The sequence below is a fragment of the Caballeronia eucalypticola genome (genome assembly GCF_047608185.1).
GTDB lineage: Bacteria > Pseudomonadota > Gammaproteobacteria > Burkholderiales > Burkholderiaceae > Caballeronia.
Genome location: NZ_JBLKRU010000004.1, coordinates 114,021 through 170,794 on the forward strand (window position 1 = coordinate 114,021; position 56,774 = coordinate 170,794).

Here is a 56,774-nt window from a genome sequence, read left to right on the forward strand (position 1 = left end):
CTGCACCAACTGCATCCGTTTGCGTGACAGGTCGCGTACTGCGCGCAGGGGCGGCGGCATGATGTGTCCTTCCGGCAGAAGTCCGAGCCGTAGGATGTGCGCGAGGTGGCGGGCGTCGGATTCGTCGCCGCGGTACTTGAGGCCATCGTATTGCTTGATCGCTACGGTGTTGGCGAGGTGGACCGAATGGCCCGCCTCGATCAGGCCGTCGACCAGCCAGTACCAGTTGAATGTCGATTCCACGACGACGCCAAATAAATCCTTCAGATACGGGCTGAGCGCATCGCAGATTTCCGTCAGGTTGTTGGGGAGTCGCCTGGAGTACAACACCTTGTCGGCATCGTCGGTGACGACCACGACGCTGTTGTTCGAATGAAGGTCAATGCCACAAAATAACATGATGCTTTCTCCCAAAATGCCCCGCTGACCACCTCACAAACCATCACCCGTTAGCCAGAATTCTTTTCAATCCCTTGCAGACGAAGTTGGGCAGTTCCGTTCTGCCGCGCTTCCAGCCATGCGTCGCTTGCCCCGCCATAAAGCGGGGTCCGGCCGCCCGACCGGCCGGACGACATGGGCTGGCCACGCTCGTCAAGGAACAGGCGATAAGTTCAGGAATCGTACTTTCACTGTAGTTCCCAGCGCTTGCCGAAGGGAAGGCCGGCTAGATGATTATCAGGCTATTATTGATCTTGCATTTGAATGTGACGCGCCCTTCCACGCAGACGAGTTTCGAACACTTGATCGCTGCTTGGACAACGCAATCCCCGATGCAGTGGCTGAGTTTAGTTATCAGCGTGACTTAGTTACGACGGACAAGTACGCCGCGAGATGAACGAACGAATAGGATTTTTCGCTCACAAATTACGCAACTTTCTCCAAACCAACGCTTGCTTTTTGGTGCCGCGAAGGCCGGGAATCTGAGCCTGTCCGGTGCGACGGGATCAGCGCTAGAGCGCAATTTGAATGGGCTGCGTGATCTCGTAGACGATTCGCTAGCAGAAGTGCGGTTGACAGTTGGGAGCGAAATGCCGCCGCGAATATTCTCGTTGGCTGACTTCATTGACGAGATCAAACAGGCGGTGGATCTCGTGGCTCAGGCTCGCGGGTGTGCATTCACGGTTTCGGCCGTCAAGGCGAGACTTGCTGTACGCGCTAATCGGGATCTGCTTTTCTCGGCGCTAGGAAGCCCGCTACAGAACGCATTCAAGTTCACTCACCTTGACACAGAAGTGACTCTCGACGAGTACGCAGTTGCTGACCGCGTCTTGATCGACGCGAAGAACCATTGTGGCGGTTTGTCGGTCGGCGATGTAGAAGGCATGTCCGAATCGTTCAGGCAGAACGGCGTCGGTAGAACGGGCCTAGGGTTGGGATTCTCGATCGCTCGCCGGAATGTGGAAGCAAGCGATGGCGTGCTCAGCGTTCGCGACATCCCGGATACGGGCTGTATTTCACTATAAGCCTGCCGCGAAATGTGATGGTTGAGCAGTGACGCGAGCCAACGCCCTTGTCGGTTTGGGCCATCGATATCCGGCGGAATTCGTCATGGAGCCGTGGGTTGCGTTGGCTAATAGCGGCTGCTTTTATGCGGCACCGAATTGTACGGGAAGGAGACGCGCTTGTGCGTTTGGGCGAATTTGATCTGCTACAGAATTGCTATCGCAAGGTGGGAGAGGTAGGCGGAATGAGAGGTCGGGCATCTCATTCCTCCCCCAGAACCATCGCCGCCTTACGACAATTGGGGCGGCAGCTTCGCGTCGCCCCCTCAGGCCTATACTGCAGAGTATTACGGAAGAACTTAATAAGCGAGACAGGTATGCCCTCGGAAACCATCGCAGAAGCAATCCCAAAGCCCAGGGAACAGACCGAAAAGTCTCTAACAAAGTCCTTAAAGCGGAGCATCGGGATCGGGCGCAGCTTCTATGAGCTCATGCATTTCGTTTTGATGCAGCCAGATTGGATCTGCACTTCGTCGGATGAACTCATCGACATCGATGCCATCAATTGTCTCTGGTCGTCTAATTCGCACTTGTTTGCCATTCCTAAATACAAACATGAACTTCCTTTTTCTTTCCTGTTTCGCGACCTTTTGAGCAGCTGAGAGCTTCTTCTTTTTTCTCACCATTTTGCGAGGATCCTTAATCGGCCAAACGCGGAATTAAGTGGACCACATCGGCGTCGTCAGGATGCCGATGTGGTCCCCAATCGATACATATTATTCCGACTTCTCAGACCGTCAAAAGTCGCTTCGGAGCAAATTTGGGGGGAGGCCCGGACGTCTTGAGTAAGCCGGTTACTGCCATGCGTGAGGGACGCGCGTTGGACGATCCGTAAGCGTCCGATTTTGACCGTCTAGATTTTTTGGTGGCATCGCACCCTATGCTTTCGCTGGGCACAAATTTCAGTGTGTCCACAAAGGGAAATGAACCGACCACTCTGTTCGTAAAAATGGCTCGACCAACGAAGGCCCACATAAGAGTCGCCTTCGTTCATCATCTCTGTCAGCTCACTCACGCAGCCCGCTAAGCTTGAACGTAACCTAGCAGGACGTCGATCGGTGCCTCCAAATCCGCTCAAGCCTGGACCCCGTTGGCCTTAGGTACGTGGGCCGTCGACAGGCGCTTGCTGAGCGTGCTCCCGCGCCAACGCGTCCTCCTTGGCTTTCTCTTTCGCCATATGATGACCCGCGATGCACCCTCCGGCTGCGCCCAGCACTGCGTGGCCTTTACCGACGTAGTGGCCAGTCACGCCGCCCACGACAGCACCCTTCAGGCATCCCGCAGCCTGAACCTGGGACGCGAAGCTCGCTGCTAAAAACGCGACGGCCAGCATTGCAGATTTTACTTTCATCGAATTACCTCTTCTTTATCAGAGTGATGCTCAAGGTCCTTGAGTTCACTAAGGAACACCCCGGGCTCTTAGTCAGGCAACTTTGTAAGCTCACCGTTAGCCACATATCCGTTAGCGACATATTTCAGGACCAGCGCTTAACGTGCATGACACAGGAAATTCAAACGCGTCGTCCCCACGTCAAGCTAATCAATGGGGTCAACCACCACCCATTTCAATCCCGATCAAAGCACGGCCGGCCGTGAGCGTAACCCCAACCACCCTGTAACGCCCGCGACCGCAGCACCGATCAAAAGAATCACGACCGATCCCCACGCCGCCGTCGATACCCCTCGCGCCGCCGATGCCGCCGCCTCACGCGCCTGCTGCTCTGCCTGCACTTTGAGTTGCTGATACTTGGCGAGCGCTGCGTCATAGGTTTGCGCGTAGTTGTCGACGATCGCCTGCGCTTCCTGGTGCGACTTTCCAGTGCGTGCCGCCACGATGTTCACCAGCGCGTCCCTGTCCGCTGCATCGAGCGCCGGCTGAGCCTTTGCCTTGACGCGGGCAAACCATTGCGAGAGATCGTCGCTGCCGCTTTGCGGGGTCGAGCTCGCTTGTTGCGCCGTTTGAGTCGCGTCGCTGGCTGCGCTTTGTGCCGTCGCTTTCAATTGCGAAGGCTGCAAAGCGGTCTTGCCCGAATCGCGCAGCAGGCCATCCAATTGATCCTGCAGGCTGGTCCAGTTGAAATCGATGCCGCTTTGCTGAAGCTGGCCCTTCACGCCAGACGCAAGATCGGGCGCGGCGGCAGCCACACCACGGCCGACCATCGACAAGCCGCCGCCCACCATATTAGCGGCAGCGCCTGTCACGCTGGACGCGAACGAGGCGAGCAACCAGGTGGTTGCGACCGTCACGACCGACCACGTCAGCAAGCCGTGCAAGACGCCTTGGCGGGGCGCCGTGCGGCCACTGACAAATGCGCCGACGAAAATGGAGACCAGTGTGGTCACGGCGAGCCATATGCCGACGCCAGTTCCCGCGCCGGACAATGGATTCTTGGCTAATGCACTAGGCGATCTGATGCATTTGCGCCTGTCGGCAATCGAACTGATCGAGCACAATGAAAGCGTTCGTCGGGTTGAGGGTAATTGACAGAAAGCAGGCGCAGTCATTCATTCCTCGACGTACGTTTAGCACGCAAGCTCTCTAAAGGAAAACGTCATGGATAAGAATCGGGTTGAAGGTGCAGCCAAGCAAGTGACCGGCTCCGTCAAGGAAGCCATCGGCAAGGTCACAGGCAACAAGACGACGCAAGCCGAAGGCGCTGCGGAGAAAGTCGCGGGCAAGGTCCAGTCAAAGGTCGGTGAAGCAGCCGACGCCGTGCGAGACAAATTCAAGAAGTAACTGAAAATTAGCACGCTGAAAGCCGACCGGTCAGGTCGGCTTTTTTTGCTTGGGGTTAGCCGGGGAATCTCGTTGCAAGGAAACGCGTCGATTGAGTTCCGCTAAGTCGGAGGACGAACTTTGGAACTTTCACCACACCGTTTAGTCTTTTGAGCCCCCACGCAATGTCGGGTTGCAAACTTGAAAAAACCGATTTCGCTTCAGGGCGCTATCCAATTGCCAATCCATTCGTCCCCTGCGCGAGAGAAACTTGCACGCTTGTGGGCAACGGGCACTGATAAGTCCAACACTTCGAGTGCTTTCAAGATCACTCGAACGATGCAGAAATTTTCATAACCAGCAAGGCGGATATCGTGACCATCAGGTTGCGCGGCGTGTGCATCATCAGGGCGCTCGATAGACGTCCCAGGCGGACATGGAGTTCGGTAGGTGACAAGACTGTGCGGACGGCTCGCGTCCCACGCGTGCTGTTTATCCGGCCCTTCGGCCAGCACTGATGCAATGCCCTCTAGACGAATCTGGATCATGCCCTCGGGGTCATATCCTACAAGGGCTATACGAGGGTCGGCGCGCAATTCAGCGATCTTCCCGGATCGGACGTCGGTGTAGAAAGCGATAAGATGCTCCGCCTCATGAACGTGGCGTAGAACAACGGTCCTAACCGATGGAGCGCCTTCCCTGCCAATCGTGGCGGCCTGCATGAACGTGAATGGTGCCCTCCCGTCACCGGCCCCTGCGCGAAGATAGTCCCATGCGCGTCCTTGAAGCTTTATTAGCGTCACCTTCTTGCTCCTTCATCAAATGATTCACTTTGCACTATGAGCAATGCGATTGCGCAAACCTACCCACACTAGACGCTAGCATTGTCCCTCCATGCAGTTCGATAAGGCTTCGACTAATGGCTAGTTCGATACCAAGCCGGTCGCTCCCGGCGTTCGTTCCGCGCGTGGCGGTCGAGAAGAAGTTGAAGACGTATGATAGCGATTCGGCCGTCATTTCCATGCCCGTGTCGCTCACGCGAATCTGCAGCACGCCACTTTGATTTTCTATCGCGAGCCCGACAGAGTCCCCCATGATCTTTCAGCGCGCAAGTACGCGACCCAGTGCTGTTGCCGTTCGTCGATTCGCGGCTGACCGCGTTAAGCGCATGCCTCGCCTGGTGTCAGGTCTCTGTCCAAGTAGGTCAGCTTACTGCCGGCAACGGCGGTTTGCATTTTTGCAACACAATCGACGACCTCGAAACGACTGAGCAAGCCAACAGTGATGGCTATTATGAAAACAGAGTGCTTGGACCTCGAGGCGGGCATTTCGGACACGCGCGAGTTCCACTAAAGAAATAATGCCTTCTGTCCGATAAAGAGAAGACGAAAGTGTAGCAACTGGCAGTTGCTTGCCTATTCAATTTTCGTGAAAATGGTCAACATGATCAAAATCCTTGACGCAAGCGAGCCGGCCGTACGAACTGGCCGCTGCGGTGGTTGCAATACCGGCGACACGGCACAGATCGCAATGGCGTTCGCGTTTCAACCCATTGTCGATCTGACGTCTGGGCGGGCCTATGCCCACGAAGCCCTTGTGCGCGGCCCAAATGGCGAATCGGCGGCATCGGTGCTGTCGCAGGTCGACGATTCGAATCGTTATAACTTTGACCAGCGTTGCCGCTCCACTGCAATTGCACAAGCTGCTGCGTTGGGAATGGACAGCTTCCTGTCGATCAACTTCATGCCGAACGCGGTCTATCAACCTGCCGCATGCATCCGTAGCACATTTGAAGCAGCCGAAAAACACGGCTTTCCGATCGACCGGATTATCTTCGAGACAATCGAAGGTGAAAATATTATCAGCCGTCCGCACCTTGTAGAGATCTTTCGCGCGTACAAGTCGTTCGGTTTTCAGACTGCGATCGACGACTTCGGCGCGGGCTATTCCGGCCTTACGCTACTCGCAGAATTTCAACCGGACCTGGTCAAGCTCGACATGGCACTTGTCCGAGGCATCGACTCGGATTCCGTGCGTCAGCGAATTGTCTGTGGCGTACTAAGAATATGTCGGGACCTTGAGATCCGCGTGATCGCCGAAGGTATCGAAACGCAGGGTGAACGCGACTTTCTCGCAGCGAACGGCGTCACGCTGATGCAAGGCTATCTTTTCGCCAAGCCCGCGCTCAATGCTATACCGCCGATAACCGACGCAGGCTGACACCGACGTCGGTACTTAGCAGCGTGGCGCTGGACCACGCGGAAAGTCGCCTGGTCGAGTACGACCTTTGGTGCTCGCGGATTCGCTGCCATGAATACTGCATATGGCTCGAAAATAAGCACTGTTCGGCTTTCTCGTCCAACCCCTACCCGTCCGTTTTGCCTCTGCGGAACAAAGCGAACGCCTTACTATAGAAGCCGTCATTGCATCTCGGTGCATTGAGTCGGGTCACACTTTCTCGTTCAGGACATTTGACGATCCGAGGCTACTGAAGGAAGCAGGATCGATCGAGTCAGACTGCCCGTCGCCTTCATGCGCCATGCTATCGTTGCCGGTGCTTGGTCTCGTTCTTGGCGAGCAGGGATTGTCGGGAAGCGATGATTGTGCCTTGTGACTGCGGAAATCATAGACCGAAGATTATGGAAACTGTTGCGTTTATCTCGACTGAGAACGGGGACGACTTGATTGTGTCCTTTTCGGTCATCGACCCAGCGGATCCGACTGAGATCGAAAGCCTCACCCTTCTGCGCACGCCGAAATACGAACACCTGCTGGCAGACTCGGAGCGAGGAGTGAGCGTTTCGTTTGGACGGTACGTAGAAGACGATGAGGAATTGCTGGAGGAACTCCACCTTGATCGAAAATCATCCGTAGTCCGCCTGACAACCAGTGTGCGGAACTATGAGCTGGATCTTCGAAAGGTCGACGAGAAAGAGGTGAAGGCTATGCGAAAGGTGCTCTCTCGGATGAACCATGACCGCCGGATTAGGCTATTGGGCATATAACGAGTTCTTCGATCAGACTAACTTCTGCAGCGGACACCAAAGACCGGCCGCTCCCTATGAATGCGGAACAAACTAGCTCTCTACTTTGGGCTGGCTCGGCTCACGCACGAAGTAGATGTCCCATTCTGCTTCGGCAGTGTGTATGAAGCCATACCGCTGGTAGAAGCGGTGCGAATCACTGCCGCGCAAAGAACCTAGGCAGCTCGGCATGCGTTGCGCGTCGGCGTTCGCGAAGACATCGCGCGAGACGGCTGCGCCGATTCCTTTCCCTTGGTGCTCCCGGCAGAATGTAAAGGTGGTCCAAGAGCCAGTGGTCTTCCTGTGGGCGAAATAGGATCAAGCCTGACTGAACACCATCGAGCTCTAACAATTGACACAGCGCAGGGTCGAACGGCGCGAGGAAGCGCTCGAGAGCACGTTGCGGGTCGAAACGACCGATTCGCTCCAAGCTTTCACGCATCGCGGCGATACGAACGGCAACCAGCGTGTCGGCATCGGGTTGGGTTGTAGTGGGGGAAGCGATGTTCACCGGGAACGGCGTCTGATCAAAGGTTTGTGTCGGCAAGGCTTACTCTTCTGCGAGTGCATTCGCTTTGATTTGATTGTCGACGATTTCCGCATTGATCTCGAAGGTCCGCTCGCTGGACGAGCCCGACCGACATCTAACCGACTAGCCAGACCGCGGCCGCTCTGTGATGCGTTTGCATCTGCCGCGCCGTTTGCGCTCTTCGATGAAGTTAGTCGAGTGTCTCAAGGTCGGGATTTTCGGCGCGCTTGTGGACCCCAGACAAAAGGCAGACGAATACCTTCACGTATCCCGGCTTCCTAAAACCCGCTTCACCGGGAACCGTTTGTCACCGTTCGCGCTTTCCCGCACAAACAAATGTTCGTGGATTTCGCGGCCCGTCGCTTTCGCGAAGATCGGCTGCATATGATGCGCGTCGAGGTAGCGCTTCACGTGGTCATACCCAACCCCAGAATGCGGACTAGGTTCCGGAACTTTTCTTCGTTTTCAAGCCGGACCACCAGTTGTCGATCACCGGCGCGTAGGCACAAACCGGCTGTTTCCTTGCGCGTGGCGATCATCGAGGCGATTTCAGCGTTCTCACAATCGATCAGCAATGCAGTTCCCAAGATTTTCAGTGCTTTGCCCTGCTTCTCAGTGGTCTTGATGAAGGCCTCCACCGTTTCTGGCAGCGGCTGGTCTTCGCGGGTTTGCAGAAACGCTCGAAGTTCGGCAATGTCGTGCCCTTTTTCAATAGCTCCGACAGCTTTTTGACGCTCCAGCCGCCAACTTTTTTCCGCTGCCTCTACGGCCCAGGTATCGAGTGTCAGGGATTCTTCCGTCGACAGGCTTCCGCCGACGACATTCACGTGCAGACTGGGCAAGACAGACAGCTTGACGCTCGGCTGGATCGCAGCGGGCGTGTAATCGTCAACCAACCCGAGGCAATAGGCGCCCAGCGGCGTTACGCGGAAGTAGATCAGGCCGTCGTAGCGGCTGAGGAATTCCAGGTCGTCCGTCCCCCACAGGTCGCCAAAGTCGTTACGCGCGCCAGTCGCTTCGATGTAGGCGACATCAATGATGCCAAGGGCGGCGGCGTACTCGTGCAGGAAGCAGAGCAGATAGCGAAACTGCAGAATTTCCCAACTATGATCAAAGCCGTTATTTCCGAGGCTGCCATATTGCGGGTCGCTGATGTAAAGCTTCCAGGGGTCGTGCGTGACATCAAACGTGTCACCGGTCGCCTGCATGAATCGGGAGAAGTCGTCGACGTCGACCCATGCTCCGACCGGACAGAGCCGCAGTATTTTGGTAATAGCGGCACGACGCGGTGCCACTGCGCTCATGACGCGACCTTTCGATTTCTGCCCCTTGATGACGTCGATGCGGGTGAACTCGTCAAAGAGACTGGACTTAAGCCATTTGTTCCAGATCGCGCTCAATACGCTGGCTGGGGAGGACGTCAAAGCTTTGCGCCCCGCTGTGCTCAAAGCTAGTTTGCTGCCGTTGCGTTGCACCAATCCGGCGGCCTGAAGCAGCAGGGGCCACGAGAATGCCTTGATCGGGCCGACTTCTTGATCCCGTTGACGCTCTGTGGGTTTGTGACCGTAAAAATCGCCGCCAGCGAGATTCTCTGCTAATAGGCGCTGTGTGGCTGCGCCGGGCAGTGATGTCTTGTCGCTGACCTGGATCTTGCCCTGATCCGTCAGCCGCAGCAAAACCGACAAATCGACCAGCGCATCGCGCTCGCTGTGCCGCACCGTCAGCGGATTTTCGCCGATGTTCTCCGGAAGCGTTTCGACTGTGTTCAACCTGACGGGCTCAGGTTCTGGCACGAAGGTCCTTAGTCGCTCACGCATATCAACGGGGAGGCTGTAACACCCATCCTGGTAATACAAAAAGAGGCCCAACGCCGTCGGCGGTCCATAATACGAATAGCGTCGTTCATTGTCTTTGACCGTGAAATCGGGTAACCGGCCGTATTTCGCGCGAAACCGGTTTCCATCAAAGAAACCCTCCAGCGCGTACGCGGCCTCCGCCACCGCCGTTCGCTGGATGTCGTCCAGACGATCCCAGAGTGCGCGCAGCCCGTCCCCGGCGAGACTTCGCAGGATCGCCCCGACCAGTTGGTCTTTCTTGCCGGAGGGGACGGCATCCGGAAGCCAGCGCATCAAGGATTTCAACTGCTCGATGGTGAGGCGGGCGAGCACTTCGTTCAACGTGTTCATTGGCAAAATTGGTGTGCTTATCAGGGAAGATGGTCGGCATTATCTTCGACTTGTGCGGCTCGCTCGCCCTCTCTGGCGGTAGGATGCCGATGCTCTCAACATTTTAGCTGTGGCACAACAACTCGCGCTTCATTCATGTCAGCAAGCCCGCCCAATGCCGCACCCAGGCCCGAACCGGGTCGTCTCGCGGGACTGGTCGAGCGCGTCACGTTCCACAACGCCAATGGTGGCTTGTGCGTCCTGCGGCTGAAGGTAAAGGGCGAGCGTGAACTCATTACTCTGGTCGGGCACACCCCAACCGTAGCGCCAGGCGAGTACGCCTCAGTGTCGAGTACATGGGTTACGGATCGCGAGCACGGTGGACAGCTCAAGGCGGTCTTCGTCAAAATTTCGCCACAGCACACGCTGACCGGCATCAAGCGAAACCTCGGCTCCGGGATGGTCAAGGGTATCGCCCCGTTGTACGCCGGTCGGTTGGTCTAAGCCTTCGGCGTTGCCGTGTTCCATATCATCGAGCAGACACCTAAGCGGCTTCGGGAAGTCGAAGGGATCGGTGCGGTACGCGCCCGAACGATCACCTCGGGCTGGGCCGATAAGAAGATCATCCGCGAGACCATGGTCTTTCTGCATGGCGACGGCGTCTCGATCTCCCGCGCCGTGCGGTTTTTCAAGACCTATGGTCAGTGCATATTGCGGTGATCGTGACTGCTCATTCCGGCTGAACGTGACCGTTGCGCATGAGATGGTGCTACGCGGTTAGATCGTAATATCTGCGGTCACGATGCCCCGGGATACCCAATCGCCGATACCGTCGAAGGCGTTCCAGGGGTTTTCCTCGCAACGTTAAACAACGCCGAGCGTTTCATCGTCTCACAGGTGAAGCGCCTGAAGTCTGGATCGCCGCGGTGGACCGCATTTTGACGCCGGCATGGCGATTCGGTGGGTTGAACAGAAGCTCCAGATTCAGCTTGCCAATAGCCAGAAGCAGGCGATCCGTGTGGCTTTCTCGTTATAGCTGCTGGTCATCACTGGCGGCCCTGGCGGGGGGAAGACGACACTGGTTAATTCAATACTGACAATCCCGCGCGCAAAGCAGGGGAGGGCGCTGTTGTGCGCGCCAACCGGACGGGCAGCCAAGCGATTGTCGGAATCGACCGTGCTTGAAAGTGAAGACGATCCACCGACTGCTTGAAGTCAATCCAGCCAATGGATGCTTCAAGCGCAGTGAGGAGTCGCCGCTGGAATGTGATGTGCTGGCGTCTGACGAGTGCTCGACGGTCGACTTGCCGCTGGCAAACCAGTTGCTGAGGGGCGGTGGCAAGCACCACCGCGGTGATCTCCGTTGGGGACGTGGCTCACTTGCCGTCCGTTAGCCCCGGACAGGGCCTCGCGGATCTTATCGAATCGGAGATTTGTGTTTTGACCAAGTTGAAACGTGCTCGATATCTCAGAACGACGGTAGCCTGCCGTTTCAATCTGCTCGAAACGCAAGAGTCGGCAGTCACGAAGCCGTATAACTATGGCGGTGCATTTTTCAGAGCTGCCAACACGGGTGCGCTCGCGTCGTAACAGGCTTGCGACTTCGGACTTAAATGACGCGAACGGGTGGACTGCTTAGAATAAGGTTGGCCGGTACACACCATTGTCAACGAAACACGCTTACCGCCTCCACCAGTCTTTTCGCCTGGTCATTTAAGCTTTGTGACGCGGCCGTGCTTTGCTCAACCAACGCTGCATTTTGTTGGGTTACTTGATCGAGGTGGCCGATCGCCTGTCCCATCTGTGCGATACCTCCGCTTTGTTCATTTGTCGCGAAACTGATCTCCGCGATAAGGTTCGACACCCGCTCCACCTGATGAACGATATCGTCCATCGTTTTGCCCGCATCAACGACGCGTTTGGAACCCGACTCAACACTTACGGCACTCGCACCGATCAGATCTTTAATTTCTTTGGCGGCATCGGCGCTGCGCCGCGAGCAACCTCCAGGACTGCTTTTCCCCCTCGGGCTGCTGCGCCGCTTGCCAAACTCGACAGTTGAGTTGCCTGCGTCACGGTATCTGCGTTGCTTTGCGTTGTCGCTGTCATTTGCTCCATCGAAGAGGCCGTTTCCTGGACACTCGAGGCAGCCTGTTCAGTGCGCGCGCTCAAATCGCTGTTTCCCTGTGCGATTTCGCTAATTGCATTTTGAACATTACGCACCGGCGCTGACGTCATCAATGATCCAGCGGAACATCAGACCAAGTTGACCAATCGTGCGTACCGTCATGCCAATCTCGTCAACACGGTCTAAGTGAAGAGCACTGTGCGCGTCCCTGGAGGCCACGCGCAGCGCCTGCTTCAGCGCCTGCTCAAGCGGCCGGGCGATTTGGGCTTCCAGTGCCCACGACGCGAGAAGCAAGCCGATCGTGGTCACCGCAGCGGCACTCACGAGCACAATGCCCATTGACTGAGGACGATAGGCACCAACGCGATGAGTAGCGTCCAACGGATGCGCCAGCGCATCGGCATGGACTTTAACGTGTTCGTCCACTTCCCAATGCCCGTGCGAATAATCAACCCTTTATGAAAGCGTTGACCGCCGCCTTTACCCTCACGGAAGGCGCGGTAGAGCGTTTCCGCAGCATTGATTTCTTCGCGTGACGGTTTGGTACGAACCGACATATAGCCTACTGTTCGGCTGTTACGCACGAGCGGAGTGGCGTTAGCACGCACCCAATAGTGGTCGCCATTCTTGCGTCGGTTCTTGACCAATGCTGTCCACGGCTCACCACCCTTAAGCGTCGCCCACATGTCGGCAAAGGCCTCTTTGGGCATGTCGGGATGTCGAACGAGATTATGAGGCTGTCCTTCGATCTCATCGCGGCTAAACCCGCTCACCTCGATAAACGCGTCGTTGGCGTAGATAATGTTGCCGTGAGTGTCGGTCGTCGACATCTAGGCCGCCTTTTCGGCAACGCGACAAAACGGTTAAAGTCGCATCGCCGTCAAAACAAAATACCCACGATCGGATGTTGCAGTTGACGATATCGGTCGGGCACTGATCATCACGATTTGTCCCTTCACCAGGCTCGATGCTGGACTTTTCGATGACAGATATCAAGTTGCGTGGTCAGCGCACTACCTCTCGCACCAGCCTGCCCCACCGGCTTGTCGGGAGATCCCGTCGATAAGACGGGTTTGGCTGACGGGCGAATTCGCTGCTTGAATACCCTCGCGTTCTGGCCGTCTGGAGCCGGCGCCTTCTGGGGGCAAGCCATGTCAAACAAACAAAACGAACCGCTCGTCATCCTGCGTCGGTGGCAGGTCGAGGCGAATACGGGGTTGTCACGCTCAACCATCTACCGGCGTATGCGCGTCGGCACGTTTCCACTGCCTATACAATTGGGTGTTCGGATGGTCGGATGGCGTGCCGCCGACATCGAGCGCTTCCTCGCAAATCCCACCCGCTATCGGGCTTCGCTGCCGCAATGTCCTGCCTATGCGGAGCCGAGGTCATGAGTTGCGACCTTGGTGCTTTGCCCCTTGCTGGTCGCCTCGAGAACTGGGGAAACACGTCACGCGGTGCCTTTGATCCGGTCGATGCGGCGCGGGTGACGAAAGCCTGGCAGACGTTGCATCCGAGGCACCGGGAAATGCTGAGGATGGTCTATCTCTGGCATGCACGTCGCGAAGTTGTCTGTCGGCGACTGCGCATACCCCGACGACCAGCGCAGCGCTTCGAACTGGAACTCGCGGCGGCGCGCCTGGAATTGGCGCAGGCGCTTGCCGGCAATAGCCAGAGACTCGGCAACATCGGTCAGCCTCCAGCCGGCGAAGGGTAAGACGTACGACCCTCCTTGTGGACGAGAGCGGCTCGGTTCGCCGACCGGTGTTTCGGTGGTTGGTGTCGTCGGCCGATGTCGACCTGGGTGTGAAAGCCCATGTACGTGAAAATTCTTTTGGGAACACCTAGGAACGCCTGGGAACACGTGGGAAAGCGGAAAGACCGCGAGGCGTCTGAGGGCTCTTGCATTGCACCGCGCGCTTGCCTACAGTGAAACCAACAATCTGATCCGGTCAACGTGCGAAGCACGACCGAGTACGCGTTAGCGGCCCCGAAGTACCGACGTCACTGCGACGACGTGGTGCGCCGCAAGACATCCCAAAGCCTGCATCCGCAGGCTTTTCTGTTTTCTGGCCCAATGCAACGTTCCTGCGTTGAGCCCGCGGTCAGCCTCCTCGGCGCCGCGGGTTCTTTTTTTCATCGCCCGTGACTGTCTGGTGTTTTCGGTCGGCCTGTCGATGGGAATGACTGACCATGAAAACACTTCTGATTGCAGCGGAAAAGGGCGGCACCGGCAGGAGCGCACTGCTGTGCCAGTTCGCGCATTATCTGCGCCGGGTGCGCGGAGCCAGGGTACTGGTGCTCGATCTGGCGCAGCCCGCCTGCAGCACGGCGTCGCTCACACGCACCGCCCAGGCGGTGATACCTTGCGGCGAGCGCGGGCCCGTGAAGCCGCACACGCAGACATGCAGAGCGCGCGCACCTCGCATCCAGGTACTGCCGGCGCGCAGAGTGCACGGACTCGCGTCGGAGGCGGGCGAGAGCGGCGCACGCTACTACGCGAACATGCGACACCTGCTGCGCGTGGTGGCGCCTTTCGTGGACGTCTGCTTGATCGACTGTCCGCCACTGCCCGACCCGCGCGCCGTGTGTGCCGAGGCAAACGCGGATGCGATGCTGAGTCCGATCGTGCTGTCAAGGGAAGCATTCGACAGTACACATGATCTGATCAACGGTCCGCACGGCGTGCGCAATGTTCGAGCCAGGCTCAACCCTGGGCTGCGTTTCTTCGGACTGTTGCCCAACATGGTGGAAGATACGCCGCTTCAGCGGGCACAGGCGCGGGCGCTTCAGGCGCAAATGGGTGAGTGGTTGATACCAGATCCGCGCGATCCCAACGGTTTTCTTCGGATGCCGCGCCTGGATGCGATTGCACAGGCACAGGCCGCAGGGGTGTCGGTATTCGATATCGCCTCGAGCGACGTGCCAGCACGCCCCGCGTGGCGCGCGGTGCGCCACTGCTTTGATGAGATTGCGCTTCGGCTGGACAGCGTTGCCGCGTGCGGGCCGGGCACCTGCACGGAGGGTGACCCCGCTGCTAAGCCTGGTCCAACGGAGATGGCCCATGTGTAACGTGTCGATCCGTTCATGGGCGTCACGCCTCATGCGCTGCCTATCGCTGGGACTTGCCTGCTTGATCGGCACCTCGGTGATCGCACCCAGGCTCGCCCATGCCGACGACTGGGGCTGCCAGGTGATCCTCTGCCTCGCCAATCCGGGTGGCTCGGAACAGTACGCCGAATGCGTGCCGCCGATCGAGAAACTTTGGCGCGCGTTGCGACATGGCGATGCGTTCCCGACGTGCGATTTCGGCGCAGGTGGCTCGCGGAGGACATCCGCGTCGGACACCTTCGCCAGTGCTGAATATTGCCGTGGGGATCTTCTTTACTGGGGTGGGCCGGAGCAGAGCGAGCTGCTCTGTGGTGCGCGCGGCGCCATCAACATCGAGATCGACGGCGAGCTCTACACACGGGTCTGGTGGGACGCGGCTGGCGAGGACCGGACTATCACGGAATTCTACGGTGCCGGAAGTACCGAGGCACCCTACGACCCGACGCAGTCGGCCCGCCTGTTGATGGAGCGCATGCAACGCGAAGAGGGTGGTGAGGACGATGAGGCAGGAGGCCGCTGATGATGGCGTTCGACTTCATGACGCTCGCGCAGCAGTGTGCCCCTCAGGTTTCGCCGGCAACAATGGCGGCGATCGTGCGCACCGAGTCCTCGTTTAACCCCTACGCCATCGGCGTGGTGCACGCCCTGCTGCTGCGCCAGCCAGCCAGCCTCGAGGAAGCCACGGCCACAGTGCGGGCACTGGAGGCGAGCGGGTGGGACTACAGCGTGGGCCTGGCACAGGTGAACCGGGCGAACTGGTCGCGCTATGGCATGAGCGTGCAGAACGCATTTGATCCTTGCCTCAACCTGGCCGCTGGAGCCGCCATTCTGCATGACTGTTACGCACAGGCGCGCAAGTCGCGCTCCGACGTCCAAGGCGCACTGCGAGCAAGCCTGTCCTGTTACGCGAGCGGTGACTTCGCAACGGGATACAGGACGGGATATGTGCAGCGCGTGGTCCAGAACGTGGCTGATAGCGTGTCCGCGCATCTGGTCCCCAGCGTACCGGCGATCGACCCGGCGGTGAGCCCGATCCCGGTGACCCAGGCGATTCCCGTCGTGCCGCTGGGTCGCGGTGGTTTTGCGCAGCGGGTGCAGCGCCCGCTCCCGGCGCAACCGGCTTCTGCTGATGCTCCGGGGCCACAGTTACCCCAGGGCAACCCACCGGGGAAACCGCTGGGCGAGTCCTCGGACATCAGCGCGGTGGTGTTCTGAAGCCTAGGTGAAGGCAAGGACCTGCTTATCGGCGTACAAGGAGATTGTCATGAATGTAGTTATCCTAATTTATAACAAGTCCAGCAAACGGATCTGCAGGATCCGGGATTTCGCCCGCTGGTTGGGAAAGCTTCTCGCCAGCGCCGTCCTGGCAGCGGCGCTGGCCTCACCGGCCTACGCACAGCTCTCCCAGGTCAACACGCTGTTGACGACGATCCAGACGACGCTGCTCGGGGTAGGTGGCGTGGTGTGCTCGATATCGATCATCTGGGCCGGTTTCAAGATGATGTTCCAGCACGCCCGGTTCGGTGACATCGCGAATGTCTTCATCGGGGGTCTCTTCGTCGGCTGTGCAACGGTGATCGCCGCGATGCTGATCCCGGCTTCTTGATCCCCGAGAAACGGAGCAGAACCATGAATGCGCTCAAGGATCCCTTATTCAAGGGCTGCACACGCCCCGCGATGCTCTGGGGCGTGCCGCTCGTGTGCGCGCTGATGGTCGGAGGCGGCATATTGATCCCGGCCATCTGGGCGCTCTTGGCAAGTCCCCCGGTCGGCGTGGGCATTCTCCAGCTGATGATCCCGATATTCGTCGCGATGCGCGTGATCACACGCAACGACGACCAGCGGCTCGCGCAACTGGCCTTGCGTCTGCGCATCGGCCTGCGGCAGCGCAACCGTCGGTTCTGGGGTGCGCATGCCTATATGCCGGTGCGCCTGAAGAGGAGGGCATGAGATGAATGCCGATCCGAAGCTCTCGGCCGTGGCGAACCGGGAAGTGGTGCTCGCTAACTTCATTCCGTATTCGACGCATGTGACCGATCAGGTCATCCGCACTCGTGAGGGCGACTACCTGCGTGTCTGGAAGATCGCTGGCATCGCGTTCGAGGCGGCTGATCCGGCCGACATCCTCGCGCGCCATGAGGGATTCAACCAGTTGGTGCGGGGGCTGGCGGGCGGCCACGTCGGCCTTTGGGCGCACCGACTGCGCCGGCGCGTCACGGATCGCTTCGCCACACCGTATGCCAACCGGTTCTGCCAGGAACTGGCAACGCGTTATTACGAGAGCTTTAGCGGGTACCGGATGATGGCCAACGAGCTTTACCTGAGCGTTGTCTACCGGCCGAAGCGGACACGAATCGGGCGGCTGTTCAGTCAAGCCGACCGGCGCACGCTGGACGACATCCGGCGTGACCAGCACGAGGCACTCAAGGTGATGGCGGACATCGCCGCACAGGTTGAATCGGGCCTCAAACCGTACGGCCCAGTGGCGCTCGGGGTCAATACGAAGCAGATGCAGTACACCGGGCGAGGCCGCCGTTTTTCCGCGGCGCTGGAATTTCTCGGCTATCTGGTCAATGCCGTGTGGGAGCCCGTGCCGGTGCCATCCGGCATGATCCGCGAGGCGTTGCCAACCTCGAGGCTATTCTTCCGTACCGAGAAAGTCGAAATTCGCATGCCATCGGCGACCCGTTACGCCGCGTTGCTAGACCTGAAGGATTATCCACAGCAAACCGAGCCTGGCATGCTCAACGGGATGCTGTATGGAGATTTCGAGTACATCGAGACGCAGAGTTTCACCATCCTCGAGCGGCCCGCCGCAAAGGAGGCGCTGCAGCGCCAGCGCAATCAGCTCATGGCGGCCGAGGATGTGGCGGTGTCGCAGGTTGTTGCGATGGACCGAGCGCTCGACGAGCTGATCAATGGCGAGTTCGTGCTGGGCGAATATCACTATTCGCTCGCGGTGCTGGGCGAGACGCCGCATGACGTTGCAAAGCACGTGGCGAAGGCACGCACGCAGCTGGCCGACGCGGGCTTTCAGGCTGCGCTGGTCGACCTGGTGGCGGACGCCGCGTGGTTCGCGCAACTGCCGGGTAACTGGCGCTACCGCCCACGTGAGGCGAAGCTGACCTCGCGCAACTTCTGCGGGCTGGCGAGCCTGCACAACTTCGCAACGGGCAAGCGCGACGGCAATCCGTGGGGCGAGGCGATCACGATCGTCAAGACGCCAAGCGGCCAGCCGCTCTATCTCAATTTTCATGCGACACCCGAGAAGAAGGACTCGACCGACGAGAAGGCACTCGCCAATGTCCAGATCATCGGGCAGGCGGGCTCAGGCAAGACGGTGCTGGAACTGATGCTGCTCGCGATGGCGATGAAGTTCGGCATTACCGCGGTGCTCTACGACAAGGACCGGGGTACCGAGATCGCGATCCGCGCGATGGGTGGCATCTATACCGTGTTCCGTCGGGGGGAGCCAACAGGGCTCAATCCCTTCCAGCTTGAGCCGGACGAATTCGTGATCGACTTCTGGGAGAGGCTTGTTCGCAAGCTGGTGGATCACGGGGTGCTGCCGCTGGCGAAAGACGAGATGGATATTTCGCGGGCCGTGCGTGAGGTGGCCCGCATGGAGAAGCGGCTGCGACGCCTGTCGGTGGTGCGCCAGCTGCTGCCCAACGTCGGGGAGAACAGCCTGCATGCGCGGCTCGCGAAATGGTGCGCGGGGGGGCGGCTGGGGTGGCTGCTCGATAACCCTTTGGACCGACTCGATTTTACCCGTGCGCGTCTTTTCGGCTTTGACGACACTGAGCTGCTCGACGATCCCGAAGTATCAACGCCCCTCACGATGTATCTGCTGCATCTAACGCAAAGCCTCATCGACGGCCGGCGCTTCGTCTATGTAATGACGGAATTCTGGAAGCGGCTCGGCGATCCGGTTTTCACGGACTTCGCGAACAACAAACAGAAGACGATCCGCAAGCAAAACGGACTCGGTATTTTTGATACGCAGTCACCTGCAGATGTGCTGCGCAGCGACATTGCGCGCGCGCTCATCGAGCAGACCGCGACGTTTTTCTTCCTGCCGAACCCGCGCGCCGATTATGACGATTATGTGCGCGGCTTCAAGCTGACCGAGGCCGAGTTCAACATCGTACGCACCCTTGGCGAAAACAGCCGGCTCTTTCTTTTCAAGCAGGCTCACCGCTCGGCGATCGGCCGCTTAGATCTTGCTGGTCTTGGAGACGTGCTCGATGTGCTGTCGGGCACGACCGATAACGTCGCGCTGCTCGACACCATCCGCGCCGGGGTGGGTGACGACCCGGATGACTGGTTGCCGATCTTTCACGAGCAGCTTGCGAAGCGTCGGGCCGCAGACGCGCAGATGTCCCACGCGCTGTCTTTGCGCACAGGGGACTTGAAATGAGCGGGCTCTTTAGCGCAGTCGGCGGCACGCTGGAGAACGGCATGGGCACGTATGTGACCAATGTTTCGTCGGCGCTCTCCAGTGCGCTCGTGCCGGCGGTCACCACGGCAGTCACGATCTGGGTTCTCGCATATGGTCTTGCGGTGGTGCGGGGTGAAGCGCACGAGTCGGTGCCTGCGTTTGCGTGGCGTGGCCTGAAACTCGCAACCATCCTCGCCTTCGCGCTCGGCTCGGGCATCTACCAGGCGCAGGTGGTCACCACCGTCAATGATGTCACCGCGGGGCTCGCACAGACGATCCAGAGCGCGGCCGCGAACACCGCAGCGGGCAACCCCGGATGCGGCTCGGTCAGCGGCAGCAGCGTGACGGGCTCGAGTGCGGCGGCCATCTATCAGACGCTCGACTGCTACGACCAGCAGATCGACCTTGTGATGGACGCCTACTTCGACCAGGCGATGCACGAAGGCTTCAGTGCAAGTGGCATCGTCGCGGGCGTTGGTGACTTCCTGTGTGGGCTTGTCGCGGCCCTCGGCGGTTCCATCTTCCTGATGGTGCTCGCATTCGAAGTCGTCATGGCGAGGATGCTGCTCGCTCTCGTGCTGGGGCTCGGGCCGGCGTTCATCGCCTGCGGCGCGTTCGGTCCGACTGCACGCTTTTTCGAGGCATGGACGGCGAAAGTCGCCAACTATGCCTTGCTGCAGGTACTGATCGCCGCCTTTCTGGGCATGGCACTGACCGCCTTCTCGAGCGATCTCGCCACATTTCACGTGACCACATCGGCACCTGACGCAAACGCGGCCAGCCTGGTTGCGAACGCACAGCAGCGCCTGACCGGTGTGGCCACGCTTGCCTCGGCACTGGGACTTTTCGTGACCGGCGCGTTCCTCGCCATGGTGGGCTGGCAACTGCCTGCGGTCGCCTCGGGCCTCGCTGGCGGCGCAACGCTGTCGGGTTTCGGGGCATTCGTCGCCGGTCTTGCCTCGCGCCAGGTGGTCGGTGGCTTCATGTCTGCGCTGCGCTGGGGACATGTCGAGCGGCGCCCGGGCGGTGCGATCGACAACCGTGGCCGCTCCGATGTTGGTTCCGGTGGTGGTCCCGGGGAAAGTACAGATGGTGCCCCGGGCGGCGGCGGTGAAGTGCCGGCGTATCAACGTGTGGCCCGTGAACATCTGGGTGGCGAGGGTGACTGAAGCGAGGGCAAACATCATGAGCAAACCATACGCACTGGTGCGCGTTGCCGCAGCGGCGGTCTTGGCTGCTGACTTCGCGGGGCCGGTTCATGCGCAGGGGATTCCGGTTTTCGATGCGCAGAACGTCGCGCAGGCCATCTCAACGGTCGCGCAACTCGAACAGCAAGTCCAGCAGGAGATCCAGCTCTACCAGTCGATGAACGGGTCCCGCGGATTCGGCGCATTGCTCAGCAATCCGGTGCTGGCGAATTCCCTGCCGTCGAACTGGACGGGCGTCTATACGTCGATCCAGAAGGGCGGCTACGCGGGCCTCACGGGCAGCGCGCAGGCGCTGCGCTCGGCAGGCGAGATCTACAACTGCGAGGACCAGAGCGGGATTGACCAGCAGGTCTGTCAGCGGGCACTAAACAAGCCCTTCCAGGACAAGGCGTTCGGCATGCAGGCGTATCAGACCGAGCTTCAGGAGTTGAGTCAGATCCAGAGTCTGATGCAGCAGATTGATGTCACGCAGGACCCGAAAGGCGTCGCCGAGCTGCAAGCCCGCATCCAGTCAGAGAGTACCGCGGTGGGTAACGAGATGACGAAGCTGCAGCTGTTCAGGATGCTCTCGGATACAGAGGATCGGCTGATCGCCGAGCAGCAGGGTGAGCTTGTGATGAGCCGGGCTGGCAACACGGCACGGTTGCAGGACCAGATGGTACCGGCCACGTTCGGCAACTGAAGGAGCGCAGCATGAAGAATCTGATGATGACCGTATTGGTTTCCTGTTTAGTCATACTTATCGAATCGTGCAGCGCAAATCCACCGAAACCGGTGTTGCCCGATGGCTCGCATCGCGTGCCGGTGAATCGTGTACCACCGGTGCCGCCCGCGCCACCCGCGCCACCCGTGACATCGACGGACGGGGTCAGCTCATGAAAGCCAGCCATGACTACCGGCGCGTGCTGGACATCGAGGCTTCGCTCACGGATATGCAGGTACGCTCCGAGCGGCGGGCATGGCACGTGGCCTACGCGGCAGCGGGCGTGGCTGCACTCAGCGCAGCGGCACTCGCGGTGATGGTCCCGTTCTACCGGGTGGTGCCGCTACCCATCGAGGTTGATCGTCTGACAGGCGAGTCACAGGTGATCGATGTGCTCGATGCGAAGCACGTGCATACAAGCGAGATCCAGGACAAGCACTGGGTTGACGTCTATGTGCGCTCGCGCGAGCGCTATGACTGGGGCCTGCTGCAGATGGACTACGACCGGGTGCTCGACATGAGCGCGGATACGATCGCACGGGATTACCGCCAGTTCTACAGCGGTCCGGATGCACTTGACCGGCAACTTGGCGCCGGCACCGAGCGCCGCGTCCGGATCCTGTCGACCACACTGCCACCCGATGAGCCGGGTCGGGCGGTGGTACATATCGAGCGCACCACTCGCAAACATGGCGAGGACAACGCCGAACCGCCCCAGCGGTTCGTGGTGACGCTCGCCTACACGTACCGGCCGCCGGTGTTCAAGCGGGAGAGCACGGCGCTCGAAAACCCGTTTGGCTTCACGGTGACGGCCTACAGCCGCGATCCCGAATACACACCACCCACACCACCGGCCTCGTTATCTGCAGCGGGAGGTGCCCGATGAATCCGCGCTTTCTGATTATGGCGCTGTTCGCCTCGCTGGCGACCCAGGTCGCACACGCCTACGACGTGCCCGGCTGGTCACGCGATTCGCGTGTGCGCCAGGTGCTGTACCGCGCGGATGAGGTGGTGCGCATCGACGCACAGCGCGGCTTTGCCACCCATATTGCGCTCGATGCGCATGAACGTCTTCTGGTTGTCGCCCCAGGAGACCGCGACGGCTGGCAGGTCGTGGCAAACCGGGGCGAGCACGACGTGTGGCTCAAGCCCCAGCTTGCCGCGCACGACACGAACCTGGAAATCCGTACCGACCTGCGCAGCTACAGCTTCGATCTCGTGGTGCTGCCCCTGAAGGCGAAGTTCGCTAATCACGAGGAGGTGTATCGCGTCACGTTCAGCTATCCGGATGAGGGACAGGAAAAAGCTCGCGCCGATACGGATCGGGCACTTGTACAGCAGCGCCTTGCACAGCCGCCGATTGTGCGCAATGCCCGCTACTCGATGCAGGTTATGCCGCATTCGGACGACATTGCGCCGGTTGCCGCATGGGACGACGGTCGATTCACGTATCTGCGCATCCCCAACAACCGCCGCGTTCCTGCGATCTTCCGGATCGCGCAGGACGGTAGCGAGAGCGTGGTGGATCGGCACATGGAGAGTGACGTTGTCGTCATCCATGAGGTTGCACGGCGCTTCGTGCTGCGGCTCGCCGATGAAGCGGTGGGTATCTGGAACGACGCGTACGACATGGACGGTGTGCCACCGAAAGATGGCACGACGGTGACTGGCGTGAAGCGTGTTCTGCGAAGTGACGGCCATGAGTGACAATACCCCGCACAATCCGATGGAGCCGGACGGTCCCGCTGAGCGCAGCCGCAGTCCCGATAACGCGGGCAACCTGCAGAATTTGGCCATTGCCGAAGGTCCAGACGGGGCATCGCCCGAGCGCGACATGCCGGAGCTGGGGCAACACGGTAGCGGTCGTCCACGCGCGTGGTGGCTGACGCCACTCGCTATCGTAGCGGTCGTGCTCGCCGGTGCGGTCTGGACTGTGCACGGCTTTCTGGCACGGCACGACGCGGCGGCCCAAGCCCGACGCGATGCCGCGCTTAACCAGCCGGTGCAGGGGAGGATCTTCGACGACCCGCAGGCATCGGCCGCTGGCAGGCCGGCATCGGCTGCGCACCCTGCAAGCGCGCCTGAGGCCAAGGGCGTGCCCGCGTCCGCGGCGCTCACGCGTTCTCCGGCGAATTCAGCGCGCGTGCCGACTGTGCGCAGCTACTACGACGCGCCGTTAATGACGACCGGTGGCTCCAGCAGTGCGGGGACACTGGAGAGCGCACCGACCGCCGCACCGCAGAGCGGTGCCGGTACGCCTGCGCCCGCGTCCTTGTCGGGCATGGTGAGTACACCCACTGCTGAGCGTGGGCAGGCCGGCAGTCCGCTTGGCCAGGCGCTGACGCCCACTTTGACACCCCGGGTCACAGCGGGACTTCTCGGCGATCGCAGCCTAATTCTGGCCCAGGGCGCGAAGATCGACTGTGTGGGGGACACCGCCTTCGATTCGACGCAAGCCGGCATCTCCACTTGCACGGTCACCCGCAACGTGTATTCGGATAACGGGCGCGTGGTGCTCGTCGAGCGTGGCTCGCAGATCAACAGCGAATACCGCTCCAATTTGGCACCGGGGCAGACACGCGTATTCGTGCTCTCAGCCAGAATCAGGACGCCCCATGGCGTGACGATCGAGATTGACTCACCAGCTGCTGACGCGCTGGGGCGCATGGGTGTTGGTGGTTACGTGAACAACCATTGGGGCGAGCGCATTGGCGCGGCGATGCTGCTCGGCATGACCCAGGATGCAATCGGTTACCTCGCGACGCGTGGCGGGAACGGCAATGGATCCGTCGTCTTCGAGAACACGCAGCAGCAGGGCAACGACATGGCCACACGCGTACTCGACAGCACGATCAACATTCCGCCGACACTCACGCAGGACCAGGGCGCGGAATTCACGATCATCGTCGCACGGGATCTGGATTTCAGCACGGTCTATGCATTGCAGCCGGAGGCGCTTCGATGAACACAGGCGCATCCACACCAGAGCGGCTTGACGAAGGGCTTCTCGCGCGCCTGCCGGACGATGCGTCGGTGCGTGAGCTGATGCGCCCGTTTGCGCCGCTGCTCGATGACACGGATGTGACCGAGCTGGTGGTCAACCGGCCTGAGCGCGTGTTGACCGAAACACACCTCGGTTGGCGGGCGCACGACTGCCCCGATCTCGACTTCGAACGGCTGATGTCGTTTGCGGTGGCCATTGCGACGCTGACCAGCCAGGCAGTGTCGGCCGAGCACCCGGTGCTTTCAGCGCTCCTGCCGGGCGGTGCGCGCATCCAGGTCGTGGTGCCCCCAGTGGTGCCGTCGCGCACGGTGTCACTCACGATCCGCCGGCCCTCGTCCAAAGAGAAGACGCTCGGCCGCTATCGAGCAGAGGGCCTGTTTGACGACACGTCGTGGCTTCGTCCGGTAGGGCTCGATGACGACGCGCTCGGATTGCTGTGCCTAGCGGACCGGCAACTCGTAAGCCGCCTCGACGAGCGTGACTTTGCGGCCTTCTTCGCACGGGCGGTCACAGAACGTCTGAACATCGTGATCGTCGGCAGTACCGGATCGGGCAAGACCAGCTTCATGAAGACACTGTGCCAGCACATCCCCGTGGGCGAACGCATCGTGACCATCGAGGATGTCCGGGAGCTGTTCCTCCGACATATCGAGAACTGCGTGCATCTTGTCTACAGCAAGGGTGGCCACGGCCAGGCCCAGGTGACGCCCGCGGACCTGATCGCCAGCGCGATGCGCATGCGCCCTGACCGCGTGCTGCTGGCCGAATTGCGCGGGGCTGAAGCGTACGACTTCCTCAAGCTGCTGACGACCGGGCATTCCGGCTCGATTACGAGCTACCACGCCTCCAGCGCAGCGGTTGCCATCGAGCGGTTTGCGCTGATGGCGAAGGAACATCCCGAAGCGCGCGCCTATGACGATGCTGCGCTCAAGCGTCTGCTGTTTCTCACGATCGATGTGGTGGCGCACATGCAGGCGCAACCAGTGTTCGACGATACCGGCACGCAGGCCGCCAAACGCTGGGAGATGACCGAAATCTGGTTTGATCCGCTGCGCCGATACCGGGCCGCGCTCGGGTAACTGGAAATTGGAAGGAGAAATTCCGATGAAAGCATCAATTCCGAATCCCGCAGGACAGTGCGTCGTGCAGCCTAGCGCACAGGGCCGGACCACGTCTGCTACTACAGCGATGATGATGCCGGCCGATCAGTCTGACAGTCAGTCACCAGATCGGCATGAACTCTGGCATCACGTCCGAGGCGGCGCGATCACGCTGATGGTCGTGGCCGCTTTCGTCGCCGGTCTCGTGGCGGCCATGTGGTTTGCCTCGTTTTTCCTGTACGCGAGCCTGCGAATCAATCCGTTCCATGCGGGGACGTGGGGTTGGTTCGACGCAGCGCGGGCTTGGTACGCGGGTGGCCTGCCGAAGGAAGGCCGCCGTATCGCCGGTTCGGCCCTGTTCGGGCTGCTGCTCGCCTATGGTGCGCCGGGTGCCGCTGCGTATGCCCTGTTGTGGGGTGCCTCCGGCCGACGGCAACTGTATGGCAGTGCGCGCTTTGCGAGCGAAGCGGAAATCCGCGCGGCGGGGCTGCTGTGAACACGCCCACGATTCGCAACGCCGGTCCCGCGCTCGTTGTCGGCGTGTGGCGAGGACGTTATCTGCGCTTTGCCGGACAGCAGTTCGTGCTGCTTGCGGCACCAGCGCGCTCGGGCAAGGGCGTGGGCATCGTGATCCCGAACCTGCTCAGCTACCCTGACTCGGTAGTCGTGCTCGATATCAAGCAGGAGAACTATAACGTCACCGCCGGGTTCAGGCGTGCACACGGTCAGGCGGTCTATCTGTTCAATCCGTTCGCCGAGGATGGCCGCACGCACCGGTACAACCCGCTGTCAGCGATCTCGGGCGGTGTATTTCGCGTGGGAGACATCCTCGCGATCGGCTACGCACTGTATCCAGTGGGCGGTCACGACGACTTTTGGAAGGACCAGGCGCGCAATCTCTTTCTCGGTATTGTGCTGCTCCTGTGCGAGTGGCGAGACGCGCGCCGCGCAGGCAACATGGCTGTGCCGGTCCATCCGGTCACGATGGGTGAGGTTCTGCGGCAGTCCTCGGGCAACGGCATGCCGGTGAAGGCGTACTTGCAGGGGGCGCTGCTGCAGCACCGCAGCCTCCTGAGCGGCCCCTGTGTTGACGCGCTGAACCGCTTCCTTGCGAACGACGACAAGGTGCTCGCGAGCGTCCTCGCAACCTTCAACGCGCCGCTCACGATCTGGGCCAACCCCATTGTCGATGCGGCGACGAGTGGTAACGACTTCGATCTGCGCGACGTGAGAAAGCGCCGCATGACTATCTATATCGGCATCACGCCGGATCACCTGGCCGAGGCGGCGCTGCTGGTCAACCTCGTGTTCTCGCAGCTGGTCAACCTTAATACGAAGGAGTTGCCCGAAGGAAATCCCGCGCTGAAATTCCAGTGCCTGCTGCTGATGGACGAATTCACTTCAATCGGGAAGATCCAGATCATCGCGCGGGCCGTCCCTTACATGGCGGGGTTCAACCTGCGCATGCTGTCGATCGTGCAGTCGGTCTCGCAGCTTGAGTCGGTGTACGGCCGGGCCGATGCGCGCACGTTCGTGACCAACCACGCGATGCAGATCCTCTATGCGCCGCGCGAGCAGAAGGATGCAAACGAATATTCGGAAATGCTCGGCACCTTCACCGAACAGTCGCGCAGCGTGAGCCGCTCGAATGCGATCTTCGGTGCCCGGGGCGGCTCGAGCGAGAGCATCTCTTTGCAACGCCGGCCGCTGCTTCTGCCGCAGGAGCTGAAGGAACTCGGGCGCGGCAAGCAAATCATCCTGCTCGAGAACACCAAGCCCGTCCTCGCCGACAAGATCTGCTACTGGCGTGATCCTGCCTTTACCGCACGCCTGGCGGCGCCACCGATAGTCGCGGCGATGGATTTCGCGTGCTTTGCCGCGCAGACCGAACGGCGCCTGCGCGATCTCGATCCGTCAGAGGTCGATGCTGCCGGAATCGGGCTCATCGATGTGCCCGTCGAACAGCTGGAGGTGTGGCAGGCCTGGGATCCACGCGAGCTGCCAGCGAAACTGGCCGAGCTCAGCGAGGACGACGTGAGTGCCTATGTCGAGCGGCATTTCATGCTGCTGGGCGTGCCACGCGATCGTATTGTGGCGGCAAGACGCACGCTTTCGCTGTCCGAATTGGACGTGGCGGAATTGCGTGCGGCTGCGGCTACGCGGAAACGGCGCGCGGGCGGCAACGCGAGTGGGGCAAAGGAAGAGGCCGGCCCGGCTTCACGAGCCGATCTCAAAGCGAAGCGCAGGCGTGAGTCACAGTCTGAGTCGAACGTTGGGCCGATCACGGGAGGCCGTTGATGAACGCACCCTATGTCGATGAGCCAAACCGTGTTCGTGCCGCGCTCGCGATGATCCCGGCCGACGACTACGCCACCTGGGTGGACATGGCGTTCGCCGTGAGGCAGGGGTTGGGTGACGCGGGCTTTGAAATCTGGGATGAATGGAGTCGCAGCGCGCAAAACTACAACGAGCGTGCGGCGCGCACGACATGGCGCTCCGCACGCGCGTCGGGTGGCAAGACGTTGGCTTCCCTCTTCTGGCTCGCTCAGCAGCAAGGCTTCGATGTCAAGGCCTCGCGAGTGCCGGTCACTGTCCCCGCGGCTTCACCGGGTCCGGAACGCGAGAGCTTCGCGCGTCGAGCCCGGGAGGCGGCACGGCAGTTGGCACATGAGCAGGCCCGTATACGTGCGCGCCACGCAGCTGTGGCGCACACGAGCGTGTCGATCTGGGAATGGGCGCGGCCTGTTGCGCCCGAGCATCCGTACCTCGTGCGCAAGCAGCTCGAGCCGGTTGCAACGTTGCGCGAACTCGAGGCACTCGAGCTGAAGGCGCTGCTTGGCTACATGCCGCTGAGTGCCGAAGAGCCGCTTGAGGGCCGCGTGCTGATCGTGCCCGCGCGGGTTGACGATGCGATGACGACGCTCGAGTTGATCGATGGTATGGGACGTAAATCGTCGCTGGCCGGTGGTGCAAAAAAGGGCGGTTATTGGGTGAGTGGGGTGAGCGGACCTTTGACGGGGCAGGCGGGCAACACGCCGATCCTGATCGCGGAGGGCATGGCGACGGCGCTGTCAGCACATCGGGCGACCGACTGGGTTGCGGTGGCGGCGCTGTCCGCTGGCAACCTGCCCCGGGTTGCTTCAGGCCTGCGTGAGCGATACCCAAGTGCTCCGCTCATCGTCCTTGGAGAACCTGGCAAGGGCGAGCGCTTTGCGCGCCAAGCCGCGCAGGCAGCACATGCGGCTCTCGCACTACCATCCTTCGCCCCGGATGCCCGCATCCATGGCATGGAGCCGACCGATTTCAACGACATGGCCGTGTTATGCGGTCTGGATGCCGTCGGTGGGCTTTTACGTGATGTCGCAAGCAGGACCACGACGAACCTCCCCGCGTTGACCGGTGCACCACCCGGTGCCGATGCAGGGAGGGCGGCTCGCGCGACAAACTTTGAATGGATGGAGGACGCAGACATGGGACGCGTGAAAGAGGAACTGACTGACGCAACGACGGATGAAGCCGCAGGCGCGAAGCGGCGCAGGACGGGCCGTAGGCGGCAGACACGCGATGTGCCAGTGCAGGACGCGCCGCTGGAAGCGGGATCGTCCGGTACGCCGCAGCCGGATGCCGGTCGCGCAGGCGCGGACACGGACAGCGCGCTTGCGTTCGTACAGGACGCACAGGACGCGGGGTCTCGGGGTCAGGCCCAATCCCGCGCGGCACCGCGCCGCGAGATTGGGCAGGCGTTGTACGGCCTGGAGGATGTGCCTGGCGAAATCCGAGCGCTGGCGCAGCACCGGTTCGGCGCGCAGATCCGGATGGCGACGCCGCGCGAGAACGGTGGCCCCTATCGCGGCGAGGTGTTGAACACCGAACACTACGTGATCCAGGAGGTGGCGTCGCGAAGCGTGGTGTTCCACCGCAAGGATCACATGGAATTCGTCTCGGATCGGCTGAAGTGGATGGACCAGAACCAGCGGATGAATGGCGCCGAGGTGCAGATTGGCTACGACGGTGAGCGGGCGAAGGTCTATCCGTGGGACCGTGCGCGTGACCAGCTTGAACGTGTGGTGGCGTCGCTGAAGAAATCGGCGCGCGAGGCAGGTTTTGGCACGGACCTCGACCCGACGCTCGAGCAGTTGCAGTCGGTGTCGTGGACACGGATTCGTGAGGCGCGTGCCGTAGCGCTCGCGCAAGTCCGTGAACGCGCGGAACGCGAGACTGGTGGAAGTCCTGACCGGTAGGGCGTGTCTTCAATCGGGGAGGGCGCGCGCAAGCGTGAATGGACCATACGAGGGGTAGATCATGAGCAAAACGACTTTGGCTGAGCGCGCCGCAGCGGACCCGATGATCAACATGATCGAGCGGGCACCGTTGCCGAAAGAGGGCGGTGCGGGTGGAGGTGGTGAAAGCTTGGACCGAGCGGTGGCAGAGGCAATCGATGCGCGCCGGCGCCGCGAATTCGATGCGGTGCGGGCGCGTCTAGGTGAGCAGGCGATGCCCAACGATCTTGGGCAGGTGCAATCCGCGGATTCCCGCAACCAAGCCACAGACCGGGCCTCAGCACCGCTTGGAGAGGCACGCTCGGCTGTCGATGGTCAGCGGGCACTGCAGATGGCGGTCATCGTTGCGGTCATGCGTGCACGGGGCTTCAGTGACCGGGCGATTAGGCGGGTGGAACCGCACGCCGGCAAGCTCTACGACACGTTTCGCGCCGAGGGCGTACGTGTACCCACACCGAGGGTGTTTGACCCGAAGGCACCGTCCACGCGCTTGCGCGCACTGCGCCCGGCGCCTGGGCGGTCGGCCGAGCGTGAGGTCGAGCGTGAGGTCGAGCGTACGCTGTCCGGGCCTGAGCAGCCGTCGCTGTAGGAGCATCCGTGAACACCCGTGCACGTCTGTCCATTGACCTCGGCGAGATAAAGCCGCGCTGGGATGACTGGTGCGCCCTGCATGATGTCACACCAACCCAAGGTGTGCGGCAACTGATCCTCGATGCAGTTGCCGCAGATGAGCCGAACTGTCGGGCCGGCTGCGCCGACTTCATGCGCTCGCCCCCCGTTGGCGAGCATCGCGAACGCCTCGAGATCCGCCTGACCCGACCCGAATTGCACGCGGTCGAGCGGCAGGCAACGACATGCGGGTTCACCGCGAATCGCTGGGTCGTTGCGATGATCCGCGCGCAGTTGACGCATGTCCCCCAGTTCGGCGAGCAGGAGATGGTGCTGCTTGCCGCCTCGAACCACGCGCTCGCGAGGATCAGCCGCTCACTGGGACCGGTGATTCGTGAAATCGACCGGGATGGGACGGCTGCCGATGCAGGTAACGCTCGCCTGCTCGTGGAGCTGAAGACGCAGATCGATGCCCATCTGCGCGCGGTGTCGGGTCTGCTTCGCGCGAACATTGATCGCTGGAGTCGCTAGCATGCCTTTTCCGAAGATCTACATCGACACGATGCTCCTGAACTGGGGCGACCGGTTGTTCCACGATCCGTTGCGGCACGTCGGGGCGCCGCAGCTCTCGCACGTCCAGATCGGGAGTCAGGCGGCACGTGTGCGCGAGCAACTGGCGCGCACGCTGAAACATACGCCCGAGGTGATGGTGAAAATCACCAACAGGGCATCCGGTGGGCAGGGCATGGGTGCCGTGCGTCGGCATCTGCGCTACATCTCCCGCAACGGCGAGGTCCAACTCGAGGACCAGGACGGGCAGACCATTGTGGGCGCAGCCGCTCTGCACGATCTGGCCGATGCGTGGCAGTTCGGCGGCTGGGGACTACCGGAGACCAGCACGCATCGCGAGGTGTTCAACATCCTGCTGTCGATGCCCCCGGGTACGGAGCGTCGTGCGGTACATGATGCGGCGCGCGATTTTGCGGCGCTCGAATTCGGCGATGGTCGCGACTACGTCTTCGCCGCGCATGACGACCAGGCGCATCCGCATGTGCATCTGTGCGTGCAGGTGAGGGGCCCGGACGGGCGACGGCTCAATCCGGCCAAGCGTGACCTGCAGCGCTGGCGGGAGCGGTTTGCGCAGCAGCTCCAGGCGCATGGTGTGGAGGCGAATGCAACGTCACGGCGCACGCGCGGGGCGGCGCGCCGCTATCCAAAGCAAGCCGTCGTGTACATGCTGGAGCGCGGAGAAACGCCGCGGTACTGGCGCGCGGTGGCGACGGACACGCAGCGGCGCGCGGGCTGGGAGGCACATTTCGGCGTGTTCGCCGCGTGGCGCGAGATGGCGCTGGCGATGGCCGCGTCACGGGAGACCGATGACCGGCGTCTGGCCGTGGAGATCGTCGACTTCGTAAGGAATATGCCCGTGCTGCGCGATGGGCCGGTGATCGCGCCGATGGCGCCGGCTAGAGGCGAGCGGTCAGATCCGCGGCTGTCCGATCGTGGCCGTCAGCCAGACCATGACGCTCCGGAAGTGGATCGTTGATACGCGAGGCGATGACTGTGGCGATACCAGTTGTTCCACGGGTTGGTGGCAAGCGACGTCTCACCGATATCCTGATTCCGCGATTTTCCCGCGCATAGCTGCTACGTTGAGGTCTTCGCGGATGTTGCGGTGCACTTTTTTATGCGGCCACTAGCGGAGCTCGAAGTCTTGGGAAGACATCCGTCTGAGCGCACCCCTCATACGGTCTCATAGGGCGATACATCCGAGCAGTTCAATTTGTTGCTCAAAACGGATGGATTGTCAGTAAGCGGTGGTTTCTCCACACCACGGATGAAGCACGAAAGACGGCGCTCCCCTAGAACGGCATATCGTCGAAGCGCGGCGTGGCTAATGACCGTTTCACGGCCTTTAGCCAGCCCTTCAGTTGCTTGACGTCGTCGAATACGAGCAGGTCATGTTCAAGGGCCTGAAGGCTCTCTTGCAGCGAGAAGATATCGGCGCCAAGATTGCGCATGATGGTGCTGGGAGACACGTCGATGAAGGGCGGAATTCCATAGCTGTGCTTGAATCCGTTCTCGACGTGCAGGATTTCGTGGTCGAGTTCACCGACCTGTTCCTTTAGAATCTTGTTGTAGTGTTTCAACCGGTCTTCGCCGATGTTGTTGATGGCGCTCTGGTCGATGTGTTCTAACTCCAACTGCAACTCAAGCAATTGCAACAGGCTATTTTTGCTATACGCTTGATTGACCCTCTGCATCAAAGTGGTCTTGCGCTCACGTTCCTGCGGATCGGTTTCGCGGTCCGGATGCAAGGCGCTGGCCAGTTTGCGATAGACCTCGCGGATAGATAAGCTAAGCTCGGCCTGCTCAACTTGTTCTCGCGCCTCTGCTGCGAGTTGTCTAGGTGTCTTTTTTCGTTTGGCGCGGCGCGCTTCCCGAGCCTGATTTTCGAGTGCATCTTGTGCCTGCATCCGTTCCATTTGCGCATGGGCACGCTGCAACACGTCCTCGGGAGAACTCATATCAACGTCGTCGCCCAACTCGACCCCGAGCATGGCCTCAAGCACCGATTTCATGTCGTCCAGCTCGGCGGCAGCTTCACTGTCAAAGTCAGATTCGCTATACCGGTTGTAAATCGTTTTAAGCTCCGGATCGTCGCTTTGCGCGACCAGCTCACCTGCCAGGTCGCTGATCAGCTCTGCAATCGTGCGTCGCTCGGATTTGGTCAGCCCCTTCTGAGCGTACGCCTGGTCCAGGCGATGCACGAGCTTCTTCCGCAAGTCGTTGGAAGTCTGCTCAAGGGGCGCGAAATCGCTTACGTATTTCCGATGGAAGGCGGGCATTGCAGCCTCCCAGGCACTCAGTCTGGCGCGTCGCTTTTCAATCTGCTTGATAAGCGTGTTGAACGCCTTTTGCCCTTTCGACAGATTAGACTGGTTACGGTCCGAAGCAATGCTGAGGGAGCTGAGATTTGGCCTGGTCATGGAATGATTTCCGATGGTTGATGCGAGAGCGAGCACTCCGCTATTTTAGCCGAGGTCGCAGTTGCACCGCGCTGGCGCCCACGTTGCGATAGCGAGCACGCCTACGTTGCCGATCGATGATCGACTTATGCCCAAGCCCGTGGAGAACGCGGATTGGACCCCAGATCGGGGTGCTTCACGCGCGGGTGTGTTTTAGCCAACTGCACTCGTTTGGCGAAGTTAAACGGCAGCAGGTCGCTAATTTAATGTCAGCATCCGATGCCCGTTGTGGCATCTCGGTGAGCACATAATACAGATACGCATAGGGCTCGACGTTGCAGGCCCGGCAAGTCCGCACGAGGCTATAGACCATAGCACTCGCCTTCGCGCCCGCCACTGTGTCAGCGAAGAGTCATGAATTTCTCGATGTTGCAAATGGCCTGATATCTCTTTGCAGAATGTTATGCCGACGCCGCCATTATGCCGCGTCATGGTTCTCCGCACACACCGGTGGGAGGATTTCTGTTCCCGCTCGCTCGGATTGTCGGCATTATTAGAGAGCCTCCAAGAAGGCGAGCAACGGATCTGGAGACAAGCATCGACGGCGCTGTGACATGGAGTGCATTGACGATTGCGGATGCCACGCGTAACGCGGATCTTCGTTTCCTCACCCCAGCGTACGGATTCGCACTCGAGATGTTCGGTCATGTCTAGGACGTAAAGGACGGCGGTTTGAACTGGGCAAAAATTGCGTGGCCAGTTCAGAGTTAGGACGCATTCATTTGCACGCGGCGACAGCGGGAAATGCTGGAACGTTCTGCTTTGGCAGCCGGGGGGGCATTTTGAAAGATGACCGCACTTGAAAATCAGTAGGACGGTTCTGCGCCAACGGGTTCCGATCGTTGGCGCAGCAGCTAATGTGATCGTGAGTCAGCGGTCTGAATCCACCCGTTTGTTACTCGCAGCGTGCTGAGCGCCCGGGGTGCATCGCTTATCGCGCCTCGGCATGAGTGCTGGATTCGGCTTCCAGCTCCACTTCCACGGCCGGCATGACTGCTGCCAATTCCAGATCCCCCGATACCAACTTCCATTTCCGCGCCGCTGGTAATCGCTTCACCCAATACTCGGCGCGCGAGGCTTCTGCCCGACCACTCAGCTCAAACGAAGCCCGTACGGCCACGGGCTTGCGTGATCGCGTATATTTCGCGCCTTCGCCGCTGACGTGTTTCGCGAACCGCGCCTCGACATCGGTCGCAATCCCTGTATAGAGACTTCCGTCGGCGCATTCGATGAGATACAGGAACCAGGGCATGGGAGAAGCTTGGCGAAAAGGCGAAAGCCGCAATGCCGCGCATTATCCCTCAAGCTTCTGCGTTAAACCCCTTCCGAACAAAATCTCGTGACTTCGGCGAGAATAACTGTTCCGCGGCGCACCAAGCGCCCGGCACGCAGCCGGAGCAAGCTCCAGACAAGCCCCAAACAAGCCCGAAGCGAGGTAAGCCTGTTGAACCGCAAGGTCGAAATACATGTGGTCGATTCGCTCGATTCCGTGACCCCGGAGGAATGGAACCGTCTCGCTGGCGATAACCCGTTCGTCCGGCACGAATTTCTGTCGGCGCTGCAGGACACGGGCTGCGCGGTCGCCCGAACCGGCTGGCGGCCACATTTCCTGCTCCTCAGACGCGACGGCAAGCTGAGCGGCGCCATGCCGCTCTATCTCAAGAAGCACTCCCGCGGCGAATACGTGTTCGATCACGCCTGGGCCGACGCCTTCGAGCGAAACGGCCTTAAGTACTATCCGAAGGGTCTATCGGCGGTGCCGTTTTCTCCCGTGACCGGGCCGCGCCTGATCGCCGCCACGCACGAAGAGCGCGTGATGCTCGCGCGCGGCGCGATCGAGTTGACCAAGCAGTTGGAACTGTCTTCCCTGCACGTGCTTTTCCCGCAAGAACAGGATCTCGAAGCGCTCACCGAAGCCGGCTACATGCTGCGCGAAGGCGTGCAGTTTCACTGGGAAAATGCACGCGGCGCATCCGGTGAGTCCGGCGAGTCCGGTGGTTATGACAGCTTCGACGCCTTTCTCGCGACCATGAGCCACGACAAGCGCAAGAAGGTGAAGCAGGATCGTCGGCGCGTTGTCGATGCCGGCGTCACCTACACGTGGCTGCGCGGGGCGGAAATAGATGAGCAAGCGCTCGATTTCTTCTACGCGTGTTATGAAAATACCTACCGCGAGCACTGGAATCCGCCGTATTTATCGCGCGAATTCTTTGGCCAGATCCACGCGGGGGCGCCCGACAGCATTTTGCTCGTGATCGCCGAAGTGGACGGCCAGCGGCTCGCGTGCGCGCTGAACATGATCGGCGGCGACGTGATGTTCGGCCGCTACTGGGGCACAAAGGAATTCATTTCGGGCCTGCATTTTGAAACCTGCTACATGCAGGGAATCCAGTATTGCATCGAGAACCGGCTGGCTCGTTTTGAAGGCGGCGCGCAGGGCGTGCACAAGATGTCGCGCGGCATGCTGCCTACGCCCACCTGGTCCGCGCATTGGGTCGCGGACCCGCGGTTTGCCCACGCGATCAGTGAATTCCTCGATGAAGAGACGGCGGCGATGGACCAGCATATCCAGGAGTTGGAAGCGCATACGCCCTTCAGAAAAAAGGCATAGCGCCGGGCGTTTGATACTCTCGAATCCTGACCGGATGGCTAACCCTTGATCCAATAGACGCCCGGAAACGGCAACTCGACTTATTATCATGTCGAAATGCTTTCGCTTTTACAGCGGTCGCTCAGGGGTCACTCTCAGGGGTCACTCTCAGGGGTCACTCTAAATCCGCCCTTAACCCGTTATGCGCCGGAACAGGATCCCCGAATGCGGGGCATCGTATGGACAAGCTCAAGATGAAAAACCGATTCTTCAATCTCTACAGCCACGATTTCGCTCGCGTGGCGGTAGGCGTGCCTCGTTGCCGTGTTGCCGATCCGGCGTTCAATGCCGCCGAAACCATCGACCTGGCTAAGCAGGCTGCGGCAAACGGTGCGGTGCTGGTCGCGTTCCCGGAGCTTGGGCTTCCGGCCTACACGTGCGACGACCTGTTCCACCAGCGGGCCTTGCTCGATGCCTGCGAAGAGGCGCTCGGGTCGGTTGTGGCGGCATCGAAGACGCTCTCCATTGCAATGATCGTGGGCATGCCGCTGCGCGTTGACCATACGCTTTTCAATTGCGCCGTGGTGGTTGCGGGCGGTCAGGTCCAGGGCGTCGTGCCCAAGAGTTATCTGCCGAACTACGGCGAGTTCTACGAAGCGCGCCAGTTCAGTGCAGCTGAGAACGCATCGACGGATCGCGTCACGTTGCTCGGTGCCGAAGTGCCTTTCGGAGCGTCGCTGCTGTTTGAAATTGCCAACATGCCGCTGTTCCGCTTTCACGTGGAAATCTGCGAAGACGTCTGGGTGCCGGTGCCGCCTTCGTCATTCGCCGCGCTCGCGGGGGCAACGGTGCTGGTGAATCTGTCGGCATCGAACGTGGTGGTCGGCAAGTCGAGTTACCGGCATCAACTGGTTGGGCAGCAGTCCGCGCGGTGCCTTTCGGCGTATTTGTACACATCGGCGGGTAGGGGCGAGTCGACGACCGACCTGGCGTGGGACGGTCAGGCGGTGATCTACGAAAACGGCGAACTGCTCGCCGAGTCAGAGCGTTTTCTGGACACCTCGCATCTCGTTTTCGCCGATGTCGACCTGGAGCGGCTCTCGCGTGAGCGCATGCGCCAGACCACGTTTGGCCAGTCGGTGCGCCGGCATGCCGACGAGGTATCGAAATTCGAAACGGTGCGCTTCAATCTTGATCTGCCGATCAATCGTGCATTGCCGTTGGACCGCGTCGTGGAGCGTTTCCCCTACGTTCCGTCCGACCCGAAGCGCCGCGACGAACGCTGCAACGAGGTCTACAACATCCAGGTGCAGGCACTCGTGCAACGGCTCTCGGCTAGCGGCATATCGAAGGTCGTGATCGGCATTTCAGGCGGCCTGGATTCAACCCATGCATTGCTTGTCTGCGCGAAGGCCATGGACCGGCTCAAGCTGCCGCGCACGAATATTCTCGGCGTGACCATGCCCGGATTCGCCACAAGCGACCGGACGCTCCTGCAGGCGCGTCAACTGATGGAGATCGTTGGTTGTACGGCGAGCGAGATCGACATCCGGCCAAGTTGCGAGCAGATGCTGAAAGACCTCGGCCACCCGTATGCGTCGGGCAAGGAGGAATACGACATCACGTTCGAGAACGTGCAGGCAGGCGAGCGCACGAATCATCTGTTCCGGCTTGCGAACTTCAAGGGCGGAATCGTGGTTGGCACGGGCGACCTGAGCGAACTCGCGCTTGGCTGGTGCACGTACGGCGTGGGCGATCACATGTCGCACTACAACGTCAACGCCAGCGTTCCGAAAACGCTGATCACGCATCTGGTCCGCTGGGTCGCGGAGACCGGACAAATCGGCAACTCGGGTTCGGACGTGCTGATCAACATCCTGAATACCGACATCAGCCCGGAACTCGTTCCCGGTAAATCGAACGGCAATCCGGAGCAAAAAACCGAGAGCGTCATTGGGCCGTACGAGCTGCAGGATTTCAACCTGTACTACACGTTGCGCTTTGGTTTCGCGCCAACGAAAGTGGCGTTTCTTGCCTACACCGCGTGGAAGGATCGCGATGCGGGCGACTGGCCCGAAGGCGCGCATGTCGCCCGAAACGAATACGCGTTGCCGGCCATCAAGCACAACTTGGGTATTTTCGTCGACCGTTTTTTCCGGACGAGCCAGTTCAAGCGGTCTTGCGTGCCGAACGCACCGAAAGTAGGAACGGGTGGTTCGTTATCGCCACGCGGCGATTGGCGCGCGCCGAGCGATTCGGAGTCGGTCGTCTGGATGAACGATTTGAAGAATATTCCGGTGGATTGAGCCGTTTGCACCATATCTGCGCGTAAATGCGTCGATAACGGCGTGATCCCGGTGTTATGGCGCGAGATCTCTACAGTCAACTGAGAAAACGCGGCTAGAATCAAACTATCGATTCTTAAATCCGTTTTCTCGCTTATTCGTACAATTTCTCAAGAGGCGCGCCATGAAACGCATCACCGCAGTCATCAAACCGTTCAAGCTCGACGAAGTCCGTGAAGCACTCGCCGGCGCCGGGCTCACCGGTCTGACAGTCACCGAGGTCAAGGGCTTCGGGCGGCAGAAGGGGCACACGGAGCTGTATCGCGGCGCGGAATACGTGGTCGACTTCCTGCCGAAGGTGAAGATCGAAGTGGTCGTGGCCGACTCACAGACGGATCAGGTGATTGACGCAATCATCGGCGCGGCCCGGACCGGCAAGATTGGCGATGGCAAGATCTTCGTGACCGACGTCGAACGCGTCATCCGCATACGCACGGGCGAAGAAGACGAAGCGGCGGTCTAATAAGCCTTAGTTGTCTGAGGCCGGCCTGATATCGGTTCAGGCCGGCACGCTTCCCAAGGCGCGGTCGCCTTTGAGACTGAAGATCGCGCGCCATACCGCCATCGGCGCTGTCCGATGGCGTCTCCTGCTCTGCCCATCGTCTGATCATTTCCGTCACCAATGTAAAAAACCGTTGCGGTACTATCTGCATCCCTGTGTGCTTTTTGTAAGGATTTGTGGATGCATCACGCGATCGGCTTCATTCAGGATCTGGCGGTAATCATGGCGATTGCGGGCGTCGTCACGGTGTTGTTTCACCGTTTGAAGCAGCCGGTCGTGTTGGGATACATCGTGGCGGGCGTGATCATTGGGCCGTACACGCCGCCGTTCCAGCTTATCCACGACGAAGCCACCATCCAGACGCTCGGCGAACTCGGCGTGGTTTTCCTGATGTTTTCGCTTGGCCTCGAATTCAGCCTGAAAAAGCTGTTCAAGGTCGGCGCGACGGCGTTCGTGGCTGCAGCGTCCGAGATCGTGCTAATGATCTGGATCGGCTATGAAATCGGGCAGTGGTTTGGCTGGAACGCAATGGATTCGCTGTTCCTCGGCGCCATGCTCGCCATCTCGTCCACAACGATCATCGTCAAGGCGCTCTCCGAACTCGGCATGAAGGGCGAGCCGTTCGCGCAACTGATCTTCGGCATTTTGATCGTCGAGGACATTCTCGCCATCGCCATGCTCGTGCTGCTCTCGGGCATCGCGCAGACGGGTTCCGTCTCGGCGGGCGTCGCGTTTGTCACGCTGGGCAAGTTGCTGCTGTTCATGACCGTATCGATGGTGGTCGGCATCCTGATCGTGCCGCGCGCACTCGACTATGTCGCGAAAGCCAAGAGCGACGAGATGCTGCTTGTTACCGTGCTCGGCTTTTGTTTTGGCTTCTGCTTGCTGGTCGTGAAATTCGATTACAGCATTGCGCTCGGCGCTTTCCTGATCGGCGCGATCATGGCTGAATCGCGCAACCTGCAGCGCATCGAGCACCTGATCGCGCCGGTTCGCGACATGTTTTCCGCCATCTTCTTCGTGACCATCGGCCTGATGCTGAACCCGGCGGTGCTCGTGGATTACTGGTGGCCGATCGCGGTGATTACGGTTGCGGTCGTGTTCGGCAAGATCGTGTCCTGCGGACTTGGCACTTTCCTCGCGGGCAGGGATGGGCGCACCTCGATGCGGGTGGGGATGAGCGTGGCGCAGATCGGCGAGTTCTCGTTCATCATCGCGTCGCTGGGGTTGTCGCTGAAAGTGACCAGCAGTTTCCTGTACCCGATCGCCGTCACGGTTTCCGCGTTGACTACGCTGTTCACCCCCTATCTGATCAAGGCCGCCGATCCGATCACACGCCGCATTGCCCGCTCCATGCCCGTTCCTGTCGCGAACACTTTTGGCCTCTATTCGCAGTGGCTCGCGAGCCTTTCGCCTGACACAGGCGGGCCGACGCTATTCAGCATGACGAGGCGGATCGTGGTGCAGATTGCGGTGAATCTCGCCCTGGTGGCCGCGATCTTCCTGTCGGCGTCCTACTCGGCGCCGTTTGCCACCGAATATTTGTCACGCTGGTTGCCCACCAATAACGCTCAGCGTGTCGCGCTCTGGAGCTTGGCATTGCTGGTGTCCATGCCGTTCCTGGTGGCGGTGTATCGAAAACTGGGGTCGCTCGCGCTGATGCTCGCCGAAGTGAGCGTGCAGCCCGCGAAGGCCGGACGTTTCACGCGCGCGTTGCGATCGGCCATTTCCGGCTTGATCCCGATTCTCGCGATGTTCGGTGTTTTCCTGCTGGTGACAGTGCTTTCGGGCGGCATCCTGCCGCCGTTCGGCTTGATGATCGCGGTGCTCGTCTGCGCGGCGTTGTTGCTCACGGTATTGTGGCGCTGGTGCGTCAAAATTCACGCAACCATGCAGATCGCGCTGCGAGAAACATTCGAGGAGCCGAGAGATCATCCTTGAGCATGAAAGCTTTGTTTCCCCCGATAATGTGAGCAATTGTTTGATGGTTTGCCGCCCCCGGACCAGAGGCGGATAATTAAACTCTGACCATTCTCACAGCGCCTCGCGCCTAAAAACGGAATGAGCGAAAACAAGTCAAACGAGTCAAATGAATCAAGTGGGTCGATAACACCGAGCACGCCCCGTACCGGTGCTCCCGCAGCCGACGTTTCAGGCTCAGTCCAGAGCGGCCATACGCCGGCCGTCCCGCCCGCGTCTTCCACGAAGAGTTCGGATATTCCCATTCCAGCTACGCAACCGGCGTCGAATGCCACTGCAGCCGAACGGGCATCGACGGATGCGCCAGACAGCGCGTCGACAGTAGAACCTGTCGATACAGCCAAAGCCCAACGCGACGATGCCGCCGCTGCTCGTGCATCGGCCGCGAAGGCGACGGCGCTGCAGGAAACGGTAGCGCGTGAAAGCGCGCGGTCCGCATCTTCCGCGAATAAAACGATCGATGCCAAGGCGAATCTCGCCGCGCAAGTTGAGACGGCGACGGAAGCGCAAGCCAGTCTCGCGACAGAGGTTGAGAACGCGACAGAGGCACAATCCGCTGAGGCTGAAGCCGCGAGCGTGAAAGAAAGCGCGAGCGTGACGGAAAGCGTCACATCGAAACCCGCTTCCAGCTTGCCGCCGGAATTTACGGCTGCGCCGGACTTTGGCACATTCCGTCCGCCGCCCAATTCCCCCGATGCACCCGAGATGAAGGCGCCGCCTGCGTACCTGCACCAAAGTGATTCCGCTTGGTCGGTATTTGGCCGGGTGATCAAGGCGCGCGCGCGTCAAATCTTCGACCGCGCAGGTCAGCGGATCACGCAGCGGACGTTACGAATTGGTGTGTCGGCGCGGATTTTTCATCCTGAACCGGGCGCCAAAGGGTTGCGCGGCAAGACGCTGCAGTATCTGGAGGAGTCGATTGCGCATTGGGTGATGTCGCGCGACGTGCTGGTCTTCATGATTCCGACGGTTGGCCATCAGGGCATGCTGCATCCGAGCAACATCCGGCTGCGCGACTACGCGAAACAGCTAGATGGCTTGCTGCTCCAAGGCGGCGCTGACGTGTCGCCGCAATCGTATGCGGAAGCCGCCACGCGCCACGAATGGCCTGGCGACCGCGTGCGGGACATGTACGAGCTTGAGCTGTTGCATGAATTCGTCGAGGCGGGCAAGCCGGTGCTGGGTGTGTGCCGCGGTTGCCAACTGATCAACGTCGCGTTTGGCGGAACGCTTTATCAAGATATTGCGACCGATGTCCCCACGGCCGGTGTGCATGTGAACGAGCAATACGATCAGCATCGACACCCGATTCGTTTTCCCGATGGCTCAACACTCGTCAACATGTTTCCGGGGCATCGTGAGGCGCTCGTCAACTCGATCCACCATCAGGCGGTCAAGACGGTTGGCCGTGACCTAAACATCGAAGCGGTATCGGCACACGACGGCATTATTGAAGCGGTGCGTTATCGCCGCGCGCCGTTTGTGATGGGCGTGCAATGGCATCCGGAGTTCCATCGCGCGGGTGGAGATGAATTGCTCGATTGCACGCCGTTACTCGATACGTTCCTTCGCGTGGCACGCGAAACTCGTTTCTAGGCGATCGTGGTCGAACAGCGCATAATCAGTCCGTAACTGCTTTTTTGAAGATCAATGACAAAGGCCGTTTCAACTTGAAAGTTGGAACGGCCTTTTTTGTTGCTACATGGTTTGCTCGGATCAAACGCTGGATCAAGCTTGCGCGTTACTGAACAAGTCCTCTTTGGTTCTGATCCTCAAGCTGCCGAACCTGCCACTGCAACATGAGCAGCTTGCGCTAGGCAAAGGATTTCTCGTTCAATAATGCCGCCGATTCCACCTGCATCTGTTGCCGACGTTGCGACACTTCATTTTCCTGCACCCAAACAATGGACAAGTCAGCAGTCAGGCGCGGCGCCCGATCATTCGACACTGCAATGACACGCTCGAGCAAGGACTTTTGCGCCTGCTGCGTCAGTGCTAACCTGAAAATCGTCGATAGAACCATTTACGGTCGGTTGCCGGATGGGGTCGGCGAGACCGGTCGCCGAGAGCAGCGTGCCCACTGGCTGATAAGCCGTCGCGACGGATGAGCCACACGCGATCACCGTAACGAACAACGCGTTCAGAAGGGTGGAGAGGGTGCGGGACTTCATAGAGCGAGGCTTCAAGATTAAGTAAGTGTCGGCTACCGATTCACGACACGTCGTGCTGCGCGTGTAGGAAAGGCGTTGGGCGTCGCACGATGCGGCCATGAGGGCGGCCGATCATTTGGAGATGTATGAGGGCGTGTCAGTGACGCGGCGTTGGTTCAAGTCAGAATTCCAACTAGGTGTTTCGCCGGCGCTTGCACGCCTTGGCGGCAAAGCGGCCGTTTCTCCGGGCGCCGCGCGAACTGACTGACGCGAAGCGCCGCTGTTGTCATCGAGCACGGCCGAGTGCGCGAGCATGTTGTACATGTCCGTGACGCTAAGCGAGGAGTTCGCCGTGTTGGGACGCGTGTCATCACGCGCGAGCGTACGGCGGCCCGGCGATGCAATGGGAGCTTCGTGCCCGGTGCTGCGATAAACCGGTGCGCCGAGGTACTCATGGCCTTTGCGCCGATGAATCACCTCGTACCGACGCGCATCGCGCTTGCTTTTCGCCTTGGCTTTCGCGCCATGGCGTTCATGTTTTTGTGCCACTGGCTGTAATTTGGTTGCGCGCTCTGACACGGTGCGAGGTGCAGCAGGCCGGTCATGACTGGCAATAGCGTTTGTGCTTGTTGCCGAGTCCGTCTTCACCGGCGACTGGCCAACGCCACTGATAACCACCGGTTTTTGCACAGATGGCAACGCGGCAATCGCAGCCGGACGGGAGGCAGAAGCCTCTATCGATGCCGCAGTAGTAGTCGAAGTCTTGGCAGGTGCCGAAGTCGCAGCAACCACCACGGTTGCGCTAGGCGCACCGGCTCTATGAGTCGGTTCAGAATCAGACGCCGGCGTGACTACCGGGGTTGCACTCAGCACAACCTTGGATTGATGCATTTCGGTATCCTGATGGTCGATCTTCGTACCGAACAATGCCCACGCAATAAATCCCGCACATGCCAGGGCAATCGCGCCACCGGCAAGTTGTTTGTGATGATCGTTATTCGCTGCTGGCGCTTTCCCATGCCGGTCATCGGGCGCGGTGAACGGCTCGAACGCGAACGGCGCCGGCTCGACGGCTTGCGGTGCTTCGCCAATCACAATAGGAGGAGCGTCAACGCCTTGCGCTACGTGATCAAATTCATCATTGCGTTTGAACTTGCCCCAGAGACTGGCCGGCGTATAGGGGAACCGATCGTTGCGAAGAGATAGCGCACTGACATATGCCGTGAGGAAACGCGCCGCGTAAAACGGTATTTCATATTCGGTCAAACTCGGACGCGTGCCGGTTAATGTCCACTCTTCGCCATAAATGGCGTTGGGCATACTGGCAAGCGGGAACAGCGTCGGCAGAAGCAGATCGCTTTGTACCACGACCATAGGAGCATTCATCTTTTTCTCATTTCCGAAAGCGCGCGTCAGGACTGCTCAACGAACGAACAAGCGGGGCAGCCGTGTGGACGTCGCCCGGTTGTTGCCGCAAAGGTGATCAATATTTCACCTTTGCCGGACCCGCCACAGAACAGCCCTCGATGATACCCAGCGCCAGCTTGGCGCGTCGCTCAGAACCTTCTTAGTTCCTTGAATAAGAGGTGTTTGAAATGAAAAAAACTCGCTAATTCGACACGGACGCAACGGACGTTTCAGCGGACGGCACATGGCTCTGGAGACACGGGCTTTTTAGGTCAGTGCACAGGCGTTGAACGAGATTACAGCGGTCCATTTGCAAAGGCAAAAGAAACGCCACGTCATCGGCCAACAGGCAGGACATAACGCAGCGCGATGATATGAATGCCGCCCATCGTGTCGTCTTCGCGACCGGCCAGCTTCCAGCCACGAGACTCATAAAAACCAATCGCCGCAACGTTCGGTTCGAGTACGTATAGATGCATGCCGGCCGCGCCGCGATCGTGCGCCCATTGCGCGGCGATGCTCAGCATGGCGGTGCCCAACCCGCTGCCCTTGGCTTCCGGCAGCGCGTGCAGATTGTCCACGAGGACGCTGCCGTTTTCATCGGGTGCGACCAGGCAAACGAAACCGATCGCCCGGTCATCTTGCATCGCGATCAATACCTCGCCCGCGCCGCCGGCCAGTTCGTCGAATCGTGTGTTCCAGTGCGTTGCACGTTCTGCCGTCATCTCGCGATCGAGAAAATCGTCCGGCAGAATTCCTCGATACGCCGACGCCCAGCTTTGCGCATGCATGCCGGCGATCAGCTGCGCGTCGCCAGACGTGGCTGTGCGCAGCACGAAGGGCCATGATTGATCAGAAAATGTATGCTTATAGATAGACATGTGTAATGTAATTTTAAGGTGCTTTTACGCCCATATACGCGATGTTCCGGGTAGGCGAATTTCACTTTCCCGCTGTAACATTGGCGACGTGCATGGTTTTGAGCATTTTTTTTCGCCGGTCTGCGCACGGCGAAGCTTACACAGGCATCCGGTGCAGTGCTATCGGATCGTCGTCAACATCCGGTCGATCCGCGGCGCGTCAGCCGCCGGGAACTGGCCACCGTTTTTAGAGATCGTCATGTCCAGCCCGTCACATGCAACGCCCGCGAACGAGTCGAAGGCGAAGTCGGTGTTCCGCGTCGTCAGCGGCAATTTCCTCGAAATGTACGACTTCATGGTCTATGGCTATTACGCCTCGGCCATCGCCAAGACTTACTTCCCAAGTGGTAACGAATTCGCATCGCTGATGCTGGCGTTATCCGTGTTTGGGGCGGGATTTTTGATGCGGCCGATTGGCGCCATCGTGCTCGGTGCGTATATCGATCATCACGGGAGACGCAAGGGCCTGATACTCACCTTGACCATGATGGCGATCGGTACCTTGCTCGTTGCGGTAATCCCGGGGTACGCGACCATTGGCGTGTTGGCGCCGATCATCGTGTTGGCTGGACGTCTGCTGCAAGGCTTCTCGGCCGGCGTGGAACTCGGCGGCGTGTCGGTGTATCTCTCCGAGATCGCGACCAAGGGCAACAAGGGCTTTTATTGCTCATGGCAGTCTGGCAGCCAGCAAGTAGCCGTGGTCTTCGCTGCGTTGATCGGCGTAGGCATGAGCAAGATTTTACCGCCTGACCAGATGACATCGTGGGGATGGCGTGTGCCGTTCATCATCGGCTGCCTGATCGTGCCGTTCCTGTTCATCATTCGCCGTTCGCTGCAAGAAACTGAAGAATTTCTCGCGCGCAAGCATCGTCCGGAAATGGGCGAGATCATGAAGTCGATGATTTCTAATTGGGGCATCGTGCTCGCAGGCATGGGCATGGTCATCATGACCACCGTGTCGTTCTACATGATCACGGCGTACACGCCGACCTTTGGCAAGGAAGTGCTCAAGCTTTCTTCCATCGACGCGCTCGTGGTGACGGTGTTTATCGGCTTGTCGAATCTTGTGTGGTTGCCCCTTTCCGGGGCGATTTCCGATCGCGTCGGCCGCCGCCCGGTGCTACTGTTCTTCACGATCCTCACCATCCTCACGTCGTATCCGGCCGTGCAGTGGCTGGTGGCCGATCCGTCGTTCCTGCGCCTGCTGGGCGTGGAGATGTGGCTGTCGTTCCTGTACGGCAGCTATAACGGTGCGATGGTTGTCGCGCTTACCGAAGTCATGCCCGTCGAAGTGCGCACGACCGGTTTCTCGCTCGCCTATAGCCTGGCGACGACGATCGGCGGATTCACGCCGGCCATCTCCACGTATCTGATTCATGTAACCGGCAACAAGGCGGCCCCGGGTGCATGGATGGCCGTTGCCGCAGTCTGCGGGTTGATCGCGACGCTGGTTTTGTATCGATCCACGGAAGCGCGGAGTCAATACAAGACAGCTTGAAAGCACGCCTTTGAATGCAAAAAAATCCCTCGCGAATGGCGAGGGATTTTTTGTTTGTGCGTTCAATTTCTGACCCCGTTCTACGAAGCGCCGACCTCGCTCGCCACCCGTGCGATCACATCGCCCCATGCGCCGGGTTTGGGTTGCCGGAACAAGCGCGCTTTCGGATACCACGGGGTCGACGGGGTATCGATGCCCCAGCGCCAGTCCGCCGCGAACGGCAGCATCAGCCACAATGGTTTTCCTAACGCGCCGCTCAGGTGAGCGACGGCGGTATCGACGGATACCACACCGTCCAGCCGATCTACGATCGCAGCGGTATCGGCGAAATCTTCGAGCTTTCCTTCCAGCCGCTGAATAAAGCGGGTGCGCGGATGGGCGTCCAGCAAGGCACGCTCTTCGTCGGTCAACGTAGGCTGCAAGACGATCCAGTCGATGCCTTCCAGCCTGAGCAGCGGTTCAAGCATGCCAAGCGACGCCGAACGGGTTTCGCCCGGCTGATTGCGCCCGGACCATGTAATGCCCAGCTTGCGTTTCGATTGACCCCCGAGCGAGCCGCGCCACTTCTTTCGATAAGCCGCCGGCACCACGAGGTACGGCGTGCGCGCCGGCACCTTGTCGACACTCGATAAACCCAGCGCCAAGGGCAAACTCAGTAACGGCGAGAAAGCGTCGGCATTGGTGGGCGTACTGGGCGTACTGGGCGCAGCGGCATTCGCGGTGCTCTTCAACAAAACGCCCGCGGCATGCGCCGCCGGTTCCAGCAACGCGACGAGTTCCGGCTGAACTTCAAGCACGACCTGCCCGGCGAGCTTCGCCGCGAAGGGGACAAAACGAACGAACTGCAGGGTATCGCCGAAACCTTGTTCTGCGCGAATCTGCAACGTCTGGCGCGGCAGCGGCTCACCGTTCCACTTCGGCAGCAACGGCAGCTTAATGCCGCCCGGCGTGCGCAGACGCCATTCGTAAGCGGACAGGCCGCGCGTGTAATCGCCCAAAGCAAGCAGAGTCAGCCCCCGGTTCAGGTTCGCCGCGACAAGACCAGGATCAAGCCGCAGGGCCTGATCGAACGCACGCAAAGCGGGTTTGTGTGCGCCGAGCGCCAAATGCGCGTTGCCCAAGCCAAGCCACGCCACGCCGTACTTCGGATCGAGCCCGACCGCGCGTTCAAATTGCGGCAACGCGGCTTCGTGCGAGCCGATAGCCGCCAGCGCGTGACCCAATCCGAAGTGCGCCGGCGCAAATTGCGGCTGCATGCGCAGTACGTTCTGCAGCACCGGCACGGCGTCTTGCGGATGGCCGGAGGCATCGAGGAGATTGCCCAGGTTGAAATGCGCCGCGACATAGTTCGGCTCGGCCGCAATGGCGGCGCGGAATTGCTCGATCGCGCCGTGGGTGTCGCCGAGCGAATTGAGCGCCATGCCGAGATTGTTGTGCGCGCCCGCGTGGCCGGGACGGATCTGCAGCGCGCGGCGAAAGGCCTTCGCACCTTCGTCGAAACGACGCATGCCGAGCAACGCATTACCGAAGTTGTTCCAGGTCGCGGCATCCAGCGGTTGCAGGCGCAGCGCTTTTTCGAAGGCATCGGCGGCGTCTTCGTGACGGCCCGCCGCCGCGTACGCATTGCCGAGGTTGTACTGCGCGAGCGAAAAGCCGGGCTCCAGATGCAGCGCGTTTCGGAATCGCTCGATGGCGTCGTCAATCCGGCCTAGTGCCTTGAGCGCATTGCCAAGATTGAGTTGCAGGCCGGCATCGGCGGGACGCAGGTCCACCGCGCGACGCACCAGTTCGGCTGCTTCCGCGTGCTGGCCTTGTTGATGGCGCAACACGCCGAGCAGATGCAGTGCGTCGACGTGGGAGGGCTCTGCGGCAAGCGCGGCTTGATAGTCGCGTTCCGCTTCGGTGAGGCGGCCATCGCGATGCGCCGCGAAGCCACGCGCAAAAACTGTATCCATTGAGGAAAATCGAATGCAAACGCCTCATTTTCACACACGTTCGACACCGATCCCGAATTCGGCAGAATTTTGCATTGACGTGCTGGGATTCAGTTCTGTAACATTTGAACACTTGTTCAACTGTTGGCCGATCTATTTTGTCTTCTCCCTTTGTAGCAACCGATGAGCGCGTTGTGCCGCTTGCCGACCTGTTCCGCCTCCTGGGCGATCCCACGCGCCTGCGCATTGTGCTGACGTGCGTTGACCGGCGCTGCGCGGTGGGGGCAATCGCGGAATCGCTGGGGTTGTCGGCTTCGCTGGTCAGTCATCACCTGCGTTTGCTGCGCGCGGCGCGGATCGTACGGGCCGAGCGTGAAGGCAAGCAGGTTTTCTATCTCGCCGCCGATAAGCACATCAGCGGCATGTTGGCCGAATTGCTCGAGCACGTTGCCGAGCCGCAGGCCGATTTTCGACCGGATAACGAATAAATGGCACCTCAAGAAAAACATCAGCACGAGCATGGCCACGATCACGATCACAGCCATAAGCGCGATGAGCCCGGTCACGCGCACGACCACGGCGCGGGCGGCCATCATCACCATCACGCGCCGCAAGCCGGGCAGGGCCGCACATTTGCGATCGCCGTCGGGCTGAACATGCTGATCGTGGTGGTGCAGGCCGTGTACGGTTTTATTGCCCATTCCACCGCGCTGCTTGCCGACGCCGGCCACAATCTCTCCGATGTCCTCGGCCTCCTGCTCGCCTGGGGCGCTGTCTGGCTCGGCACGCGCCAGCCGTCGGAGCGCTACACGTTCGGGCTGGGCAGTTCATCGATACTCGCTTCGCTCGCCAACGCCGCGCTGCTGCTCTTCGCGTGCGGTGCGATCGTGCTCGAAGCCGTGCAGCGCCTGCTCAATCCGGCGCCCGTCGCGGGCCTCGATGTGTTTATCGTTGCGACGATCGGCCTGGTCGTGAACGGTTTCTCGGCGTGGCTTTTCATGCGCGGCAGCAAGGAGGACCTGAACGTGCGCGGCGCGTTCCTGCACATGGCCGCCGACGCCGGCATTTCCGCGGCGGTTGCCGTCAGCGGCCTCGTGATCCTGTTCACCGGCGCGAGCTGGATCGATCCGGTGATGAGTATCATTGTGGTCGGCGTGATCGTGGTGGGCACATGGAGCCTCGGCCGCGACGCCATGCGCCTCGCGATGAACGCAGTCCCGCCGGGCGTGGACAAGACCGGTATCGAACGGTATCTGGCGGCCGTGCCGGGTGTCACCGACGTCCACGATCTGCATGTCTGGGCGCTGTCCACCACGGAGAACGCCATGACCGCGCATCTGGTGATGCCGGACGGCCATCCCGGCGATAGTTTCGTGGATGGCATCGTGGCGACCTTGCGCCGCGATCACGCGATGAACCATGCCACGCTGCAGGTGGAAAGAGGCACGACCGAGCATCACTGCTCGCTGCATGAACGATCGCCGGCAGAACCGCACGCTCATCACTCGCATTGAGCGAGCGGTCGTTCGTCCGAGGCGACCGGCGTACACTAGGTGCTGTGAAGTTTGAGGGAGACGCGCATGCTTGCGCAGACGCCGAATCGACACAAAATCCTCGACGTGCCGCCGGTTCTGATCGCCGGCGCCGGTCCAACGGGCCTCGCCGCCGCGATGAGTTTGTCCCGCGCCGGAATTCCGGTGCGTCTCATCGACAAAGCGCCTCAACCCTCGCCGTGGTCACGCGCCATTGGCATCCAGGCGCGCACGCTTGAACTCTTCGAGCAGCATCGGCTGGTCGAGCCGTTTCTCGAACTCGGTCATCGGGCGCGCGTCGCGAATCTCTATTCGAATGGGCAGCGCCTCGCGCGGCTCGACTTCGATCCCCTGCAAACGCGGTATCCGTACTTGTTATTCCTCGATCAATCCGTCACCGAACGCCTGATGACGGAGCACCTTGCGTCGTTCGGCGTGCGCATTGAACGTGGCGTGGAATTGATGCGTTTCCGGCAAGGATCGGCGGGGCTGGAGGCCGCCGTGCGGCATGCGAACGGCGCTGAAGAATCAATTCGCCCGTCTTACCTGATTGGAGCCGACGGCGCGCATAGCACGGTGCGGCACGGCTTGGATATCGAGTTCACGGGCAAAACTTTCGAGCAAACATTCCTGCTCGCCGACCTGCAAGCCGATACCGAATGGCCCGACGACGAATTCCATATCTTCGCGTCCGGCGAGGGCTTAGCCACCTTGTTCCCGATGGGCGATGGCCGCACGCGCCTGATCGCGGACGAACGCGCGGCGTCGGGTGTCGTGCCGGGCGTGGAACATGGCTTGGTGCCCGACACCGCAGCGGACAGTCCGGATAAAACCGCGGCGCCGACGCTCGACGAATGCCGCGCGATTATCGAACGGCGTATTCATCATCGCGTGACAGTGACGAACCTGCAGTGGTCGTCGTATTTTCATCTGAATAGCCGCATGGCCGACCGACTGCGTTCGGGCCGGATTTTTCTCGCCGGCGATGCCGCGCATGTTCATAGTCCAGCCGGCGCTCAGGGCATGAACACGGGCATTCAGGAGGCGTTTAACCTTGGCTGGAAGATCGCGCGGATGCTAGCGGGCATCGCGCCGGATCGTTTGCTCGATACGTACCACGACGAGCGTCATCCGATCGAGCGCGAAGTGCTGCGGCAATCCAGTTTCATGACGCAAATGGCCGCTGCCGAGCATGGGCCGATGAAGCTGATCCGCGACCACGTGATGCCGGCTTTGTCGGCAATCGGCCCATTGCGCGATGCCGCTCGGCGCACGGTCAGCGAGTTGTCGATTCAATATCGGCGTAGTCCGCTCACGCTGGATCGTTTGCTCGACGGCGGTCCGCGAGCCGGGGAGCGCGCGCCGGATGCATGGGTGCGTGTTTTGGATGGCCCGCTTGGACGGGCGCCGGGCGTAGGTTGTCTCTTCGATCTCCACGATCCCGCGTGTTTCTCTTTGTTCTTGCTGGTGAGTCCATCGCCCGACAAGGACATTGCGATGGCGCCCGCGACGCTCACCGTCGCGCACGCTATCCGCGATAAGGACCTGGATGAGCTGGCGGGATTAGTGGAGGAAGTGTTGCCGAATACGGTGCGTGTGTGGCGTATCACCGATAACGACAGCGACAATGCGAATTCGCTGACCGATGCGTACGGGCGCACGCGGCCGTGCTTTTATCTTGTGCGCCCGGATGGGTATATTGCGGCGAGAGGGCGAGCGCCGTCGGATACGCAAGCGTTGCTGCGTCATTGCGAAACGTGGTTCGGTTCGACGCAGCCGCGAGGGGAGGGGTGAGGTCTATAAGGGTTAGGGGCTAAACCACCGCCCCCGCCGGCGTCAGCGCCACCCGATGTTTCGTCAGCGCCTCCAGCACAATGGGCTCAAGCTGGGCAACAATGCCCGGATCGTCCAGTCCGTTAAGCAACGCGATCCGCATCCTGGGCGCCCAGAACCGGTGAATGTGATCGGCCACGCCATCGACCGCTTCCGCACGATCCGGCATCGAATCGAAGAATTCACCGATCTGGTTCGCCATCTCGACCAGGCTGTTTACATCCATGATTTGTTCCCATCCATGATCATTTCCCCGACGACGTCACGGTCGCGTCTGTAGCCACGGTTGAATCACGCAACCCGAGAAACTCCAGCTGCTGCGTATTGAAGCGCGAATAATCCTTCTGCCATTGCGACGGCTGCTCCACCGGCATGACCTGCACCGCCGTCACCTTGTACTCGGGGCAATTCGTGGCCCAATCGGAGGAGTCGGTCGTGATCACGTTTGCGCCCGACTCAGGGAAGTGGAACGTCGTGTACACCACGCCCGGCTGCATGCGCTCCGTGATCTTCGCGCGCAGCACGGTCTGACCGGCACGCGACTCGATGCCGACCCAATCGTCGGCCTTGATGCCACGATCCTCGGCGTCAACCGGATGAATCTCCAGCCGATCCTCGTCATGCCAGCGCGAGTTCTCCGTGCGCCGCGTCTGCGCGCCCACGTTGTACTGCGACAGGATGCGGCCCGTGGTGAGCAGCAGCGGGAACTTGCGCGTGACCTTCTCCGGCGTCGCGATGAACTTCGTGATGACGAAGCGCCCCTTGCCGCGCACGAACTCGTCGATGTGCATCGTCGGCGTGCCATCCGGCGCCTGCGCGTTGCACGGCCATTGAATGCTGCCAAGGTCATCGAGACGCTTGTACGACACGCCGGTGAATGTGGGCGTGAGGCGGGCGATCTCGTCCATGATCTGCGACGGATGCGTGTAGTTCATTTCATAACCAAGCGCGCGGGCGAGCTTGATCGTGACTTCCCAGTCAGCCAGGCCCGGCAGCGGCGGCATGACCTTGCGCACACGCGAGATGCGGCGTTCGGCGTTGGTGAACGTGCCGTCCTTTTCTAGGAACGATGAACCCGGCAAGAACACATGCGCATACTTGGCCGTCTCGTTCAGGAAGATGTCCTGCACGACGATGCATTCCATCGACGACAAAGCCTTCGCTACGTGCTGCGTATTCGGATCGGATTGAACGATGTCTTCACCTTGGCAGTAGAGGCCAAGGAAGCTGCCATGAACGGCGGCATCGAACATGTTCGGAATGCGCAGGCCCGGTTCCGATTGCAGCTTCACGCTCCACGCTTCTTCGAACAACGCGCGCACAGCCGCGTCGCTGATATGGCGATAACCCGGCAACTCATGCGGGAACGAACCCATGTCGCACGAACCCTGCACATTGTTCTGACCACGCAGCGGATTCACACCCACGCCTTCACGGCCGACGTTGCCGGTCGCCATCGCAAGGTTCGCGATGCCCATGACCGTCGTCGATCCTTGCGCATGTTCCGTCACGCCCAGGCCGTAGTAGATCGCACCGTTGCCAGCATTGGCATAAATGCGCGCGGCTTCGCGTACCGATTGCGCCGGCACGCCGGTGATGGCTTCCATGGATTCAGGCGAATTCTCTTCGAGCGTCACGAAGTCGCGCCATTGCTGGAACGCACGCGGTTCGCAGCGCTCGGCCACGAAATCTTCCTTGACCAACCCTTCAGTCACGATCACGTGCGCGAGCGAGTTGACCATGGCGACGTTCGTACCAGGCCGCAATGCCAGGTGATGCGAGGCCTTCACGTGCGGTGTATCGACGATATCGATCCGGCGCGGATCGACCACGATCAGTTGCGCGCCTTCACGCACACGCCGCTTCAGACGCGATGCAAACACCGGGTGACCATCGGTCGGATTCGCGCCGATCACCACGATCACATCGGCTTTCTCGACGGATGCGAAAGTCTGCGTTCCGGCCGATTCACCGAGCGTGGTCTTCAGGCCATAACCGGTTGGCGAGTGACAAACACGGGCACAGGTATCGACATTGTTGTTGCCGAACGCCGCACGCACGAGTTTTTGCACGAGGTAGGTTTCCTCGTTCGTACATCTCGACGATGTAATTCCGCCAATCGAATCCACGCCATGCTTGTCCTGGATGCGGCGGAATTCGCTGGCTGCGTACGACAGCGCTTCTTCCCAGCTCACTTCGCGCCACGGATCAGTGATCTTCGCGCGGATCATCGGCTTGGTGATGCGGTCCTTGTGCGTGGCATAACCCCATGCAAAGCGGCCTTTGACGCATGCGTGACCATCGTTGGCATCGCCGTTCTTGTTCGGCACCATGCGCACGACTTCGCTGCCTTTCATCTCGGCCTTGAGCGAACAGCCGACACCGCAATACGCGCACGTCGTCACAACCGAATGCTCGGGCTGGCCGAGCATGATGACCGTTTTTTCCTGCAGCGTCGCGGTCGGGCAGGCCGCCACGCACGCGCCGCACGACACGCATTCGGATTCCATGAACGGCTGGTTTTCGCTCGCGGCCACGCGCGATTCGAAACCCCGACCCGCGATCGTCAGCGCGAACGTTCCTTGCGTTTCCTCGCACGCGCGCACGCAGCGATTGCAGACGATGCACTTGGACGCGTCGTACGTGAAGTACGGATTCGATTCGTCCTTCTTGTCCTTCAGGTGATTCGCGCCTTCGTAGCCGTAGCGAACCTCGCGCAAGCCCACAACGCCCGCCAAGTCCTGCAACTCGCAGTCGCCGTTGGCGGGGCAAGTGAGGCAATCGAGCGGGTGATCGGAGATATACAACTCCATCACGTTCTTGCGCAGCGACTGCAGCTTGTTCGTCTGCGTGCGCACTTTCATGCCAGCTTCAACCGGCGTGGTGCACGACGCCGGATACCCGCGCTTGCCTTCAATTTCAACCAGGCACAGACGGCACGAACCGAACGGCTCAAGTGAATCCGTCGCGCAGAGTTTAGGAACGTTGACGCCGGCTTCGATCGCCGCGCGCATCACCGACGTGCCCGCGGGCACGGTCACCGACGTGCCGTCAATATCTAACGTCACGTCGATATCCGCATGACGCAGCGGCGTGCCGTAGTCGGTATCGTCGAAGGGATCGCGCAGCTTCGTCTTGCACGCGCAATTGCCGGAACCGCAGGAAGAGTTGGACATGATTGTGTTCCTTCTTTAAGCCGCTTTCTGCGACGGCTTTTTGGACAGACCGAAGTCTTCAGGGAAATGGTCGAGGGCCGACAGCACCGGATACGGCGTCATGCCACCCATCGCGCAGAGCGAGCCAGAAACCATGGTGTCGCAGAGATCGCGCAGCAGCGTTACTTGTTTCGGCGAGACGTCTCCGGCACGGATCTTCGCGATGACTTCAACACCGCGCGTCGATCCGATCCGGCAAGGCGTGCATTTTCCGCATGATTCGACGGCGCAGAAGTGCATCGCATATTGCGCCAGATCGGCGAGATTCGATGTGTCGTCATGGATCACAATACCGCCGTGTCCGACCACAGCGCCAACCGCTGCATAAGCTTCGTAGTCCATGGGAATGTCCCACTGGCTTTCCGGAAGATACGTTCCAAGCGGGCCGCCGACTTGCGCGGCGCGCGCCGGCCGGCCGCTTGCCGTGCCGCCACCATATTCATAAATCAGATCACGCAGGGTCACGCCGAACGCCAACTCAACGAGGCCGCCTTGCTTCACGTTGCCTGCGATCTGGAACGGCAGCGTGCCGCGCGAGCGGCCCATGCCGAAGTCTCGATAAAACGCCGCGCCCTTGGCGAAGATGATTGGCACGGTCGCCAGGGTAATGACGTTATTGATCACCGTCGGTTGGCCGAACAAGCCGACTAAAGCAGGCACCGGCGGCTTCGCACGGACCACGCCACGCTTGCCTTCGAGCGATTCCAGCAACGCCGTTTCTTCGCCGCAAACATACGAACCGGCGCCTTTGGCCACTTCCAGTTCGAACGCCTTGTCACTGCCGAGTACGCTTGCGCCAAGCCAGCCTGCGTCGCGCGCTTTTTCTATAGCGCGGTTCAGCGTCGCAATAGCGTGCGGATATTCGCTGCGCACATAGATATATCCCTTCGTCGCCCGGGTCACGATCCCCGCGATGATCATTCCTTCGATCAACATGTACGGGTCGCTTTCCATGACGAGCCGGTCCGAGAACGTGCCGGAATCGCCTTCGTCAGCGTTGCAGACGACGTACTTTTGCGGCGCCAAAGCGGCCCGCACCGTGCGCCATTTAATACCGGCCGGGAACGCTGCACCGCCGCGTCCGCGCAGGCCCGATTCGAGCAGCGCTTCGCAGGCGGCATCGCCGTCGGTTTCAAGCGCTTTGCGCAATCCGTCCAGGCCGCCGTGCTTGACGTAGTCATCGGTGGAAAGCGGGTCCGTGATACCGATGCGCGCAAACGTCAGGCGTTGCTGTTTCGCGAGCCACGGCAACGTATCAACCACGCCGACGCGCTTTTCATGCGCGCCGCCGGTTGCCAGGTTGGCATCGAAGAGGGCGGG

55 protein-coding genes and 4 pseudogenes (2 of these 59 cut by a window edge) are annotated in these 56,774 nt (G+C 60.4%); 38 read left to right on the plus strand and 21 right to left on the minus strand.

Translation table 11 applies throughout. The features are described 5' to 3' along the window. A protein-coding gene (locus ACMX25_RS06885; RefSeq protein WP_414948816.1) for an IS110 family RNA-guided transposase crosses the window boundary here: on the minus strand, positions 1 to 399 show its 5' end (the start). Its footprint begins 615 nt before the window's first position; 399 of the gene's 1,014 nt are visible here — the first part of the coding sequence; its start codon is at positions 397 to 399; its stop codon lies beyond the left edge, outside the window. A 629-nt stretch (positions 400 to 1,028) separates the two neighbouring features. Between ACMX25_RS06885 and ACMX25_RS06890 the strand changes: the two genes are divergently transcribed. Continuing rightward, the gene (locus tag ACMX25_RS06890; RefSeq protein WP_414948817.1) at positions 1,029 to 1,463 is read left to right on the plus strand and encodes a sensor histidine kinase; all 435 of its coding nucleotides are present in this window, start codon (positions 1,029 to 1,031) and stop codon (positions 1,461 to 1,463) included. 428 nt (positions 1,464 to 1,891) lie between these two features. On the opposite strand, the gene ACMX25_RS06895 is transcribed toward ACMX25_RS06890, so the two are convergent. The 3 genes from ACMX25_RS06895 to ACMX25_RS06905 form a co-directional block, all read right to left on the minus strand. Continuing rightward, complete coding sequence (locus tag ACMX25_RS06895; protein ID WP_414948818.1) at positions 1,892 to 2,128, minus strand: hypothetical protein; 237 nt, start codon at positions 2,126 to 2,128, stop codon at positions 1,892 to 1,894. A gap of 470 nt (positions 2,129 to 2,598) precedes the next feature. Beyond that, a complete protein-coding gene (locus ACMX25_RS06900; RefSeq protein ID WP_414948820.1) occupies positions 2,599 to 2,853 on the minus strand; it encodes a hypothetical protein in 255 nt (84 codons plus the stop codon). Positions 2,854 to 3,077: 224 nt separating this feature from the next. Beyond that, positions 3,078 to 3,845, minus strand: coding sequence for a YrzE family protein (locus tag ACMX25_RS06905; protein ID WP_414948822.1), 768 nt, complete (start codon positions 3,843 to 3,845; stop codon positions 3,078 to 3,080). A 211-nt stretch (positions 3,846 to 4,056) separates the two neighbouring features. Between ACMX25_RS06905 and ACMX25_RS06910 the strand changes: the two genes are divergently transcribed. Next, positions 4,057 to 4,239, plus strand: a complete 183-nt coding sequence (locus ACMX25_RS06910; RefSeq protein WP_089161944.1) for a CsbD family protein — start codon at positions 4,057 to 4,059, stop codon at positions 4,237 to 4,239. Positions 4,240 to 4,439: 200 nt separating this feature from the next. Here the strand turns inward: ACMX25_RS06910 and ACMX25_RS06915 are convergent, their stop codons facing one another. Continuing rightward, positions 4,440 to 5,021, minus strand: coding sequence for a pyridoxamine 5'-phosphate oxidase family protein (locus ACMX25_RS06915; RefSeq protein ID WP_414948825.1), 582 nt, complete (start codon positions 5,019 to 5,021; stop codon positions 4,440 to 4,442). 34 nt (positions 5,022 to 5,055) lie between these two features. Next, complete coding sequence (locus tag ACMX25_RS06920; RefSeq protein ID WP_414948826.1) at positions 5,056 to 5,313, minus strand: ATP-binding protein; 258 nt, start codon at positions 5,311 to 5,313, stop codon at positions 5,056 to 5,058. 348 nt (positions 5,314 to 5,661) lie between these two features. Between ACMX25_RS06920 and ACMX25_RS06925 the strand changes: the two genes are divergently transcribed. Continuing rightward, entirely contained in the window at positions 5,662 to 6,438 is a 777-nt protein-coding gene (locus tag ACMX25_RS06925) for an EAL domain-containing protein (RefSeq protein ID WP_414948827.1), read from the plus strand. A gap of 857 nt (positions 6,439 to 7,295) precedes the next feature. Here the strand turns inward: ACMX25_RS06925 and ACMX25_RS06930 are convergent. From ACMX25_RS06930 to ACMX25_RS06940, 3 genes and pseudogenes are all read right to left on the minus strand, one after another. Continuing rightward, positions 7,296 to 7,752 (minus strand): annotated as a pseudogene (locus ACMX25_RS06930) (GNAT family N-acetyltransferase). 279 nt (positions 7,753 to 8,031) lie between these two features. After that, positions 8,032 to 8,181: a hypothetical protein gene (locus ACMX25_RS06935; protein ID WP_414948829.1), complete on the minus strand. Its 150-nt coding sequence runs from the start codon at positions 8,179 to 8,181 to the stop codon at positions 8,032 to 8,034. Next, positions 8,178 to 9,956, minus strand: coding sequence for a hypothetical protein (locus ACMX25_RS06940; RefSeq protein ID WP_414948831.1), 1,779 nt, complete (start codon positions 9,954 to 9,956; stop codon positions 8,178 to 8,180). The genes ACMX25_RS06935 and ACMX25_RS06940 overlap by 4 nt, the downstream gene beginning before the upstream one ends. 135 nt (positions 9,957 to 10,091) lie before the next feature. Here ACMX25_RS06940 and ACMX25_RS06945 point away from each other — a divergent pair, with 135 nt between their 5' ends. From ACMX25_RS06945 to ACMX25_RS06960, 4 genes are all read left to right on the plus strand, one after another. Next, a complete protein-coding gene (locus ACMX25_RS06945; protein ID WP_414948832.1) occupies positions 10,092 to 10,439 on the plus strand; it encodes a YrrC family ATP-dependent DNA helicase in 348 nt (115 codons plus the stop codon). Positions 10,440 to 10,454: 15 nt separating this feature from the next. After that, positions 10,455 to 10,655: a hypothetical protein gene (locus ACMX25_RS06950; RefSeq protein ID WP_414948833.1), complete on the plus strand. Its 201-nt coding sequence runs from the start codon at positions 10,455 to 10,457 to the stop codon at positions 10,653 to 10,655. A 379-nt stretch (positions 10,656 to 11,034) separates the two neighbouring features. Beyond that, on the plus strand, positions 11,035 to 11,148 hold the full coding sequence (locus ACMX25_RS06955; RefSeq protein ID WP_414949056.1) for a hypothetical protein: 114 nt from the start codon (positions 11,035 to 11,037) through the stop codon (positions 11,146 to 11,148). Further along, on the plus strand, positions 11,123 to 11,329 hold the full coding sequence (locus tag ACMX25_RS06960; RefSeq protein WP_414949057.1) for an AAA family ATPase: 207 nt from the start codon (positions 11,123 to 11,125) through the stop codon (positions 11,327 to 11,329). Before ACMX25_RS06955 ends, ACMX25_RS06960 begins: the two co-directional genes overlap by 26 nt. A gap of 272 nt (positions 11,330 to 11,601) precedes the next feature. On the opposite strand, the pseudogene ACMX25_RS06965 reads toward ACMX25_RS06960, so the two are convergent. Beyond that, positions 11,602 to 12,893: pseudogene (locus ACMX25_RS06965) on the minus strand (methyl-accepting chemotaxis protein). A 321-nt stretch (positions 12,894 to 13,214) separates the two neighbouring features. On the opposite strand from ACMX25_RS06965, the gene ACMX25_RS06970 reads away from it, so the two are divergent. The 22 genes and pseudogenes from ACMX25_RS06970 to ACMX25_RS07075 all read left to right on the plus strand — a co-directional run. Beyond that, positions 13,215 to 13,457 (plus strand): helix-turn-helix transcriptional regulator, encoded by a 243-nt coding sequence (locus ACMX25_RS06970; protein WP_414948834.1) that lies wholly within the window; start codon positions 13,215 to 13,217, stop codon positions 13,455 to 13,457. Then, positions 13,454 to 13,780, plus strand: coding sequence for a hypothetical protein (locus ACMX25_RS06975; RefSeq protein WP_414948835.1), 327 nt, complete (start codon positions 13,454 to 13,456; stop codon positions 13,778 to 13,780). Before ACMX25_RS06970 ends, ACMX25_RS06975 begins: the two co-directional genes overlap by 4 nt. 476 nt (positions 13,781 to 14,256) lie before the next feature. Then, the gene (locus ACMX25_RS06980) at positions 14,257 to 15,135 is read left to right on the plus strand and encodes a ParA family protein (protein ID WP_414948837.1); all 879 of its coding nucleotides are present in this window, start codon (positions 14,257 to 14,259) and stop codon (positions 15,133 to 15,135) included. A 31-nt stretch (positions 15,136 to 15,166) separates the two neighbouring features. Beyond that, positions 15,167 to 15,694, plus strand: a complete 528-nt coding sequence (locus ACMX25_RS06985) for a hypothetical protein (protein WP_414949058.1) — start codon at positions 15,167 to 15,169, stop codon at positions 15,692 to 15,694. Positions 15,695 to 15,696: 2 nt separating this feature from the next. Beyond that, positions 15,697 to 16,389 carry a lytic transglycosylase domain-containing protein gene (locus ACMX25_RS06990; protein WP_414949059.1) on the plus strand — a complete coding sequence of 231 codons (693 nt, stop codon included), beginning with the start codon at positions 15,697 to 15,699 and terminating at the stop codon, positions 16,387 to 16,389. A 49-nt stretch (positions 16,390 to 16,438) separates the two neighbouring features. Beyond that, positions 16,439 to 16,780, plus strand: coding sequence for a TrbC/VirB2 family protein (locus ACMX25_RS06995; RefSeq protein ID WP_414948838.1), 342 nt, complete (start codon positions 16,439 to 16,441; stop codon positions 16,778 to 16,780). 23 nt (positions 16,781 to 16,803) lie between these two features. Then, a complete protein-coding gene (locus ACMX25_RS07000; RefSeq protein ID WP_414948840.1) occupies positions 16,804 to 17,124 on the plus strand; it encodes a VirB3 family type IV secretion system protein in 321 nt (106 codons plus the stop codon). A 1-nt stretch (position 17,125) separates the two neighbouring features. Then, complete coding sequence (locus tag ACMX25_RS07005) at positions 17,126 to 19,594, plus strand: VirB4 family type IV secretion/conjugal transfer ATPase (protein WP_414948841.1); 2,469 nt, start codon at positions 17,126 to 17,128, stop codon at positions 19,592 to 19,594. Further along, positions 19,591 to 20,784, plus strand: a complete 1,194-nt coding sequence (locus ACMX25_RS07010; RefSeq protein ID WP_414948843.1) for a TrbL/VirB6 family protein — start codon at positions 19,591 to 19,593, stop codon at positions 20,782 to 20,784. The genes ACMX25_RS07005 and ACMX25_RS07010 overlap by 4 nt, the downstream gene beginning before the upstream one ends. A gap of 16 nt (positions 20,785 to 20,800) precedes the next feature. After that, positions 20,801 to 21,505, plus strand: coding sequence for a P-type DNA transfer protein VirB5 (virB5, locus tag ACMX25_RS07015; RefSeq protein WP_414948844.1), 705 nt, complete (start codon positions 20,801 to 20,803; stop codon positions 21,503 to 21,505). Positions 21,506 to 21,516: 11 nt separating this feature from the next. After that, positions 21,517 to 21,702: a hypothetical protein gene (locus ACMX25_RS07020; RefSeq protein WP_414948845.1), complete on the plus strand. Its 186-nt coding sequence runs from the start codon at positions 21,517 to 21,519 to the stop codon at positions 21,700 to 21,702. Then, positions 21,699 to 22,412 carry a VirB8 family type IV secretion system protein gene (locus tag ACMX25_RS07025; protein ID WP_414948846.1) on the plus strand — a complete coding sequence of 238 codons (714 nt, stop codon included), beginning with the start codon at positions 21,699 to 21,701 and terminating at the stop codon, positions 22,410 to 22,412. The genes ACMX25_RS07020 and ACMX25_RS07025 overlap by 4 nt, the downstream gene beginning before the upstream one ends. Before the next feature lie 17 nt (positions 22,413 to 22,429). Continuing rightward, positions 22,430 to 23,233: a TrbG/VirB9 family P-type conjugative transfer protein gene (locus ACMX25_RS07030; RefSeq protein ID WP_414949060.1), complete on the plus strand. Its 804-nt coding sequence runs from the start codon at positions 22,430 to 22,432 to the stop codon at positions 23,231 to 23,233. Beyond that, on the plus strand, positions 23,226 to 24,491 hold the full coding sequence (gene virB10 / locus ACMX25_RS07035; RefSeq protein WP_414948847.1) for a type IV secretion system protein VirB10: 1,266 nt from the start codon (positions 23,226 to 23,228) through the stop codon (positions 24,489 to 24,491). Before ACMX25_RS07030 ends, virB10 begins: the two co-directional genes overlap by 8 nt. Continuing rightward, on the plus strand, positions 24,488 to 25,609 hold the full coding sequence (gene virB11 / locus ACMX25_RS07040) for a P-type DNA transfer ATPase VirB11 (protein ID WP_414948849.1): 1,122 nt from the start codon (positions 24,488 to 24,490) through the stop codon (positions 25,607 to 25,609). The genes virB10 and virB11 overlap by 4 nt, the downstream gene beginning before the upstream one ends. A gap of 25 nt (positions 25,610 to 25,634) precedes the next feature. Then, the gene (locus ACMX25_RS07045) at positions 25,635 to 26,126 is read left to right on the plus strand and encodes a hypothetical protein (protein ID WP_414948850.1); all 492 of its coding nucleotides are present in this window, start codon (positions 25,635 to 25,637) and stop codon (positions 26,124 to 26,126) included. Beyond that, a complete protein-coding gene (locus ACMX25_RS07050; RefSeq protein ID WP_414948851.1) occupies positions 26,123 to 27,928 on the plus strand; it encodes a type IV secretory system conjugative DNA transfer family protein in 1,806 nt (601 codons plus the stop codon). The genes ACMX25_RS07045 and ACMX25_RS07050 overlap by 4 nt, the downstream gene beginning before the upstream one ends. Then, entirely contained in the window at positions 27,928 to 29,871 is a 1,944-nt protein-coding gene (locus ACMX25_RS07055; protein ID WP_414948852.1) for a PriCT-2 domain-containing protein, read from the plus strand. The genes ACMX25_RS07050 and ACMX25_RS07055 overlap by 1 nt, the downstream gene beginning before the upstream one ends. A 61-nt stretch (positions 29,872 to 29,932) precedes the next feature. Then, positions 29,933 to 30,499: a hypothetical protein gene (locus ACMX25_RS07060; RefSeq protein ID WP_414948853.1), complete on the plus strand. Its 567-nt coding sequence runs from the start codon at positions 29,933 to 29,935 to the stop codon at positions 30,497 to 30,499. An 8-nt stretch (positions 30,500 to 30,507) separates the two neighbouring features. Beyond that, positions 30,508 to 31,050, plus strand: a complete 543-nt coding sequence (locus ACMX25_RS07065; RefSeq protein WP_414948854.1) for a plasmid stabilization protein — start codon at positions 30,508 to 30,510, stop codon at positions 31,048 to 31,050. Position 31,051: 1 nt separating this feature from the next. Next, positions 31,052 to 32,065, plus strand: a complete 1,014-nt coding sequence (locus tag ACMX25_RS07070) for a relaxase/mobilization nuclease domain-containing protein (protein ID WP_414949062.1) — start codon at positions 31,052 to 31,054, stop codon at positions 32,063 to 32,065. A gap of 17 nt (positions 32,066 to 32,082) precedes the next feature. Continuing rightward, positions 32,083 to 32,236: pseudogene (locus ACMX25_RS07075) on the plus strand (DNA adenine methylase); the annotation flags it as partial. Positions 32,237 to 32,381: 145 nt separating this feature from the next. On the opposite strand, the gene ACMX25_RS07080 reads toward ACMX25_RS07075, so the two are convergent. The 3 genes and pseudogenes from ACMX25_RS07080 to ACMX25_RS07090 form a co-directional block, all read right to left on the minus strand. Then, positions 32,382 to 33,509 carry a molecular chaperone DnaJ gene (locus ACMX25_RS07080; RefSeq protein ID WP_414948855.1) on the minus strand — a complete coding sequence of 376 codons (1,128 nt, stop codon included), beginning with the start codon at positions 33,507 to 33,509 and terminating at the stop codon, positions 32,382 to 32,384. Positions 33,510 to 33,634: 125 nt separating this feature from the next. Further along, positions 33,635 to 33,954: pseudogene (locus tag ACMX25_RS07085) on the minus strand (transposase domain-containing protein); the annotation flags it as partial. Between the two features lie 525 nt (positions 33,955 to 34,479). Beyond that, positions 34,480 to 34,800, minus strand: a complete 321-nt coding sequence (locus tag ACMX25_RS07090) for a GIY-YIG nuclease family protein (RefSeq protein ID WP_414948856.1) — start codon at positions 34,798 to 34,800, stop codon at positions 34,480 to 34,482. A gap of 192 nt (positions 34,801 to 34,992) precedes the next feature. On the opposite strand from ACMX25_RS07090, the gene ACMX25_RS07095 reads away from it, so the two are divergent. From ACMX25_RS07095 to ACMX25_RS07115, 5 genes are all read left to right on the plus strand, one after another. After that, positions 34,993 to 36,159 (plus strand): GNAT family N-acetyltransferase, encoded by a 1,167-nt coding sequence (locus tag ACMX25_RS07095; RefSeq protein WP_414948858.1) that lies wholly within the window; start codon positions 34,993 to 34,995, stop codon positions 36,157 to 36,159. Positions 36,160 to 36,392: 233 nt separating this feature from the next. After that, complete coding sequence (locus tag ACMX25_RS07100; protein WP_414948859.1) at positions 36,393 to 38,444, plus strand: NAD(+) synthase; 2,052 nt, start codon at positions 36,393 to 36,395, stop codon at positions 38,442 to 38,444. A gap of 163 nt (positions 38,445 to 38,607) precedes the next feature. Continuing rightward, positions 38,608 to 38,946, plus strand: coding sequence for a P-II family nitrogen regulator (locus ACMX25_RS07105; protein WP_031361078.1), 339 nt, complete (start codon positions 38,608 to 38,610; stop codon positions 38,944 to 38,946). Between the two features lie 219 nt (positions 38,947 to 39,165). Then, positions 39,166 to 40,926, plus strand: a complete 1,761-nt coding sequence (locus ACMX25_RS07110) for a cation:proton antiporter (RefSeq protein ID WP_414948861.1) — start codon at positions 39,166 to 39,168, stop codon at positions 40,924 to 40,926. Between the two features lie 120 nt (positions 40,927 to 41,046). Further along, positions 41,047 to 42,561 carry a gamma-glutamyl-gamma-aminobutyrate hydrolase family protein gene (locus tag ACMX25_RS07115; RefSeq protein ID WP_414948863.1) on the plus strand — a complete coding sequence of 505 codons (1,515 nt, stop codon included), beginning with the start codon at positions 41,047 to 41,049 and terminating at the stop codon, positions 42,559 to 42,561. 217 nt (positions 42,562 to 42,778) lie between these two features. Here ACMX25_RS07115 and ACMX25_RS07120 read toward each other — a convergent pair whose 3' ends face one another. The 4 genes from ACMX25_RS07120 to ACMX25_RS07135 form a co-directional block, all read right to left on the minus strand. Next, complete coding sequence (locus tag ACMX25_RS07120; protein WP_414948864.1) at positions 42,779 to 42,988, minus strand: DUF2968 domain-containing protein; 210 nt, start codon at positions 42,986 to 42,988, stop codon at positions 42,779 to 42,781. Then, the gene (locus tag ACMX25_RS07125) at positions 42,903 to 43,136 is read right to left on the minus strand and encodes a hypothetical protein (protein ID WP_414949077.1); all 234 of its coding nucleotides are present in this window, start codon (positions 43,134 to 43,136) and stop codon (positions 42,903 to 42,905) included. The genes ACMX25_RS07120 and ACMX25_RS07125 overlap by 86 nt, the downstream gene beginning before the upstream one ends. A gap of 111 nt (positions 43,137 to 43,247) precedes the next feature. Then, the gene (locus ACMX25_RS07130; RefSeq protein WP_414948866.1) at positions 43,248 to 44,501 is read right to left on the minus strand and encodes a hypothetical protein; all 1,254 of its coding nucleotides are present in this window, start codon (positions 44,499 to 44,501) and stop codon (positions 43,248 to 43,250) included. A gap of 356 nt (positions 44,502 to 44,857) precedes the next feature. After that, positions 44,858 to 45,358: a GNAT family N-acetyltransferase gene (locus tag ACMX25_RS07135; protein WP_414948867.1), complete on the minus strand. Its 501-nt coding sequence runs from the start codon at positions 45,356 to 45,358 to the stop codon at positions 44,858 to 44,860. Between the two features lie 283 nt (positions 45,359 to 45,641). Between ACMX25_RS07135 and tcuC the strand changes: the two genes are divergently transcribed. After that, positions 45,642 to 46,940, plus strand: coding sequence for an MFS transporter (gene tcuC / locus ACMX25_RS07140; RefSeq protein WP_414948869.1), 1,299 nt, complete (start codon positions 45,642 to 45,644; stop codon positions 46,938 to 46,940). Between the two features lie 80 nt (positions 46,941 to 47,020). On the opposite strand, the gene ACMX25_RS07145 is transcribed toward tcuC, so the two are convergent. After that, positions 47,021 to 48,895, minus strand: a complete 1,875-nt coding sequence (locus ACMX25_RS07145; RefSeq protein WP_414948870.1) for a tetratricopeptide repeat protein — start codon at positions 48,893 to 48,895, stop codon at positions 47,021 to 47,023. Between the two features lie 137 nt (positions 48,896 to 49,032). Here ACMX25_RS07145 and ACMX25_RS07150 point away from each other — a divergent pair, with 137 nt between their 5' ends. The 3 genes from ACMX25_RS07150 (at position 49,033) to ACMX25_RS07160 (ending at position 52,200) form a co-directional block, all read left to right on the plus strand. Further along, entirely contained in the window at positions 49,033 to 49,362 is a 330-nt protein-coding gene (locus ACMX25_RS07150) for an ArsR/SmtB family transcription factor (protein WP_414948872.1), read from the plus strand. Then, a complete protein-coding gene (locus ACMX25_RS07155; protein WP_414948873.1) occupies positions 49,363 to 50,388 on the plus strand; it encodes a cation diffusion facilitator family transporter in 1,026 nt (341 codons plus the stop codon). 66 nt (positions 50,389 to 50,454) lie between these two features. Then, positions 50,455 to 52,200, plus strand: coding sequence for an FAD-dependent monooxygenase (locus ACMX25_RS07160; protein ID WP_414948875.1), 1,746 nt, complete (start codon positions 50,455 to 50,457; stop codon positions 52,198 to 52,200). Between the two features lie 19 nt (positions 52,201 to 52,219). On the opposite strand, the gene ACMX25_RS07165 is transcribed toward ACMX25_RS07160, so the two are convergent. The 3 genes in view from ACMX25_RS07165 to ACMX25_RS07175 are tightly spaced (at most 19 nt apart) and all read right to left on the minus strand, a layout consistent with a single transcriptional unit that may run on beyond the window. Beyond that, positions 52,220 to 52,465, minus strand: a complete 246-nt coding sequence (locus ACMX25_RS07165) for a formate dehydrogenase subunit delta (RefSeq protein WP_414948876.1) — start codon at positions 52,463 to 52,465, stop codon at positions 52,220 to 52,222. Positions 52,466 to 52,484: 19 nt separating this feature from the next. Continuing rightward, on the minus strand, positions 52,485 to 55,415 hold the full coding sequence (gene fdhF, locus ACMX25_RS07170) for a formate dehydrogenase subunit alpha (RefSeq protein ID WP_414948877.1): 2,931 nt from the start codon (positions 55,413 to 55,415) through the stop codon (positions 52,485 to 52,487). A 15-nt stretch (positions 55,416 to 55,430) separates the two neighbouring features. Next, positions 55,431 to 56,774: the 3' portion of a formate dehydrogenase beta subunit gene (locus ACMX25_RS07175; protein ID WP_414948879.1), read on the minus strand. Its footprint extends 213 nt past the window's final position; 1,344 of the gene's 1,557 nt are visible here — the last part of the coding sequence; the start codon falls outside the window, past its right edge; its stop codon occupies positions 55,431 to 55,433.

Coding starts and splice junctions, on each gene's coding strand:
- ACMX25_RS07025 (WP_414948846.1), top strand. CDS start 21,699: ATGAAAGCCAGCCATGACTACCGGCGCGTGCTGGACATCGAGGCTTCG.
- ACMX25_RS07005 (WP_414948841.1), top strand. CDS start 17,126: ATGAATGCCGATCCGAAGCTCTCGGCCGTGGCGAACCGGGAAGTGGTG.
- ACMX25_RS06940 (WP_414948831.1), bottom strand. CDS start 9,956: ATGAACACGTTGAACGAAGTGCTCGCCCGCCTCACCATCGAGCAGTTG.
- ACMX25_RS07115 (WP_414948863.1), top strand. CDS start 41,047: ATGAGCGAAAACAAGTCAAACGAGTCAAATGAATCAAGTGGGTCGATA.
- fdhF (WP_414948877.1), bottom strand. CDS start 55,415: ATGTCCAACTCTTCCTGCGGTTCCGGCAATTGCGCGTGCAAGACGAAG.
- ACMX25_RS07010 (WP_414948843.1), top strand. CDS start 19,591: ATGAGCGGGCTCTTTAGCGCAGTCGGCGGCACGCTGGAGAACGGCATG.
- ACMX25_RS07090 (WP_414948856.1), bottom strand. CDS start 34,800: ATGCCCTGGTTCCTGTATCTCATCGAATGCGCCGACGGAAGTCTCTAT.
- ACMX25_RS06990 (WP_414949059.1), top strand. CDS start 15,697: ATGGCGTTCGACTTCATGACGCTCGCGCAGCAGTGTGCCCCTCAGGTT.
- ACMX25_RS07110 (WP_414948861.1), top strand. CDS start 39,166: ATGCATCACGCGATCGGCTTCATTCAGGATCTGGCGGTAATCATGGCG.
- ACMX25_RS06910 (WP_089161944.1), top strand. CDS start 4,057: ATGGATAAGAATCGGGTTGAAGGTGCAGCCAAGCAAGTGACCGGCTCC.
- ACMX25_RS06975 (WP_414948835.1), top strand. CDS start 13,454: ATGAGTTGCGACCTTGGTGCTTTGCCCCTTGCTGGTCGCCTCGAGAAC.
- ACMX25_RS06920 (WP_414948826.1), bottom strand. CDS start 5,313: ATGGGGGACTCTGTCGGGCTCGCGATAGAAAATCAAAGTGGCGTGCTG.
- tcuC (WP_414948869.1), top strand. CDS start 45,642: ATGTCCAGCCCGTCACATGCAACGCCCGCGAACGAGTCGAAGGCGAAG.
- ACMX25_RS07105 (WP_031361078.1), top strand. CDS start 38,608: ATGAAACGCATCACCGCAGTCATCAAACCGTTCAAGCTCGACGAAGTC.
- virB5 (WP_414948844.1), top strand. CDS start 20,801: ATGAGCAAACCATACGCACTGGTGCGCGTTGCCGCAGCGGCGGTCTTG.
- ACMX25_RS06945 (WP_414948832.1), top strand. CDS start 10,092: ATGTCAGCAAGCCCGCCCAATGCCGCACCCAGGCCCGAACCGGGTCGT.
- ACMX25_RS07020 (WP_414948845.1), top strand. CDS start 21,517: ATGAAGAATCTGATGATGACCGTATTGGTTTCCTGTTTAGTCATACTT.
- ACMX25_RS06900 (WP_414948820.1), bottom strand. CDS start 2,853: ATGAAAGTAAAATCTGCAATGCTGGCCGTCGCGTTTTTAGCAGCGAGC.
- ACMX25_RS07055 (WP_414948852.1), top strand. CDS start 27,928: ATGAACGCACCCTATGTCGATGAGCCAAACCGTGTTCGTGCCGCGCTC.
- ACMX25_RS06995 (WP_414948838.1), top strand. CDS start 16,439: ATGAATGTAGTTATCCTAATTTATAACAAGTCCAGCAAACGGATCTGC.
- ACMX25_RS07130 (WP_414948866.1), bottom strand. CDS start 44,501: ATGAATGCTCCTATGGTCGTGGTACAAAGCGATCTGCTTCTGCCGACG.
- ACMX25_RS06925 (WP_414948827.1), top strand. CDS start 5,662: ATGATCAAAATCCTTGACGCAAGCGAGCCGGCCGTACGAACTGGCCGC.
- ACMX25_RS07125 (WP_414949077.1), bottom strand. CDS start 43,136: ATGAAGTCCCGCACCCTCTCCACCCTTCTGAACGCGTTGTTCGTTACG.
- ACMX25_RS07070 (WP_414949062.1), top strand. CDS start 31,052: ATGCCTTTTCCGAAGATCTACATCGACACGATGCTCCTGAACTGGGGC.
- ACMX25_RS06890 (WP_414948817.1), top strand. CDS start 1,029: ATGCCGCCGCGAATATTCTCGTTGGCTGACTTCATTGACGAGATCAAA.
- ACMX25_RS07160 (WP_414948875.1), top strand. CDS start 50,455: ATGCTTGCGCAGACGCCGAATCGACACAAAATCCTCGACGTGCCGCCG.
- ACMX25_RS07145 (WP_414948870.1), bottom strand. CDS start 48,895: ATGGATACAGTTTTTGCGCGTGGCTTCGCGGCGCATCGCGATGGCCGC.
- ACMX25_RS06895 (WP_414948818.1), bottom strand. CDS start 2,128: ATGGTGAGAAAAAAGAAGAAGCTCTCAGCTGCTCAAAAGGTCGCGAAA.
- ACMX25_RS07165 (WP_414948876.1), bottom strand. CDS start 52,465: ATGGATGTAAACAGCCTGGTCGAGATGGCGAACCAGATCGGTGAATTC.
- ACMX25_RS06970 (WP_414948834.1), top strand. CDS start 13,215: ATGTCAAACAAACAAAACGAACCGCTCGTCATCCTGCGTCGGTGGCAG.
- ACMX25_RS06980 (WP_414948837.1), top strand. CDS start 14,257: ATGAAAACACTTCTGATTGCAGCGGAAAAGGGCGGCACCGGCAGGAGC.
- ACMX25_RS07080 (WP_414948855.1), bottom strand. CDS start 33,509: ATGACCAGGCCAAATCTCAGCTCCCTCAGCATTGCTTCGGACCGTAAC.
- ACMX25_RS07000 (WP_414948840.1), top strand. CDS start 16,804: ATGAATGCGCTCAAGGATCCCTTATTCAAGGGCTGCACACGCCCCGCG.
- ACMX25_RS06985 (WP_414949058.1), top strand. CDS start 15,167: ATGCGCTGCCTATCGCTGGGACTTGCCTGCTTGATCGGCACCTCGGTG.
- ACMX25_RS07155 (WP_414948873.1), top strand. CDS start 49,363: ATGGCACCTCAAGAAAAACATCAGCACGAGCATGGCCACGATCACGAT.
- ACMX25_RS07060 (WP_414948853.1), top strand. CDS start 29,933: ATGAGCAAAACGACTTTGGCTGAGCGCGCCGCAGCGGACCCGATGATC.
- ACMX25_RS07045 (WP_414948850.1), top strand. CDS start 25,635: ATGAAAGCATCAATTCCGAATCCCGCAGGACAGTGCGTCGTGCAGCCT.
- ACMX25_RS07030 (WP_414949060.1), top strand. CDS start 22,430: ATGGCGCTGTTCGCCTCGCTGGCGACCCAGGTCGCACACGCCTACGAC.
- virB10 (WP_414948847.1), top strand. CDS start 23,226: ATGAGTGACAATACCCCGCACAATCCGATGGAGCCGGACGGTCCCGCT.
- virB11 (WP_414948849.1), top strand. CDS start 24,488: ATGAACACAGGCGCATCCACACCAGAGCGGCTTGACGAAGGGCTTCTC.
- ACMX25_RS07100 (WP_414948859.1), top strand. CDS start 36,393: ATGAAAAACCGATTCTTCAATCTCTACAGCCACGATTTCGCTCGCGTG.
- ACMX25_RS07120 (WP_414948864.1), bottom strand. CDS start 42,988: ATGGTTCTATCGACGATTTTCAGGTTAGCACTGACGCAGCAGGCGCAA.